Annotated in this window: 54 protein-coding genes and 1 pseudogene (1 of these 55 running past the window's edge); 19 read left to right on the forward strand and 36 right to left on the reverse strand. The window is 44.7% G+C overall.

Annotated features, from left to right (window positions below):
* Window positions 1-13 precede the first annotated feature (13 nt).
* Together G5T77_RS00005 and G5T77_RS00010 are read right to left on the reverse strand one after the other, a co-directional pair.
* Window positions 14-466 (reverse strand): annotated as a pseudogene (locus G5T77_RS00005) (alanine racemase); the annotation flags it as partial.
* Between the two features lie 35 nt (window positions 467-501).
* Window positions 502-1,761, reverse strand: a complete 1,260-nt coding sequence (locus tag G5T77_RS00010) for a D-amino acid dehydrogenase (RefSeq protein WP_166136671.1) — start codon at window positions 1,759-1,761, stop codon at window positions 502-504.
* A 140-nt stretch (window positions 1,762-1,901) separates the two neighbouring features.
* On the opposite strand from G5T77_RS00010, the gene G5T77_RS00015 reads away from it, so the two are divergent.
* Complete coding sequence (locus tag G5T77_RS00015) at window positions 1,902-2,369, forward strand: Lrp/AsnC ligand binding domain-containing protein (RefSeq protein ID WP_004783295.1); 468 nt, start codon at window positions 1,902-1,904, stop codon at window positions 2,367-2,369.
* A gap of 124 nt (window positions 2,370-2,493) precedes the next feature.
* Here the strand turns inward: G5T77_RS00015 and lysM are convergent, their stop codons facing one another.
* The 6 genes from lysM to G5T77_RS00045 all read right to left on the reverse strand — a co-directional run bounded on the left by lysM (window position 2,494) and on the right by G5T77_RS00045 (window position 6,289).
* Entirely contained in the window at window positions 2,494-3,003 is a 510-nt protein-coding gene (lysM, locus tag G5T77_RS00020) for a peptidoglycan-binding protein LysM (protein ID WP_004783297.1), read from the reverse strand.
* A gap of 182 nt (window positions 3,004-3,185) precedes the next feature.
* Window positions 3,186-3,422: an acyl carrier protein gene (gene acpP / locus G5T77_RS00025; protein ID WP_004783299.1), complete on the reverse strand. Its 237-nt coding sequence runs from the start codon at window positions 3,420-3,422 to the stop codon at window positions 3,186-3,188.
* A gap of 86 nt (window positions 3,423-3,508) precedes the next feature.
* Window positions 3,509-4,243, reverse strand: a complete 735-nt coding sequence (gene fabG, locus G5T77_RS00030; RefSeq protein WP_159123542.1) for a 3-oxoacyl-ACP reductase FabG — start codon at window positions 4,241-4,243, stop codon at window positions 3,509-3,511.
* The gene (gene fabD / locus G5T77_RS00035; RefSeq protein ID WP_034701605.1) at window positions 4,240-5,226 is read right to left on the reverse strand and encodes an ACP S-malonyltransferase; all 987 of its coding nucleotides are present in this window, start codon (window positions 5,224-5,226) and stop codon (window positions 4,240-4,242) included. Before fabD ends, fabG begins: the two co-directional genes overlap by 4 nt.
* 245 nt (window positions 5,227-5,471) lie before the next feature.
* Window positions 5,472-5,654: a 50S ribosomal protein L32 gene (gene rpmF / locus G5T77_RS00040; RefSeq protein WP_004783304.1), complete on the reverse strand. Its 183-nt coding sequence runs from the start codon at window positions 5,652-5,654 to the stop codon at window positions 5,472-5,474.
* A gap of 77 nt (window positions 5,655-5,731) precedes the next feature.
* The gene (locus tag G5T77_RS00045) at window positions 5,732-6,289 is read right to left on the reverse strand and encodes a YceD family protein (RefSeq protein ID WP_004783305.1); all 558 of its coding nucleotides are present in this window, start codon (window positions 6,287-6,289) and stop codon (window positions 5,732-5,734) included.
* Window positions 6,290-6,388: 99 nt separating this feature from the next.
* Between G5T77_RS00045 and G5T77_RS00050 the strand changes: the two genes are divergently transcribed.
* From G5T77_RS00050 to G5T77_RS00060, 3 genes are all read left to right on the forward strand, one after another.
* Window positions 6,389-7,051, forward strand: coding sequence for an elongation factor P hydroxylase (locus G5T77_RS00050; protein WP_159123541.1), 663 nt, complete (start codon window positions 6,389-6,391; stop codon window positions 7,049-7,051).
* Window positions 7,052-7,135: 84 nt separating this feature from the next.
* Entirely contained in the window at window positions 7,136-7,753 is a 618-nt protein-coding gene (locus tag G5T77_RS00055) for an L-threonylcarbamoyladenylate synthase (RefSeq protein ID WP_004783309.1), read from the forward strand.
* A 38-nt stretch (window positions 7,754-7,791) separates the two neighbouring features.
* A complete protein-coding gene (locus tag G5T77_RS00060; protein WP_159123540.1) occupies window positions 7,792-8,064 on the forward strand; it encodes a hypothetical protein in 273 nt (90 codons plus the stop codon).
* 26 nt (window positions 8,065-8,090) lie between these two features.
* Here G5T77_RS00060 and G5T77_RS00065 read toward each other — a convergent pair whose 3' ends face one another.
* Window positions 8,091-8,654 (reverse strand): hypothetical protein, encoded by a 564-nt coding sequence (locus G5T77_RS00065; RefSeq protein ID WP_159123539.1) that lies wholly within the window; start codon window positions 8,652-8,654, stop codon window positions 8,091-8,093.
* A gap of 448 nt (window positions 8,655-9,102) precedes the next feature.
* Between G5T77_RS00065 and G5T77_RS00070 the strand changes: the two genes are divergently transcribed.
* The 4 genes from G5T77_RS00070 to G5T77_RS00085 all read left to right on the forward strand — a co-directional run bounded on the left by G5T77_RS00070 (window position 9,103) and on the right by G5T77_RS00085 (window position 12,150).
* The gene (locus G5T77_RS00070; protein WP_200229820.1) at window positions 9,103-9,897 is read left to right on the forward strand and encodes a segregation/condensation protein A; all 795 of its coding nucleotides are present in this window, start codon (window positions 9,103-9,105) and stop codon (window positions 9,895-9,897) included.
* Entirely contained in the window at window positions 9,894-10,484 is a 591-nt protein-coding gene (scpB, locus tag G5T77_RS00075) for an SMC-Scp complex subunit ScpB (protein ID WP_004783317.1), read from the forward strand. Before G5T77_RS00070 ends, scpB begins: the two co-directional genes overlap by 4 nt.
* A gap of 42 nt (window positions 10,485-10,526) precedes the next feature.
* Window positions 10,527-11,570 carry a 23S rRNA pseudouridine(2605) synthase RluB gene (rluB, locus tag G5T77_RS00080; protein WP_004783318.1) on the forward strand — a complete coding sequence of 348 codons (1,044 nt, stop codon included), beginning with the start codon at window positions 10,527-10,529 and terminating at the stop codon, window positions 11,568-11,570.
* 79 nt (window positions 11,571-11,649) lie between these two features.
* Complete coding sequence (locus G5T77_RS00085; RefSeq protein ID WP_166136674.1) at window positions 11,650-12,150, forward strand: hypothetical protein; 501 nt, start codon at window positions 11,650-11,652, stop codon at window positions 12,148-12,150.
* 46 nt (window positions 12,151-12,196) lie between these two features.
* On the opposite strand, the gene G5T77_RS00090 is transcribed toward G5T77_RS00085, so the two are convergent.
* Genes G5T77_RS00090 through G5T77_RS00115 form a run of 6 tightly spaced genes read right to left on the reverse strand, consistent with a single transcriptional unit; the run spans window position 12,197 to window position 21,652 of the window.
* Complete coding sequence (locus G5T77_RS00090) at window positions 12,197-13,924, reverse strand: ABC transporter ATP-binding protein (protein WP_166136677.1); 1,728 nt, start codon at window positions 13,922-13,924, stop codon at window positions 12,197-12,199.
* Between the two features lie 10 nt (window positions 13,925-13,934).
* Window positions 13,935-15,083, reverse strand: coding sequence for an ABC transporter permease (locus G5T77_RS00095; protein ID WP_034170660.1), 1,149 nt, complete (start codon window positions 15,081-15,083; stop codon window positions 13,935-13,937).
* A 7-nt stretch (window positions 15,084-15,090) separates the two neighbouring features.
* Window positions 15,091-16,029 (reverse strand): ABC transporter permease, encoded by a 939-nt coding sequence (locus tag G5T77_RS00100; RefSeq protein WP_166136680.1) that lies wholly within the window; start codon window positions 16,027-16,029, stop codon window positions 15,091-15,093.
* Window positions 16,030-16,046: 17 nt separating this feature from the next.
* Window positions 16,047-18,050 carry a M3 family metallopeptidase gene (locus G5T77_RS00105; RefSeq protein ID WP_166136683.1) on the reverse strand — a complete coding sequence of 668 codons (2,004 nt, stop codon included), beginning with the start codon at window positions 18,048-18,050 and terminating at the stop codon, window positions 16,047-16,049.
* Between the two features lie 19 nt (window positions 18,051-18,069).
* Entirely contained in the window at window positions 18,070-19,872 is a 1,803-nt protein-coding gene (locus G5T77_RS00110; protein WP_166136686.1) for an ABC transporter substrate-binding protein, read from the reverse strand.
* Between the two features lie 22 nt (window positions 19,873-19,894).
* Window positions 19,895-21,652 (reverse strand): ABC transporter substrate-binding protein, encoded by a 1,758-nt coding sequence (locus G5T77_RS00115; protein WP_166136763.1) that lies wholly within the window; start codon window positions 21,650-21,652, stop codon window positions 19,895-19,897.
* Window positions 21,653-22,377: 725 nt separating this feature from the next.
* Here G5T77_RS00115 and G5T77_RS00120 point away from each other — a divergent pair.
* The 5 genes from G5T77_RS00120 (at window position 22,378) to G5T77_RS00140 (ending at window position 27,685) form a co-directional block, all read left to right on the forward strand.
* A complete protein-coding gene (locus tag G5T77_RS00120; protein WP_166136689.1) occupies window positions 22,378-25,035 on the forward strand; it encodes a TonB-dependent receptor in 2,658 nt (885 codons plus the stop codon).
* A 137-nt stretch (window positions 25,036-25,172) separates the two neighbouring features.
* Entirely contained in the window at window positions 25,173-25,880 is a 708-nt protein-coding gene (locus G5T77_RS00125) for an energy transducer TonB (RefSeq protein WP_166136692.1), read from the forward strand.
* Between the two features lie 39 nt (window positions 25,881-25,919).
* The gene (locus tag G5T77_RS00130; RefSeq protein ID WP_166136694.1) at window positions 25,920-26,804 is read left to right on the forward strand and encodes a MotA/TolQ/ExbB proton channel family protein; all 885 of its coding nucleotides are present in this window, start codon (window positions 25,920-25,922) and stop codon (window positions 26,802-26,804) included.
* 15 nt (window positions 26,805-26,819) lie between these two features.
* Entirely contained in the window at window positions 26,820-27,245 is a 426-nt protein-coding gene (locus G5T77_RS00135) for a biopolymer transporter ExbD (RefSeq protein WP_166136697.1), read from the forward strand.
* A 20-nt stretch (window positions 27,246-27,265) separates the two neighbouring features.
* Window positions 27,266-27,685, forward strand: coding sequence for a biopolymer transporter ExbD (locus tag G5T77_RS00140; protein ID WP_166136700.1), 420 nt, complete (start codon window positions 27,266-27,268; stop codon window positions 27,683-27,685).
* Window positions 27,686-27,739: 54 nt separating this feature from the next.
* Here G5T77_RS00140 and bfr read toward each other — a convergent pair whose 3' ends face one another.
* The gene (gene bfr / locus G5T77_RS00145) at window positions 27,740-28,204 is read right to left on the reverse strand and encodes a bacterioferritin (protein WP_004783337.1); all 465 of its coding nucleotides are present in this window, start codon (window positions 28,202-28,204) and stop codon (window positions 27,740-27,742) included.
* Between the two features lie 336 nt (window positions 28,205-28,540).
* Here bfr and G5T77_RS00150 point away from each other — a divergent pair, with 336 nt between their 5' ends.
* Window positions 28,541-29,608 (forward strand): aldehyde reductase, encoded by a 1,068-nt coding sequence (locus tag G5T77_RS00150; protein ID WP_034590045.1) that lies wholly within the window; start codon window positions 28,541-28,543, stop codon window positions 29,606-29,608.
* Between the two features lie 120 nt (window positions 29,609-29,728).
* Here G5T77_RS00150 and rlmF read toward each other — a convergent pair whose 3' ends face one another.
* The 6 genes from rlmF to G5T77_RS00180 all read right to left on the reverse strand — a co-directional run bounded on the left by rlmF (window position 29,729) and on the right by G5T77_RS00180 (window position 39,216).
* Window positions 29,729-30,703 (reverse strand): 23S rRNA (adenine(1618)-N(6))-methyltransferase RlmF, encoded by a 975-nt coding sequence (gene rlmF, locus G5T77_RS00155; RefSeq protein ID WP_159123532.1) that lies wholly within the window; start codon window positions 30,701-30,703, stop codon window positions 29,729-29,731.
* A gap of 222 nt (window positions 30,704-30,925) precedes the next feature.
* Window positions 30,926-32,965, reverse strand: a complete 2,040-nt coding sequence (gene ligA, locus G5T77_RS00160; RefSeq protein ID WP_166136703.1) for an NAD-dependent DNA ligase LigA — start codon at window positions 32,963-32,965, stop codon at window positions 30,926-30,928.
* A 96-nt stretch (window positions 32,966-33,061) separates the two neighbouring features.
* Window positions 33,062-34,057 carry a cell division protein ZipA C-terminal FtsZ-binding domain-containing protein gene (locus tag G5T77_RS00165; protein WP_166136706.1) on the reverse strand — a complete coding sequence of 332 codons (996 nt, stop codon included), beginning with the start codon at window positions 34,055-34,057 and terminating at the stop codon, window positions 33,062-33,064.
* 1 nt (window position 34,058) lies between these two features.
* Window positions 34,059-37,511, reverse strand: a complete 3,453-nt coding sequence (gene smc / locus G5T77_RS00170) for a chromosome segregation protein SMC (RefSeq protein ID WP_166136766.1) — start codon at window positions 37,509-37,511, stop codon at window positions 34,059-34,061.
* 11 nt (window positions 37,512-37,522) lie between these two features.
* Complete coding sequence (locus tag G5T77_RS00175; RefSeq protein WP_034170647.1) at window positions 37,523-38,218, reverse strand: GntR family transcriptional regulator; 696 nt, start codon at window positions 38,216-38,218, stop codon at window positions 37,523-37,525.
* A 194-nt stretch (window positions 38,219-38,412) separates the two neighbouring features.
* On the reverse strand, window positions 38,413-39,216 hold the full coding sequence (locus tag G5T77_RS00180) for a sulfite exporter TauE/SafE family protein (RefSeq protein ID WP_166136709.1): 804 nt from the start codon (window positions 39,214-39,216) through the stop codon (window positions 38,413-38,415).
* 27 nt (window positions 39,217-39,243) lie between these two features.
* Between G5T77_RS00180 and G5T77_RS00185 the strand changes: the two genes are divergently transcribed.
* Both G5T77_RS00185 and G5T77_RS00190 read left to right on the forward strand, forming a co-directional pair.
* Window positions 39,244-39,999: a biotin--[acetyl-CoA-carboxylase] ligase gene (locus G5T77_RS00185; RefSeq protein ID WP_004783349.1), complete on the forward strand. Its 756-nt coding sequence runs from the start codon at window positions 39,244-39,246 to the stop codon at window positions 39,997-39,999.
* 14 nt (window positions 40,000-40,013) lie between these two features.
* Entirely contained in the window at window positions 40,014-40,754 is a 741-nt protein-coding gene (locus G5T77_RS00190; RefSeq protein ID WP_166136712.1) for a type III pantothenate kinase, read from the forward strand.
* On the opposite strand, the gene G5T77_RS00195 is transcribed toward G5T77_RS00190, so the two are convergent.
* From G5T77_RS00195 to ffh, 3 genes are all read right to left on the reverse strand, one after another.
* Window positions 40,708-41,313, reverse strand: coding sequence for an alpha/beta hydrolase (locus tag G5T77_RS00195; RefSeq protein ID WP_166136715.1), 606 nt, complete (start codon window positions 41,311-41,313; stop codon window positions 40,708-40,710). The genes G5T77_RS00190 and G5T77_RS00195 overlap by 47 nt on opposite strands.
* A 133-nt stretch (window positions 41,314-41,446) precedes the next feature.
* Window positions 41,447-42,022: an alpha/beta hydrolase gene (locus G5T77_RS00200; RefSeq protein WP_159123528.1), complete on the reverse strand. Its 576-nt coding sequence runs from the start codon at window positions 42,020-42,022 to the stop codon at window positions 41,447-41,449.
* A gap of 159 nt (window positions 42,023-42,181) precedes the next feature.
* Window positions 42,182-43,588, reverse strand: coding sequence for a signal recognition particle protein (gene ffh / locus G5T77_RS00205; protein ID WP_004783356.1), 1,407 nt, complete (start codon window positions 43,586-43,588; stop codon window positions 42,182-42,184).
* Window positions 43,589-43,726: 138 nt separating this feature from the next.
* Between ffh and ccsA the strand changes: the two genes are divergently transcribed.
* Window positions 43,727-44,536: a cytochrome c biogenesis protein CcsA gene (ccsA, locus tag G5T77_RS00210; RefSeq protein ID WP_004783358.1), complete on the forward strand. Its 810-nt coding sequence runs from the start codon at window positions 43,727-43,729 to the stop codon at window positions 44,534-44,536.
* Window positions 44,537-44,591: 55 nt separating this feature from the next.
* Here the strand turns inward: ccsA and G5T77_RS00215 are convergent, their stop codons facing one another.
* From G5T77_RS00215 to paaA, 11 genes are all read right to left on the reverse strand, one after another.
* On the reverse strand, window positions 44,592-45,371 hold the full coding sequence (locus G5T77_RS00215) for a class I SAM-dependent methyltransferase (RefSeq protein ID WP_166136718.1): 780 nt from the start codon (window positions 45,369-45,371) through the stop codon (window positions 44,592-44,594).
* A 141-nt stretch (window positions 45,372-45,512) separates the two neighbouring features.
* Window positions 45,513-46,112, reverse strand: coding sequence for a gamma carbonic anhydrase family protein (locus G5T77_RS00220; protein WP_166136721.1), 600 nt, complete (start codon window positions 46,110-46,112; stop codon window positions 45,513-45,515).
* Between the two features lie 42 nt (window positions 46,113-46,154).
* The gene (paaX, locus tag G5T77_RS00225; protein ID WP_159123525.1) at window positions 46,155-47,096 is read right to left on the reverse strand and encodes a phenylacetic acid degradation operon negative regulatory protein PaaX; all 942 of its coding nucleotides are present in this window, start codon (window positions 47,094-47,096) and stop codon (window positions 46,155-46,157) included.
* A 60-nt stretch (window positions 47,097-47,156) separates the two neighbouring features.
* A complete protein-coding gene (paaK, locus tag G5T77_RS00230) occupies window positions 47,157-48,449 on the reverse strand; it encodes a phenylacetate--CoA ligase PaaK (RefSeq protein ID WP_166136724.1) in 1,293 nt (430 codons plus the stop codon).
* A gap of 58 nt (window positions 48,450-48,507) precedes the next feature.
* Entirely contained in the window at window positions 48,508-49,719 is a 1,212-nt protein-coding gene (gene pcaF / locus G5T77_RS00235; protein ID WP_166136727.1) for a 3-oxoadipyl-CoA thiolase, read from the reverse strand.
* A 442-nt stretch (window positions 49,720-50,161) separates the two neighbouring features.
* Window positions 50,162-50,953: a 2-(1,2-epoxy-1,2-dihydrophenyl)acetyl-CoA isomerase PaaG gene (gene paaG, locus G5T77_RS00240; RefSeq protein WP_004783368.1), complete on the reverse strand. Its 792-nt coding sequence runs from the start codon at window positions 50,951-50,953 to the stop codon at window positions 50,162-50,164.
* 64 nt (window positions 50,954-51,017) lie between these two features.
* On the reverse strand, window positions 51,018-52,076 hold the full coding sequence (gene paaE / locus G5T77_RS00245; protein ID WP_166136730.1) for a 1,2-phenylacetyl-CoA epoxidase subunit PaaE: 1,059 nt from the start codon (window positions 52,074-52,076) through the stop codon (window positions 51,018-51,020).
* A 65-nt stretch (window positions 52,077-52,141) separates the two neighbouring features.
* A complete protein-coding gene (gene paaD / locus G5T77_RS00250; protein ID WP_166136733.1) occupies window positions 52,142-52,642 on the reverse strand; it encodes a 1,2-phenylacetyl-CoA epoxidase subunit PaaD in 501 nt (166 codons plus the stop codon).
* A gap of 28 nt (window positions 52,643-52,670) precedes the next feature.
* A complete protein-coding gene (gene paaC / locus G5T77_RS00255; protein WP_166136736.1) occupies window positions 52,671-53,426 on the reverse strand; it encodes a 1,2-phenylacetyl-CoA epoxidase subunit PaaC in 756 nt (251 codons plus the stop codon).
* 16 nt (window positions 53,427-53,442) lie between these two features.
* Window positions 53,443-53,730 (reverse strand): 1,2-phenylacetyl-CoA epoxidase subunit PaaB, encoded by a 288-nt coding sequence (gene paaB, locus G5T77_RS00260; protein WP_004783374.1) that lies wholly within the window; start codon window positions 53,728-53,730, stop codon window positions 53,443-53,445.
* A gap of 28 nt (window positions 53,731-53,758) precedes the next feature.
* A complete protein-coding gene (gene paaA, locus G5T77_RS00265; protein WP_166136739.1) occupies window positions 53,759-54,703 on the reverse strand; it encodes a 1,2-phenylacetyl-CoA epoxidase subunit PaaA in 945 nt (314 codons plus the stop codon).
* Window positions 54,704-54,965: 262 nt separating this feature from the next.
* Here paaA and paaZ point away from each other — a divergent pair, with 262 nt between their 5' ends.
* On the forward strand, window positions 54,966-57,077 hold the full coding sequence (gene paaZ / locus G5T77_RS00270; RefSeq protein WP_166136742.1) for a phenylacetic acid degradation bifunctional protein PaaZ: 2,112 nt from the start codon (window positions 54,966-54,968) through the stop codon (window positions 57,075-57,077).
* A 206-nt stretch (window positions 57,078-57,283) separates the two neighbouring features.
* Window positions 57,284-57,671: the start of an MFS transporter gene (locus tag G5T77_RS00275; protein WP_166136745.1), read on the forward strand. The gene runs 1,052 nt beyond the window's last position; only the first 388 of its 1,440 coding nucleotides appear in the window; it begins with the start codon at window positions 57,284-57,286; its stop codon lies off the right edge, out of view.

A 57,671-nucleotide genomic window follows, 5' to 3' on the forward strand; every position in this document is an offset into this window, starting at 1 on the left:
TTTTGCTAGTCTAGAGCCTTTTTAATTCCTGAAAAGCGACAGGATACTGCTCAGGTAAAAAACCCAGTCGGTTCATTCCGCTATTCATTTTTAAAAAGACATCAAACTGTACGTCTGGTTGTAAGTCGACAAAGGTTTTTAACCATTCCAGTTGATGCTGGGCATGAATTGCAAAACTTATCCCGTACTTGGCGCAGTCGAATAAATCTTCAAGGCCAAAAATGCCTTCCAGTAACAATAAGGGTTTGTCACAGCCTAAGGCACGCAAACGCTTTCCTTCAGTAAGATCCAGAAAGGCAAAACCATCGGCACTTTTGAATGCGGGATAGACCCGCTCAATACCGTGCCCATAGGCATCAGCTTTAACCACTGCAAAGACCTGGCTTTGAGGTGCGCAGGAACGTGCAACTTGCAGGTTATGTTGCAATGCCTGTTGATGAATCACCGCGTGTATTGGACGTGGCATAAATTTCTTCCCTGAAACTGATAATCCTTAAAAGCTTAAGCAACCTGCTGATAACGATTCAGCGACAAGCCTTCAGTACTAATCTCAGGTGCTTGACCCAGTACCAGATCACTGATCAGCTTTCCTGAACCACAGGCCATGGTCCAACCTAGGGTACCGTGTCCAGTATTTAGGAACAGGTTATTAAAGCGTGTTGGTCCAATGATTGGCGTACTATCCGGGGTCATTGGACGTAAGCCGGTCCAGAAACTGGCCTGCGCCATATCGCCGCCCGGGAACAGGTCACGAGTGACCATTTCCAAGGTTGCGCGACGATCTTCATTCAGACCCAAATTAAAGCCTGTCAGCTCTGCCATACCACCGACACGGATGCGCTGATCAAAACGAGTCAATGCAATCTTGTAAGTTTCATCCAGCACAGTCGATTGCGGTGCATGAGTCTGATCCACAATTGGAATGGTCAATGAATAACCTTTAACCGGATACACCGGCAGATCCAGGTGTAACGGCTTCAGGAAATCACGGGAATAGCTACCGAAAGCCAGCACATATTTATCTGCGGTCAATACCTGACCGTTGACCAGCACACCTTTAATCTGGTCACCTTCAAACAGCAGTTTTTCAACATGCTGGTTAAACTTGAACTGTACGCCCATGCCTTTGGCATAATTAGCCAGCGCATTGGTGAACAGGTAGCAATCACCAGTTTCATCATTTGGCAGATGCAAACCACCTACCAGTTTATCTTTAGCTTCTGCCAGTGCCGGTTCAACTTTGGCTAGCTGTTCACGATCCAGCAATTCAAAATCCACGCCGGTTTCTTTCAGCACTTCGATATCACGTTGCACTGCATCGAGCTGTGCTTCCTTACGAAAAATCTGCAACGTTCCTTTAGAAAGGCTTTCATAAGAGATGCCGATATCACGACGTAGATTACGTAAACAGTCACGGCTATATTCAGCGACCCGCACCATACGTTCTTTATTCACTGCATAATGCTGGGCATTACAGTTTTTCAGCATCTGGGCCATCCACTGTAACTGCCACAGACTACCATCAACATTAATCGCCAATGGTGCATGATGCTGGAACATCCATTTCACTGCTTTAAATGGAATGCCAGGTGCTGCCCACGGTGTCGAATAACCAGGAGAAATCTGGCCTGCATTACCAAAACTGGTTTCTTCAGCTGGACCTGCCTGACGGTCAAGGACAGTCACTTCTGCTCCCTGCTGCGCAAGATAGTAGGCACTTGTTACACCAATGACACCACCACCTAATACAATTACGCGCATGACATTACCCTCAATGACGTTTATAGTTTATTTCACCAGTATATTTTTGGATCAATAGTGAATTTCACTGTTTTAAACTGATATATTCAGCAAATTCACTAGATTTTTCGCGTCATTTTTAAAAATTAAGGGAATAATAGATGCGTAAATTAGACCGTATTGATCGCATGATTTTAGATATCCTGCAGCGCGATGGACGCATTGCAATCAGTGAACTTGCCTCCCGAGTCAACCTCTCCACCACACCTTGTTCCGAGCGGGTCAAGCGACTGGAACGGGATGGGATCATCATGGGTTACCATGCCCGGCTCAATCCGGAAAAGCTGGAAAAGAACCTGTTAGTGTTTCTGGAAATCAAACTTTCTGCCAAATCCGGTGATGTATTTGAACAGGTCGCGCGTGACTTAAGCGAAATTCCTGAAGTGCTGGAATGTCATCTGATCTCGGGAGATTTTGATTACCTGGTGAAAGCCCGCCTAAAGGAAATGAGTGCTTACCGGCGTCTGCTTGGGGATTTATTAAAAAAGCTCCCATCTTCTGCTTCCTCACATAGTTATGTGGTGATGGAAGAAGTAAAGGAAAGTTCATATCTGGATGTAGGAATCTAATTCTGACCCGAGTTCAAGTGGTAGACACAACAAAACCCCATAAGGGGCTTTGTTGTGAACCGTTTATCTGAATCAGATAAGTTTAAAATAAAATTTTATTATTTATATTGATAATTATCTAAGACTAGGCAGGAATACGTAGTACTTGCCCCGGGAAAATATCATCCGCATTTTTCAATAAAGGGCGATTCGCCTCGAAAATCTTGTTGTACTGGTTGGCATCACCATAAAATTCTTTGGAAATTTTAGATAAGGTATCACCTGATTTAACCGTATAGAACTTGCTTTCAGGTTCCGGATTCGCCACAGTCAGCTGGTCATCCACTTTAGCGACATGATCAACATTTCCTACTGCTAAAATAATCTTTTCACGATCCGCCTGACTTTGTACCTGTCCGCGTACGGTTGCCAGATCTGAGGTTGAGTTATAGCTGATCGACAATCCTGTAATTGGCAGTCCTAGGCTTTTAACATGGCCTAATAATTTGTTCGCTATTTCCTGTGCAGAAGGTTCAGCCGATGCTGCTTTAGGTGCAGCGGCAGGTGCCTGTTGAGTTGCTGCCGGTGTTTGTTGTGGCTCCGCAGCTGCAGTGTTCTTTTTACCAATGCCTTTTACAAAATCAAAAAGACCCATAGTGGACTCCATTCTTGTTATTCATCAGATCATTCTTATTTGTACAAGGAAAGCAGCAGATACAAAGTTAGTCATTGGTAAGCAAAAGGTTATCGATTGTAAAATCACCCTATATCTATTCTACAGGCACAAAAAAACCACCTTGCGGTGGTCTTTAGGTTCAGCAAAGCTGAAAATCAGTATTAACCAAGTTTTTTAGTAACATAGTCAATAGCAGATTGAACAGTTGTGATTTCGTTAGAATCTTCATCAGGAATAGTGATGTCGAAGTCATTTTCGAAAGACATAACAAGTTCAACTAGGTCTAGAGAGTCAGCACCTAAGTCATCCATGAAAGATGCTTCGTTTTTAATCTCTTCGACTTTGATACCAAGTTGTTCTGCAACCGCTTGTTTAACGCGTTGTTCGATATCGCTCACAGGAATTCTCCTCATTGCTTGTGGCGTTTTTAATGCCGTTAGTTTAATTGAATCTATAAAATTTGGAAAGTTAATACATGTGCCGTTTAGCTCATGTATAAACCACCATTAACGTGAATGACTGTACCTGTAATGTAACTGGCTTTGTCCGATGCCAGGAAACTTACGGCATTCGCGATATCTTGTGGATCACCTAAACGGTTTAAAGCCACTTGATCACTCATTTTCTTGCGAATTTCTTCACTTAACTGTTCAGTCATTTCAGTCGCGATAAAGCCTGGTGCAACAGCATTGACAGTAATCTGACGACTACCCATTTCTTTAGCCAGACTGCGACCAAATGCCTCAATACCTGCTTTTGCTGCAGAGTAGTTTGCCTGACCTGGATTAGCAAAATGCGCCACCACAGAACTGATATTAATGATACGGCCGAAACGTGCCTTAGTCATACCTTTCAGCACACGTTTAGATAAACGATAAACGGCTTTCAGATGAATGTTTAAAATATCATCCCAGTCGTCTTCCGACATACGCAATAACAGATTGTCTTTGGTAATACCGGCATTATTCACCAGTACCAGCACAGGACCATAGTTTTGCTCAATATCGCTGACCAGTGCATCAATCGCAGCACCATCACGTACATCTAAAACTTTACCGGCACCATGTTCAGCAAATTGTACGTTAAGTTTCTCTGCACCCGCTTCAGAAGTTGCAGTACCTACGACAAAATAACCGTCTTGAATTAATTGTTGTGCAATTGCAGCACCAATGCCGCGGCTTGCACCTGTCACCAAGGCAACTTTACGTTCCTGTGTCATGCAATTTTCCCTTCTGCCACCAATACGGTGTTAAGCGCATCTTCCAGACGAGATTGAGTATCTAATGGAAGTGCTTTTTCGATATTTGGTAAACGTTTTGCCATATTGGCCAGTACATTACCTGGGCCACATTCTACAATGTACTCAACGCCTTCATCTTGAAGGAATTGTAGTGTTTTAGTCCATTGTACTGACTCATACAGCTGCTCAGTCAAAGCCTGACGAAGCTCACTCACGTCCGCAGCTGCTTTTGCGCCTACATTTTGTAATACAGGTATGCGTGGCATCTCAATGGCAGTTTGTTCCAAAGCTGTTGCGAACTGCTCAGCGGCAGGTTTCATCAGTGAACAATGTGAAGGAACTGAAACTGGCAGTGCAATCGCTTTACCGCCATTTTCTTTCGCCAGTGCCATCACGGCTTCTACACGTTCTTTATTACCGGCAACTACGACTTGACCCTGAGCATTATAGTTGGCTGCTTCAACTGAACCTTCGCCCGCTGCTGTCGCCTGTGCACAAAGCTCAATCACTTTGGCATCATCCAGACCCAGAATCGCTGCCATTGCACCTACGCCTTGAGGTACAGCAGTTTGCATCAACTTACCACGCAGGTTCACCAGCTTGACTGCATCACCCAGACTTAAAGCACCCGCTGCAACTAACGCGCTATATTCACCGAGTGAATGGCCCGCCATATATTTTGGTGCTACCCCACCCAACTCTAACCATACACGCCATAAAGCAATGGATGCTGTTAATAGTACCGGTTGAGTAAATTCGGTTTGATCCAGACCTTCACCCGTCTGTGCAATCTGCCACAGATCAAAACCCACCGCTTCAGATGCTTCAGCAAATGTATCGCGGATACCACTAAACTGTTCTGCAAGTTCAGCGAGCATGCCGACTTTTTGTGAACCCTGACCTGGGAACACAAATGCAGTTTTAGTTGCTTGAGCTGCTTGTTCGAGTTGTTTAGCAGACATAAATAAAATCCTTTCATTCAAGAGGTGCGAATCTTTTCTTAGACCTAAAATTGGCCGATCAGATCACCTTACCCATTGTGGAGCGCAATTTAACACGTAATTTTGGCTTGGGTAATTGCCAAATACAACAAAAACCGCGACTTCACATGATGACCGCAAAACCTGTGCATAAAATCAGGCATAAAAAAAGGGAGCTTAACGCTCCCATTTTTTCTACTAAGCTTTAACGCTTAATACATCATCAATTATTCAGCAGATGCTTTAGCGAATAATTGACGACCACGGTAGATACCATCTTTAGATACGTGGTGACGACGATGAGTTTCACCAGTAGTTTGGTCTACAGTTAATGCATTCTCAGTTAAAGCGTCATGTGAACGGCGCATGTCACGGCGAGAGCGACTTTTACGGTTTTGCTGAACGGCCATGATGGCTCCTTACAAATATCGAAAAAATGGATCAGAACAAATTCGATTGTCTTATACGCATGAGTATAACACAAAAATTAGTTAAGTTTACCCTTCAAAGCTGCCAAAACTTCAAACGGATTATCCCGTTTTTCTTCAACAACTTCTTCTGCGGCAGGTTGATGCTTATGCTCACAAACGTCATGCTTAGGAGACAGCGGCATCAACAATAACAATTCATCTTCTATCAGTGCGAGTAAGTCAGCGGTGGCAGGTGCATCATATGAACCTTTCGTCGTTGCTTCACTTTCACCTAAGACGATGAAATCAGCATCCTCATCCAAGCGCTCTATCAGTGACTCATCATCCACAAGAGCTAGATGAAAATCTGAAACGAGTTCGATTTCAACGGTCTCCAGACAACGCTGGCATTCCATTGGAACTTTCGTTTCAACATGACCATCCAACCATGCAATGCGATGATAGGCATCCATTGATAGCTTACAGTCTATGTTAATCAATTGATCATCAATTGATCCAACAGCTTCACGAGCAATACGAACAAAGCGGGATAAAGGCAGTTGACCTGACCATTTAAAGCCCTGTTCAGCCCATTTAAACGGCTCAATCTGTGCCGGAAAGGTATTTGCTGACATAATTAAGGCGGCAATTCTACAAATTCATCAGAACTCTGTCAAAGATTAAGATACAATTTTGTACTTATTTTTAGACAGACCAATTGGGTAATTTCAGTCATGCATCTGTTGCAGCCGCAAACAGAAGTGAATGTTTCATCACTCGTTAGCACACTTTCAACCTCCGATTCTGACAGCTCACTACAGCAAGTGCAACGCTTACCATGGGCGAATTTATCCTCAGAAGCGGAACAGGTTGATTGGCTCATCTTACACTTTAATCACTGGTTTTCCCACCTAAATGTCACTTTAGTCCGTGGTGAGTTTGAACCAGAGTATTTCCCGGCTACAGATGATGCCCCTGCCCGGATCCAGTTTGCGCATGGCTTCTTTAATAGTGCCCTGCATGAAATCAGTCACTGGACGATTGCCGGTGACAAGCGCCGTCTGCTGCCAGATCTGGGTTATTGGTATGCGCCAGATGGTCGCACCAAGGAACAGCAGGCATTATTTGAGCAGGTCGAAATCAAACCACAAGCGATTGAATGGATGTTTTCCAAAGCATTTGGTCGTAAGTTCCGTGTGTCTCTGGATAATTTAACCGGCGATGGTGGTGATGGCTCCAGCTTTAAAGATAATGTCTATGCCCAGGTGCAACGTTATTTTAGTGGCGAAGCCAAACTGCCGCGTGATGCCAAACGCTTCATTGATTGTATCTGTGTCTGCACCCGTGCGGGCAAAAGTTTACAATCTGATGAATTTCAACGTGAAATGCTTGATTAAATTACACAAATCTACCTGTTTGTCATTGTTACTTTATACAAAGGCATTTCATAATAAGTTTAGGGCAGGTTGGGAGGAATATTTATGCTGCATTTACGTGTACACCCGGATAATCCGCAAGCTCGTCTGATCAGTCAGGCAGTAGAACGTATTCGTGCCGGTGATGTTGTGGTTTATCCGACCGATGCAGCCTATGCGATTGGCTGCCAGATCGGGAATAAACATGCGATGGAGCGAATCGCACAGATTCGTGGTCTAGGACCTAAGCACCAATATGCCATTATCTGCTGTGACTTATCCGATCTTGCGACTTATGCCAAAGTCGACAATGCCGTCTATCGTTTGCTGAAAAATAATACACCTGCTGTGACCACGTTTATTCTTCCGGCAACCAGCGAAGTGCCTAAACGTTTAATGCATCCAAAGAAAAAAACCATTGGTTTGCGTATCCCTACCAATCCTGTGTGTCAGATGCTGCTTCAAGAGCTGGGCGAACCGCTGCTCACTTCAACGCTCATCCTGCCAGACCAGACGGATCCTTTAGATGATCCTTATGACATTGAAATGCAGCTTGGTAAGCGTATTGATGTTTTTATCGACAGTGGACTAGGCACATTAAGTACGACTTCTATTGTGGATTTATCAGGAGATCAGCCTGAAGTGATTCGTCGTGGTGTTGGTGATGTCAGTGCTTTTGAATAAATAAAGCTGCTTCTAATGAAGTCTCAGAAGAAAATAAAATGGATTTGTTTTATATCCTCCTGAACCTGAATGAATTTCCTGCCGATCATCTGATCTATGCTGAATTGCCTTGGACACTGGAATCCAAGGCAATATCTATCGATAAAAATTCCAAGCCAGAATTAAATCTGAATATCAATAATATTGAATACTCATACTTTCTTGAGATCGCGATGGCAAGAAAACTTCTACAAGTTTATTCAACAAGCAATGTTTGTCTGGCAGCTACCTGCCAACGTATCATCGAATATGTATTGCGAGATCAGAATTAAAATAACCTTATCACGCATGCCAGGATTTAATAGCTCGCTGCACGCTCCTGAGTAGATGTACTGACCGCTGGTGCAACCGAAGGAACCTGATTATTCAAACTTGGCATTGGGGGGAACGGATCACCTTCTTTATAATGTTTTAACTGCAAGAAGTTTGGACATTCCGACAGTTTTTGCTGATGAGTTGCAAGTTCAGCACCAAACCTGTTTTTGACTGAAACATGAAAAGTGATTTGATCCTCTTCAAGCACATTCAATAACGCAGTCCGGGCTGTGGATTCCATAGTCCTAAAAGAATCAATAGAATTACAGCTCATGGTTTTGACCATTGCAGTAACACCGTCGGGTAAATCTTTGCCCGTATAAAGCGTATTACGCATATAGAAACGAATATGAGGATACTGGTCCAGTACGCTAAAATCTAGTTTCATGGCCTGCATCACTGGTTTGGCCTGCTCGACAAAGCTTGAAAAGCCGCCAGACTTCAGATTGGTACGCATTTCATTTTCAAGCTGCATGAGCTGATATTGAGGATAGCCCCAGAATACCCCTAAGCCGATGACGCCGATTAACACAAGTATGATTGGCATTTTTATAATTAACCTGATCTATGATTGTTATTTATCAATATTTTTTTGGCTATATTAGTTTATTTTTAGGCGATAGATAACTGTTTTTTCTTATTTTTATCACATATTTCCTGATGAGCTTTAACTCAGTCATTATTTAATAGGTGCTGAGAATCTTGTAAAAATTTTCTATATGAAGTTACAGTTTCTTAAGCCACCCAGACCATATTGTATTTAATTTTAGCTAATATGCTGTTTAATATCAGACTTGTGCGTTTTACCCAATTAAAAAAATAAAATTTCTCCTAAAATAAATATGGTTTTTTTGCATTTGAATGCATATCTATTTTATTTAACGACAATTTTCCAGTACAATGCCAACTACTAAATTATGTGCTTTTTCTCCTGACAACAGCTCGGGGAATAAGCCATTTCATGCCTTTGAAAATTCGCGTGGCTTATAATTGTAATGACTCAAATGCCCCATAACGCTATGGAATCTGCTCCAAACATCCGGGTTCTGGATGAATGGCAAAATACGATTCCAGAGGATCTGTATATTCCTCCAGCAGCGTTTGAAATTCTGTTAGAACATTTTGAAGGCCCCCTCGACTTTTTAATCTACCTGATCCAGAAAAATGGTTTTGACCTGTTACAGGTTGATATCGCGCCCATTGCCTCCCAATATCTGTCCTATATGGATGCGATGAAATCCCTGAATATTGAACTAACCGCGGATTATATGGTGATGGCTGCTTTACTGGCCGATCTCAAATCTCGTTTATTGTTACCTAAACCGAAAAGCGTGGCTGCGGTTGAACAGGATCCAAAACAAGACCTGATTGAGCGCCTGGAAAATTATTTACGGATCAAGCAGGCTGCAGAACGTCTGGGTCAGATGACGATTCTGGAACGTGATACCTTTGAGACCAATGTTCACTTAGGCGAGTTTATCCAACCCAATGAAAGCCATAGTGCTGATCTGCTGCGTGATGCCTTGCTTTGCGTCTTTAACCGTCCTGAACCGGTCATTCATCAGGTGCAACAGGAGCCTGTTTTACTGGAAGAACGGATTGCCTATATTGAAAGCCGTCTGGAATCTGGTGAAGTCTTATCTTTTGATAAATTACTCAAGCCAAGTCAGGGACGCATGGGTGTAGTCGTGACCTTTATGGCCGTGTTGGAACTCACCCGCCAGCAAAAAATTCAAATTATTGCCTCAGGTGTTGAGGCACCGCTCGCAATTCAAGGAGCACACGCATGAACACAGACCATAATATCTCCTTGTCTGCGGAAGATAATCTGCATGAAATTCTGATGCAGCTGGAAGCCATTATTTTTGCCAGTGACTCCCCAGTTTCCTTAGCTCGACTGAAAGAAGCATTTCAGGATCGCTATAGCAAGCAGGAGCTGCGCCAGTATTTACAACAGCTTTCCATGCTGATGCATGGCCGTTCTATTGAACTGGTTGAAACTGTGCAAGGTTACCGTTTTCAAGTGCGTGTTAAATATCGTAATATTATTGCACAGACCTGGCCCGAGCGACCGACACGCCTGTCACCTTCATTACTGGAGATGCTTGCGGTGATTGCTTATCATCAGCCAGTGACCCGAGCTGATATTGAACAAATTCGTGGTGTCACGAATAACAGTCAGATTTTGCGTACGCTGTTTGACTGGAACTGGATTAAAGAATCCGGCTTTCGTGAACTCCCTGGAAGACCTGCGTTGTTAGTGACAACGCCACAATTTTTAAATGCGTTTGGCTTAAATTCTTTAGGCCAATTGCCTCCCCTGCAGGATGCCAAGGAAGCTTTTATGGCGCTCGATGCGAATGCACCGAAGTCATAAATAGGTGAACTGTTGAATAATTATTTCTAAGGTTATGCTGTCATGAGTGAAAAGTTGCAAAAGGTGCTTGCACGTGTTGGTTTGGGTTCTCGCCGTTATATGGAAGAAGTCATTGCCGCAGGTCGTGTGAGTGTGAATGGGCAGATTGCCCAAGTGGGTGAACGAATCGAACCGGGTGATGAGCTTCGCATCGATGGTCGTAAAGTGCAGTTCCAGATCGAAGACGAAATCCGTCGTCGTGTCCTGATTTACTATAAGCCAGAAGGCGAAATCTGTTCACGTAATGATCCTGAACAGCGTCCAACAGTATTTGACAACCTGCCATCAATTCAAGGCGATCGCTGGGTAATGGTCGGCCGTCTGGATATTAACTCGACCGGTCTGTTACTGTTCACAAATGACGGTGAACTGGCGAATCGTTTAATGCACCCATCAAATGAAATCGAACGTGAATATGCGGTTCGTGTCATGGGTGAAGTGACTCCACAACTGAAAAACAACATGCTGAAAGGCGTGGTGCTAGATGATGGTCCTGCGAAGTTTGAATCATTCTCTGAACTGGGTGGTGACGGGATCAACCGTTGGTATCAAGTTGTCGTGAAAGAAGGTCGTAACCGTGAGGTTCGTCGTATCTTTGAATCACAAGGCCTGAAAGTCAGCCGTTTATTACGTACCCGTTACGGTACCGTGATTCTGCCACGTGAACTTCGTACAGGTCGCTGGATTGAACTGGATAAACAGGATATCGATAACCTGACCAAATCAGTTGAGCTGAAACCGCGTCAAGGTACCGGCTTATTCGGCATGGCGAAACGTCGTAATGAGCGTATGCAGGAAAAACCAATGGCAGCGCGCCGTGGTGGTTACCTGCGTCAGCAACGCCGTGATACCGATGAGCAGCAGCCGCAATACAACAACCGTGAACGTCGCGATGATCAAGGCTTTGGTCGTCGTGAAAACCAGAATGGCACCCAGTTTGCACGTCGTGACAACCGTGAAGACAACCAGTTTGGCCGCCGCGAAAACCGTGAAGGTAATGCACCACGCGGTTTATATGGTGCGAATAAAGGCTTTAAAAAGTTCTAGGCTTTGAATAAGATAGAGTCACTTCGGTGGCTCTTTTTTTGCAAGAACAATAATAATGACAAACCAATATTATAAACCTATGTCTACTAAGACTAACCGGCTTTACGGCTTCTATATATTGATGCTGATCCATTTTATGCTGGTTCATTACAACATCTGGCAAAGAGCTGATCCAGAGCGCAGCCCTATCCCTTTTAGTGATTTTCATTTTATTCGTGATTTTAGTACGCATCCTTTGCAAGTGCTGGATCTATGGACCTGTATCCTAATCGGTTCCTCCCTCTTATTGGTTCTTGTCATCCATCTTATAAAAACATACCGGGCACTGGTCATTTCTGAGCATAGTATCTACTGGTTTCTCTTTGAGCATCCTTACCGCAAGGTATGTAAATTGAGTGAAGTTCAGCAGCTTGAATATATTGCAATTCCTCCCAATGACCAGCATCAAATGGTATTGCTCCGCTTACATACAGCGGCACAAAACTATGATCTTAATCTCAGTCAATTTAATATGCTAGACCAAAAATTAATATACGAGCAGTTGGCTCAGCGATTTCCTGAAAGTGAATTCCCGTCATAAAAAATGCCCAGCAATGTGGACATTTTTTATTTCGTACTTTAGCAAGTTACTGCGGAATACCCTGAGGAATCGCACTTAACAGACGCTTGGTATAGTCGTGTTGCGGAGACTGATACAGATCATCTGAGTTGGCAATTTCCACCAGATCACCATGATTTAGCACCATGATCTGATCAGAAATATATTTCACCACTGACAAATCATGCGAAATAAAGATGTAACTCAGACCAAATTCATCCTGTAAATCCTGCAATAAGTTCAGTACCTGCGCCTGTACGGATACATCCAGTGCGGACACTGATTCATCACAGATCAAAATCTCAGGCTTTAAGGTCAGACAGCGTGCAATTGCAATCCGCTGACGCTGGCCACCTGAAAACTCATGTGGATAGCGATAGAAGGCCTGAGCCGGTAAGCTGACCCTTTCTAATAAATCAAGTGCCATCTGTTTACGTTCTGCATCATCCTTGCCAATATGATGAATCTGCATCGGCTCCATCAGGATTTGTCCCACGGTAAAACGCGGATTCAAAGAAGCATAAGGGTTCTGGAAAATGATCTGGATTTTACGCTGATAGGCCGTAAACTCTTTTTCAGTCATCGACAAGATATCTTTACCCTGAAACAACGCCTTGCCGCCTGTGGCCTGCTGTAAACGCATCAATAGCAAACCGATTGTAGTTTTGCCAGAGCCTGATTCACCAACCAGTCCTAAGGTTTTACCTTTAGCCAGCTGAAAAGACACCCCTTTCACGGCCTGAAATTCATCTTTGCCAAATAGGCCTTTACGGCTATAGAAGGATTTTTTCAGATCACGTACATCGAGAATGATCTCTTCATTACCTTTTAAACCACGGGAACGTTCCTGTTGTAGCGGAGCGTTCGCATGCAGGTCATGCGCCAGACTATCCTGTTTCATAAAGTCGCTAATCACCGGCAAACGCAAAGGACGGTGCGACAGCTGTGGACGGCAATGCAACAAGGCTTGGGTATAAATATCCTGAGGATTGTTCAGGACCTCTGTCACCAAACCTTGCTCACGAATCTCGCCATAACGCATTACAATGACCTGATCCGCAATTTCACCAACTACCGCCAGGTCATGACTGATGAATAACATCGACATTTGACGGCGCTGACGCAAGGATTCAAGCAGGTCCAGAATCTGTTTCTGGATAGTCACATCTAATGCCGTCGTTGGTTCATCAGCAATCAAGAGTTTCGGTTCACAGGCAATAGCCATGGCAATCATCACCCGTTGCTGCTGTCCACCAGACAACTGGCTTGGATAAGCATCAATCTTGGTTTCCGGTGAAGGAATACCGACTTCCTGCAAAAGTTCCAGTGTTCTTTGACGGGCCTGCTTTTTATTCATGCCCAAATGCAGGCGTAGAATTTCCGAGATCTGCATGCCTACGGTAAACACCGGATTTAATGAGGACATCGGTTCTTGGAAGATCATGGCAATTTCTTTGCCACAGATCTGACGCATTTCACTCGACTTAAGTTTCAATAAGTCCCGACCTTCAAACAGGATCTGACTGTCTTCAGCGACCTTAGAATTTTCTGGCGCCAAAAGTCCCATCACTGCTAATGAAGTCACAGATTTACCACTTCCGGATTCACCGACTAACGCCACTGTGGTATTGGCCGGAATTTCAAATGAAATTCCTTTGACCGTTTCCACATATTGTTTATTTTCACCTTTAAAACTGACACGTAAGTTATCTACGCGAAGTAACGCGGGTGCTGTGCTTGGATTCATTTCAGACATCGCTGCGCTCCTATTTCAGTTTTGGATCTAATGCATCACGTAATGCATCAGTAAACATTGAGAAAGCTGTCACCAGTACCGCCATCGCCACCGATGCCGCAGTCAACTGCCACCATTTGCCTAAAATCAGCTCGCTTTGCGCTTCATTCAGCATACTACCCCATGACACCACACCAATAGGTACGCCAAAGCCTAAGAAGCTCAGAATCACTTCGGACTTGATAAAGGCCACTGCAAGAATGGACATTTGAACCAAAGCGATATGACTGACATTCGGAAAAATATGCACGAAGATACGGCGCATATTGCTTACCCCAATGGCTTTCGCTGCCAGTACATATTCACGTGCAGTATGCTTCATATATTCCGCACGAACCAGGCGGAATACCCCGGTCCAGCCGGTCAGACCCAAAATCAGGATAATCGATAAGATCCCTTTTTGTTGCAGTACTGCTGCAATCGCTAACACCAGCAACAGATAAGGAATAGAAGTAAAGATATTGTAGAACCAGTTCAGCACATCATCGACCCAACCACCGAAATAGCCAGCAATCGCACCAAGTACTGTACCAATCACCACCGCAACCAGCGCAGCAATCAGGCCAACTAAAATCGAAGTTTCTGCACCTTTAATGGTTTTCAGTAGTACATCCTGACCCCATTTATCTGCGCCAAAGAACAGGCTCTGTTTAAGCTCACTACTCTGATCCAGTAACTGACCCCCTAATTCCTGATCAATGGCTTTCATATCTTCAGCCAGTGGATCGACTACACCATAATAATCAATCACACCTGCGCCCTGTTCAGCAGCAATTTCTGCTTCCAGTTCTGCAATCACATCTTTTAAAGGATCAACTGGATTAACTGGTACTACGGCAGATTCAGTACTTTGATCTTCACCTGCCGCTCCAGGCATAGACGGTGTATAGATAAAGCTTGGGGGTGCATAACTCACCGCTACTTCTTTATTCCAGTCCTTGGCAATCACACCTGTCATGGAAAGCAGCAACATCAGCAGATAAAACAGCACCACAAATAGGGAGAACATCGCAATGCGGTCACGTTTCAGACGACGCAACGCCAGCTGCCATAATCCGGTTGAAGCAGACTCAGGCACTGCTGAAGCATGTTGCTCTTTTTTAAATATCGCACTCAGCATAATTCACCTACTTCAACTGTACACGTGGATCGACCCATTTATAGATCAGATCAGCAATCAGGTTAAATAACATGGTCGCAGCCGCAACATAGACTGTAATCGCTTTAATTACCGGAAAGTCAGAACGCTCAACTGCGATAATCACTTCACGGCCAATGCCTGGAATACCAAAGAAACGTTCAATCAGGAAAGCACCGATCAGTAAAGCCGGAAGTCCCGCCATGACATCGGTAATAATTGGAATCGAAGCATTGCGCAGTACGTGCACGCCCAGAATGCGGCTTTCGCCCAGACCTTTGGCGCGTGCGGTACGGACATAGTCCTGATTGACTTCATCCAGAACAAAACTGCGGTAGAGACGTAAAGTCGGTGCAATACTCACCACCAGCATGATTAATACTGGCAATAGTGCATATTTGAATAAGTTTTCAGTAAAGTTATCGCTCCAGCCCTGTACCGGGAACCAGCTCAGTTCATAAGCCAAGACGTACTGGAATACGATGATATAGACCAGAATACTGATCGACATACCGATGGTACACAGCATCATGATCATGCGGTCAGTCAGTGAACCGCGCACTGAAGCGACCCCAAGTGCCAAAATGATTGAAACAATCGTTTGCAGGATAGTCAGTGGAATCAGAATGGTCAGTGATGGCCCCAAACGCGTGGTAATAATCTGGGATACCGACTCACCGGTACTCCAGCTCACGCCATAATCAAAGGTCAAAATCTGCTGGATAAAAATCCACAGTTGTACGTAATAAGGCTGATTGACCCCGAGCTGCTGGCGGATATTTTCAATCTGCTCAGCATTGGCCATTTTACCGGCCAGGATATAGGCCGGATCTCCCCCGACCCAGTTAAATAACAGGAATATCAGCAGAATCACCCCCAGCATGGTGGGGATCATTTGCCAAATCCTTCGAATAATATATGCCAGCATCGCTTTCCTTCCTTGACTTAATGTCCTGAAATTTCATTAAAGAAAGCTTTGCTGTCCGGATCACGGCCCAGAAAATCCTTAACCATCTGATCGCCCGGCTTTTGTCCGCCTTGTGCTAGTACAGTCTCGCGATAGTGCATGCCGACTTTTGGATCCATCAGATGGTCACCATAAGCAGACAACATATCGAGTGCCAGCACTTCAGACCACATATAGCTGTAATAACCCGCCTGATAGCCACCCATCAAATGTCCGAACTGACCCGGGAATTGCTGACCTGGAACAGAGCCCAACGCAGTTTTACTTTCCATATCCCGCCAGAGTTTTAATGGATCAATACTTTTCGCATCTTTACCGTGCAGGGCCATGTCGTACTGAGCATATAAAGTCTGACGGGCATAATGCAGGCCGCGACCATAATTTTTCACATTCTTTAAGCGCTCGGTCATGGCTTCATCGACACGAGGACAAGCAGGTTCACAGTAATCCGCTACTTTAGATAAAGTCTCGAAACGGCGCGCCCACTCTTCATACATTTGCGAAGGTGCTTCAACAAAGTCACGCTCTACCGATGTACCTGACTGCTCGGTATAACGGGTCTTCGATAATATTCCGTGTAGCGCATGACCCATTTCATGTACAAAAGTCTCCAGCTCATTACTGTTCAGACCTTTACGGTTGAAGTTGGTCACCAAAACAGAGACCGGACGGCGATGATTTAAACGGCTGCCACCATAAACGCCCCAGACTGCAGCATGGCCATATTTGCCTTCACGTGGATATTTATCGACATAAAGTCCGCCCATAAACTCACCAGTGGCTTTGTCATGCACGGCATAGTATTCAACTTCATCATGCCAGGCTTTGACTTTTACCGGCTTGAATTCAATCCCATATAAATCGGAAGATACGGCAAATAACCATTTTTGCGCTGCTTCGGTCGGGAAATAATCACGCAGTTTTTCCTGATCCACTTTGTATTTGGCCTGACGCAATTTTTCACTCCAGTAACCTTGACTCCAGCGCTCAATTTCTGCTTTTTCCAGCGGAATTTTTAAGGTTTCTGCCTTGAACTGACGTAATTCTTCAACATCCTGCTTTTCTAATGGCGCAACTTTGGCATAGACCTCATCCAGAAAACCATTCACTGCTTCTGGGGTTTTGGCCATGCGATCTTTTAAGGCAACATAAGCATAGCTGTCTTTATCGAATAACTGGGCCAGTTCATAACGCAGATCAATGGCCTTTTTCATGTATTCGAGATTTTTCTCGGTACCACGACGGGTATAGGCAGTCTGATAACGTTTACGAGCTTCATCACTCTCTGCCAGCTCCATAAATGGCTGATATTCCGGATAGTCGAAGCCGAGCAGATAATTGCCCTTTTCATTTTTCTTTAAACCGGCGATATAGCTCTCAGGTAAACCTTTCAGCTCTGCAACAGTGAATTCAACTTTTTCAGGGTTATCACGTACATTCTTGGAATAGTCCTGCCCCAGTTTGGTACTTTCTTCAATAATTTCCTTCAGACGCTTCTGTTTCTCTGCGCTGAGTTGTACCCCCGTTTTTTCAAACTGATTCAGAATATCTTTCAGGAATTTTTCATCGACCGGATCTGTGGCTTTCAGTTTCTTGAATTGGGCATACAGTTTTGGACTCTGATACATGGAAGTCAGGTATTTACTGATTTTCAGTTCACAGTCATCTGCCGCCTGACGCAAGGCCGGATCAGGATCAACATTGCTATATAAACCGATAGGTGAAACAAAATCACCAATCGATGCCTGCAATGTATCCCAAGCTGCCAGATAAGGACGGGCTTCAGCCTTATTTTTGATTTTCTGGCTTTCAAATTTCTGGATATCTTTTTGCATTTTATCCAGATTGGCATCGCACAATGCCGGAATTTCTGCAGCCTTGAATAAAGGCAAAAGCTGGGTTTGGGTCTCTGCCATGACGGTTTGAGATCCCCCGATCATCGCCAGACAGAGTGTGGTAAATTTCAAGTGTTTTAATGTCATCTTCATCTCCAGCTTTTTCTTACTTTTTAGTATCAATATCGATATACATCCATTCTGTGGACAGAATCGGATGGGACTTGTGTCCAATAACATGAGGTTGCGCTAGTGCATTACGGTAAGTGCTATACAGCATCATGGTTGGCATATTGACCTCTAGAATACGGGTCATTTTGCGATAAACCAGATCCCGTTCAGGACCCGGTGGCATGCTTTGACTTTGTTCATATAAACGGTCATATTCCGCATGCTTGAAGCAGGCATTATTGGTGACATTGACGTTTTTGCCATAGAACAGCTGCATGAAGTTATCTGCATCAGGATAGTCGGCAATCCATGCAGAGCTTTTAAACATGGTTTTACATTGCTTTTCCAGCTTAATGCCTTCAGCAAATGGCATGGCCTTACTGGCCAGTTTGATATGAATATTATCTAGGGTCTTTTTCCAGAATTCGCCCTGTTGCTGACCACGACTGGTATTGGCCGTAATCAGTTCAATCACCAGAGGTTTGCCTTCAGGAGTTCTCCTCCAGCCATCCGCACCGATCTTATAGTTATAGCGATCCAGCAACATGTTGGCTGCCTTGACCGAATATGGCGTACTGGTTTTATAAGCGGGTGAATAGCCTGCAACTCCTGGCGGAATAGGCATGTGCAGTTTTGCACCATCTCCTTTAAGGAGTACGCTAATCATATTTTCAACAGAAAAAGCCATTGCCATCGCACGACGTAAGGCAATTTTTTCTGGCGTAAAGCCACCTACTACCGGATCTTGCATATTCCAATAATGGTAGTTAATCGATGGCTCCAACATGCGTGACAGCTTGATGCCTTGCTTGACCAGCTCAGGTTTTAACTTGTCACCATCCAATGCCTGCACGACCAGATCGCCGTCGATTTCCACCAGATCCAGTTCATTTTTCTTGAATGACAACATCCGTGATTGGGCTTCTTCAATGACACGCACATCAATGGTGCCGATTTGAGGCATTTTTTTGCCCTGCATCGCACTGACAATCGCCTGGTCTTCTGCACTATTGGCTTTATAATTCCAGACAAAACCACGGTAAGCCGGATTTGGCTTTAAGATAATGCGTGATCCCGGTGTCCAGCGACTAAGTACATAAGGCCCTGTACCGACCGGCTTACTCATTACCCAGCCAGCTTTGTCTTTATACTTTTCAATGACTTCGCGTGCAACTGCGGCAGCTGGACCGTGGGCCAGCAACATCGGAAAGTTCTGATCCGGATTATTCAGCTTGAGTACCAAGGTATAGCGATCTGGAGTCTGAATACCTTCAAATGGATTTTCATAGACTTTGCCATTTTTTTTCGCCATGGCTGTCCATGCTTCCAGCCCTTTGATCCGGCCATCCAGCAACCAGCTATTTGGTGAATTAAGTTTTGGATCTAAGAGACGCTTTAGAGAATAGGCATAGTCGTAGGCGGTTAATTCACGTTTTTTACCGCCAAAGACCGGATCATCCGCAAAGTAAATGCCCTTTTTAACTTTAATGGTATAAGTCAAACCGTCTGCACTGACTTGAGGCATATCTACCGCAGTCAATGGCACCAGTTTCGCTGGGGAGGCCAGATAATCATAGGTATATAAGGTTTCGAAAATCGCCGAGTTAATCTTGGCCGAATAACGGTCATTGATATAACCGGGATCGAAACCGGTTTCAGCCGCGGGAAAGACCGTTTTTAAGACTTTATTCGGATTGGCGGGATTGGCAGCCCATGTGGGTGCAGCACCTGCCATCATTAAACTGGCCACTAAAACCCCACTGGCCAGCTTTTTTAAAGCATTTGTATTCACATTCATACTGGTTCTTAATCTTCTCAAGTTATTTTTTAACAGGTTCAATATCCAGATATTGCCAAACTGCTCTAGCCACCGGATGTGCCTTAAAGCCCTGTACCTGTGGGTGAATCAGCCAGTTGCGTACCCGGATATTGTGCAAAATCCATGGATTATCTGCCTCCATCTGGCGGTTCATCTGCTCATAATATGGAGTACGTTGCTGAGGCGGCAGTTTCATCGCAGTTTGATACAGCGCGTCATAGGCTTTAGAGGTATAGCAGCTCAGGTTACCTTGCTGGGCATTTGGGCCATACAGCAATTGGGCAAAGTTTTCCCCTTCCGGATAATCTGCAATCCAGGCGCCACCCCACATCATATGTTTGCACTGGGTGGCTTCTTTTAAATTGTCGGCAAAGTTACTGACTTTAAATTCAACTTTTACTCCGATTGCATCCAGGTTCTTTTTCCATAGTTCCGCAGAAATAACGGAAGAACTTGAGCTGGTCGAGTTCATTTTCAGAACCAATGGTTTGCCATCAGGCAAGGTACGATAACCATCGGCGCCTTTCTTGTAGCCAAAACGATCGAGCAGTTTATTGGCGAGTAATGGGTTATAGGCAATACTGCTTCTATAATTCGGGTTATATCCGCCCACGCCTTCAGGAAGAATCATTTCAGCTTTAACAGCATGCCCCTTATATAGCTGCTGGATGGCTTCTTTCTGGTTATAGGACAAGGCAATGGCACGGCGTAGTGCAATTTTTTCCAGTGAGTCTCCACCAATCACCGGATCACGCATATTCATGATGGTATAGGTGATTTCCGGTTCTTTATTCGGATAATGCAGGATGCCTTTTTTCTTGTATTCACTTTTTAGCTGCTTATTTTCCAGTGCCTGTTCAGCGCCGCTTGCAGTCAGTTTGTCATAGTCTAATTGTCCAGATTTTAAGGCCAGCCAGCGTGATTGTTCTTCTTCAATGATACTAATCTTGACCTTGCCGATTTGCGGCATCTGCTTGCCTTGCATGGCTTTAACAATCCGTTGATCCCACTCTGAACCATCCCCCTTAAAGTTCCAGACAAAACCGCGATAATTTGGATTAGCGGTTAACTCAATGCGGCTACGCGGCACATATTTGTGTAATTGGTATGCCCCTGTTCCGACTGGGTGCTGACCTACCCGATCGCCATAATGTTCGATGACTTCGCGTGCAGTGCCAGCAAAAGCGACATAGGCCAGAATGTAAGGAAAGTTCAGGTCTGAACGGGTCAGGGTAATTTGTAAGGTATATTTATCTAGGGCTTTTAAACCGGCAATCGGAGCATCATAGTTAAATTTGCCCGTTTTTTTGGCTTGTTGGATAACTTGATCCGCGCCAAAAATTTTGCCTTCGATAAAGGAAAAAGAAGGCGAATGATTTTTCGGATCCATCACCCTTTGCATGGAATAAATATAATCCCGAGCAACCAGTTCACGCTTCTTGCCCTGAAAGGCCGGATCTGGGCTGAAGTAGATTCCCGGCTTGACTTTAAAGGTATAGACTTTCCCATCCTGCTCAACCTTGGGTAAGGATTCGGCGGTATTTGGTACCAGAATTGCCGGCCGCGCCAGATAGTCATAACGTAACAAAGGCTCGAAAATGGCCTCAGCAACGCTACCACTATAAAAATTATAGGTTTTGACCATATCAAAACCATCATCAGGTGCTTCGAAAGCCAGGTTTAAGACTTTATCCGGATGTGCAGATGATTTTGCCCAGGCAGTTTGCCCCGAGCTCATAGCCAAGGCCAAAATCGTCATGCTAAAAAGTGCTGATTTCAAATTTGTACCTATTCTTTATCTTGAAGTTTTATTGCTATAGGAAGTTTTAAATACATCATCCCATATTTGCTTCAATGGATGGGTCAAAGCTGGACAGATGGAATAAACTGAACAAAGCGAATTTCATGCCATCCTTGCAAAAAATAGGGATTTCTTCCTGTTTTTAACTGAAAAAAGTTTATTTTTATTAATTATTTAAAACATTATGAATAACATAATATTTTCCATGAATCATTAATTAAATTTTTATCCTCAAAATTCTTACTGAAGTTCATTTCGCACAAAAATAACTCAACCCTGTTTCATCTTATTGCACTATTGTATACCTTTAGGTAAACAATAAATAAACACAAGTAATTGTATTATAAATAATTTATTTTAAAAAAATATTGTATATTTTATGTAAAAATTATGCACCATGATTAAACTTTATTCAATTTCCCTCTCATTTTTGGACTACTTTCTTATTCATTAAATATTTATTTATTGCTTTGACAGGGGTCTCACTTCCTTCTTTCTTCAGATTCGTTACACAGACTTCTTAATTTTTCTTCAGTATCGCTCGATAAATTTAAACCTCATTCAATTAAATCAATATTTTTCAATAAGTTAAAAATATAAAAATATAAAATTTTATAAGTTGGCATCCGCCTTGCTTAGATCAACCCAGCACTACTTCACATAACAAAAGGGTGAAATTTACGATGAAAAAAAATAAATTGGTCGGATCTATGGGGGCTCCAACCGTCAGCAAAAGACTACTCAAGTTAAGCGCACTCAGCTTAAGTATGATGTGTCTGCCGCTGGCCCATGCCGAAGAAGCTGCATCTGCTGAACAGCCAACTAAAGTTCAGAAAGTGACAGTGACGGGTTCATCAATCAAGGGGGTTGCTGCACAAAGTTCTTCACCAATCACCGTCATTAAAGGTGAAGATCTTGCGAACCAGGGTGTAACTACTGTTGAAGAAGCTTTAGTAAAAGTCAGCGCGAACCAGGCTGGTTTCTCTACTGCTCAAAACGTAGGTGCAAGTAATACTTCAGGTTCTACAGCCAACTTACGTGGTCTAGGCTCAGACAAAACGCTTGTGCTTTTAAATGGCCGCCGTCTTGCCTATAGTGCATTCAGTACAGATAGTACCAACTTAAACATTATCCCTATGGCGATGATTGACCGTATTGAGATTTTACGTGATGGTGCTTCTGCAGTTTATGGTGCAGATGCGATTGCGGGGGTAATCAACTTCATCACCAAATCTGAATACAATGGCTTAGGCGTTACCGGAGCCTTGCATGAAACTGAACATTCAGGTGGTGAGAAACAACAGGCTGCGATCTTCGGGGGTTTTGGTGACCTGGATGAAAATGGCTTTAACGTCATGGGTGTCTTGGACTACCGTAAATCTAACCAGATCCATGCTCAACAGCGTAAAGTCAGCCGCCGTGGTGGTGTAATTCCTGAATTAGGCATTGATGCCGGCTCTGCAAGTGGTTTCCCGGCAAACATCTATGATCCAACAAGTGGTTATTTAGGTAACCCATATCCAGATGACTGTAACAATATTCCTTGGTCTTCTCCAGATGACGGCTTCTGTTATCTGAATACGCAGGCTTTGATTGCCATCAAACCACAGGTTGAAACCCTGTCTGCATTAGGTAAAGGTACATTCAAGCTTAATGATTCATTAAATGCAGTTGGTGAATACGTGTTTACACGTTCTGAAGTATCCACTTCAATTGCACCAGACGTTTATGGCCGTACCGTGACTTTACCTTCAAGCAGCCAATATTATCCAGGTAATGGTATTACTCCGGCTATTACAGATGGTGAGTTAAGCGGTGACCCACTTCAACTTTACCTCCGTTCTCAGGCAGGCAACCGTCAAAGTATGTCAACCAATGACTCACACCGCTTCTTTGCCGGTATTGAAGGTGAGGCATTAGGCTGGGATATCAACGCAGGCGTGTCATACGCGAAAAGCGAAGCAACTGATGAATTTACAGGTGGTTACTTACACCGTAGCAACCTGCAAACTGCATTGAATGAAGGTCGTATCAACCCATTCGGTCCAGCACGTCCAGGCGATACCCCTTGGGAATCATTTGTGATTAATGGCGAAACTAACATCGCCTCTTTAGAGTCTACAACTGCAGACTTTACAATCAGTCGTCCAATTTTTGAATTACCTGCAGGTGATGTTGGCTTTGCCTTCGGTGGCAGCTTCACGACTCAGGACTGGGAAGCGAAAGTAAACTCTGAAATCGTGGCTCAAGTACCAGGTTCTGGTATTGATCCGAGCAAACCAATCAGTAAGGGTGATCGTGACATCACAGCATTCTTCACTGAATTCCAGATTCCAATCTTGCCAAGTTTGGAAGCTCAAATTGCTGCCCGTTATGATGACTACAGCGACTTCGGTGATACCTTCAACCCGAAAGTTGGTCTTCGTTGGGAACCAATGAAGGAAGTCATGTTCCGTGCATCATATAGCACCGGTTTCCGTGCACCAAGCTTGTACGAAATCAACGCGCCAATCAGTGAAACCTGGACAGGTGCAAAATACAATGACCCTGTGTTATGTCCAGGTGGCACGCCAGTCGAACCTAAATACCAGGTTGAATGTAATACCCAGTTCAAGCGTACCCAAGGTGGTTCACCTGACCTGCAACCAGAAGAATCTACATCGTTCACTGCTGGTTTAGTATTTGAACCAATCAAAAATTTGGTTTTCACTGCTGACTACTTCAATATCGAGATCGATGGTCTGGTAGGTACAGTGGGTGAATCATCAATCTTTGGTAATCCAGACCTTTATGCAGACCGTTTCATACGTGATAGCGAAGGCCGTATCCAGCACATCCGTACTACCCTGATGAACTCTGGCGGTTTAAAAACTTCAGGTGTAGACCTGAGCCTGAACTACCTGACACCTAAAACATCTACTGGTCGTTTCGGTTTCGGTATTGATGGTACTTACGTGATCAATCTGGACTACCAAAGTGAACCAGGCGGTGAATGGTCTGGTCTGGTAGGCAAATATGAAGACCCGGCAGTAGTTCGCTGGAAACATGTTGCCAACCTGAACTGGTCTTATGAAGACTGGAAAATGATCTTTGAACAACAGTTCACTCGTGGTTATGAAGACTACTCTGGCGAACGTGATGTGGGTGACTACACACTTTATAACTTCGCAACAACTTATAAAGGCTTCAAAAACCTGGAGTTGACTGGCGGTATCCTCAACATCTTTGATGAAGAGCCTGCTGCATCTGATGTTCTGGATAACTTCCAATACGGTTATGACCCTCGTTACTCAGATCCTACAGGTCGTACTTACTACATCCGTGGTACTTACAAATTCTAAGACAAGCTTTCTGCAAATACAGCGCCATGCTGTATTTGCAGTATTCATATCATTTTAGCCAAACAAAAAATAATGCAGCTAAATCACCTTCGAAATAAACCGTTATTTCTTGTTTGTCTTAAATTCCAGGAGTCATGATGAGCACAACGTTTGAAGACATAGAAAAAAGCTCCGCCAAAAAGTTGACTGGAATTGGTGTCGTGATTTTCTTGCATATCCTGGTGGGCCTGGTGCTAATGGCAGGTATGGCAAAAGACATCATCAAACCGTCAGAAGAACCGGTTGAATTGATGATTATTCAGGATATTAAACCATCAGAACCAGAGCCACCTAAAGAAACCCCACCTGAGCCACCTAAAATTGTAGAAAAAGTGGCACAGGTTCCTGAGGTTAAACCGGTAGAAAAAGTGGTTCCGGTACAGAAAACACAGCCTACACCAACAGTCACTCAACCGGTTGCAGAACCAACGCCTGTAGCTGCAGCAACACCATCCCCAAGTCCGGTGGCTGCACCAGCTCCAGTTGTTGCAGCCGCTCCAGCACCAGCTCCACCTCAGCCTTCTGGCGTCACTCGTGGTGTTTCTCAAGGTGAAGCGGGTTGTAAACGCCCAGACTATCCACGTGATGCACTAATGAATGAAGAACAAGGTGAAGTGCTGATCTCTGTCTTTGTGAATACCGACGGCAAAGTGAAAGAGGCCAAAGTAAAAAAATCCAGTGGCAGCCGTTCACTCGACCGTGCAGCGTCTAAGGCTTTCAGCTTATGTACCTTCAAACCTGCAATGAAAAATGGTGAACCACAAGAATCTTGGTACGACATTCCCTACGAATTTATCTTGGACTGATCCAGAAAACAGATTAAAAACAAAATGAGGAGATTCATTATGAAAAACGCACGACACATTTTAAAAAATATCACTGCTGCAAGTGTCATTGCGGCAAGTACTCTACTACCTTTGCAAACCGTATTTGCTGAAGAATCCCCTACACCTGCAACGACAGTCACTGAAACAGCAACCCCAACTCCTGCGACTGTCGCTGAGCCTACACCGCCAGCACCTGCTGCAGCTGAAAAACCTGCCAGCAACCCTTATGGTCTGGAAGCCATGTGGAAAGAAGGCGACATGGTGTCTAAAGTGACCCTGTTCATTCTGGTGATCATGTCGATCGGTACCTGGTACATCATGATCACCAAGTGCTTGCAACAAGGCAAGATTCGCAAACAAGCCAAAGAAGCAGAGCATCAGTTCTGGGAATCTTCTTCATTGGACAATGCAGCGCAAAATCTGGATGAAGCCAGCGTATATCGTTTTATCGCTGAAAAAGGCATCAAGTCAACCAAAAACCATGGCGGTACTTTACTTGAGCGTATCGACTTTAATACTTGGGTTACGATTTCTATTTCACGCGCAGTCGACAAGATTCAAAGCCATCTGAGTGGCGGTCTGGCCTTCCTTGCTACAGTCGGTTCTACAGCACCTTTCGTAGGTCTGTTTGGTACCGTTTGGGGTATTTACCATGCACTGACTGCAATTGGTATTTCAGGACAGGCATCAATCGATAAAGTTGCTGGTCCGGTCGGTGAAGCACTGATCATGACTGCAATCGGTCTGGCTGTGGCAGTTCCGGCAGTACTTGGTTACAACTGGTTAACTCGCCGTAATAAAGCTGTAATGGAAGAAGTTCGTACCTTCGGTTCTGATCTGCATGCTGTACTACTGAGCGGCGAAATCAGCTCAAACAATCCTGTTCACCGCGACACAAAATAAAAATGGGGGTCAACCATGGGAATGATGGTCAATTCAAACGACAGCGATGATGAGGTCATTGGTACCATTAATACCACGCCTCTGGTTGATGTGATGCTGGTACTGCTGATTATCTTTCTGATTACAGTACCGGTTGCAATTCATACCGTACCGGTCGATCTGCCTGAAGAACGTAATGTCCCGTATGAAACCAAGCCGGAAAATATCCAGCTGGCAGTCAATAAAAATGGCGATATTTTCTGGAATGAATCCTATATTCCGGACAAGGCAATTTTACTGACCCGTTTACAGGCAGAAGCCCAGAAACGTCCTCAGCCTGAGGTGCATATTCGCGGTGATCAAAGAACAGCTTTTGAAGCGATTGATCAGGTCATCAATACTACCCAGCAAGCAGGTATTGGCAAGATTGCATTTGTCACGACCCCGCCCGCTTCACCTTAAGATTGAGGGAGAATCCAGTTATGGGAATGAATGTTGGCTCAAATCAGGATGATGATGTAATGCTGGACGTCAACATGACACCATTGATTGATGTCATGCTGGTCTTGCTGATTATGTTTATTATCACTATTCCATTGCCGAATAATTCGATTAATATCAACCTGCCAAATGGCACACCACCACCAACTGAGGAAAAACCGCCAGAGATTGTGAATTTGCGTCTCGATGCTCAAGGCCAGATCTTCTGGAATGATCAGCCGGTGGCCAATGCTCAAGCGCTGGAAGCCTTATTCAAGACCGTGGCGCAAAAAGCCAATCAGGATCAGATTAAAATCAAGGCTGATCGTGCAACTGAATACAAGCATATCGCGATGGTGATGGCTGCGGCTCAGCGTCTGGAAGTGAAAAAAATCGGAATTGTCAGTAACAACAATTCTTAAGTCTATAGAATCAAAAAACCCAGCATCTGCTGGGTTTTTTTATTATTCAATATCTTACATTTGTGACTGGATATAGTTTTGCAGACCAATCAGCTCGATCAAACGTAACTGTTTTTCTAACCAGTAAGTATGATCTTCTTCCGTATCCGACATTTGCTGGCGCAGCATGTCACGGGTCACATAATCGCCCTTCTCTTCACAAAGTTTGACCCCTTGAGCCAGCTTTTCACGGACATGATACTCAAGCTTCAGGTCAGCTTTCAGGCAGGTCACCACATCTTCACCAACTTCGATGTCATCACGCTGCATATTTGGCGTACCTTCAAGAAAAAGGACACGACGGATCAGGGCATCTGCATGCTGTGCTTCTTCCTGCATTTCATGGTCGATGCGTTCAAAGATTTTAGTCAGACCCCAATCTTCATACATACGAGAGTGAATCAGGTATTGATCACGAGCAGCCAGTTCGCCACCGATCAGCATATTTAAATAATCTACGACTTCTGGATTACCGCGCATTTGAATTACTCCCTGCTTTTATCATCCTATTATGGAGAAAAGATTTTTGATTTGCAAAAGCAAAATTATGGTAAATATCTGATTTTTATATAATTAAAATGAGAAGCACTTGCATTTACGCTCTCTGTTCGGACAAATCCCATTTATAAAACAAGGTGTTGCATTTTTTGTACTCGCTTTATTCAGATGAACAGGCTGGAATATTCAAACGTTTATTTTTGTAAATATTAATAAGCACTTATCTTGTTACTTATTTTTGTCTTGGACTCACTAGTTTGGTCTGGTTCGTGCATAATTGTGACGATGATGCGAAGTTAAAACAACAATGGTTAAAATATGACATTACAACACAGTACAGCACCCGTTCTGGTGACTGGTGCATCTGGCTATATCGCCAGTTGGGTGATCCAGAAACTTTTAAAACAAGGTTATACCGTACATGCCACTGTACGCGATCTGAATAAAACCCAGAGTTATACGCACCTTGAACAAATTGCAAACAGCAGCCCGGGGACCTTAAAGTTGTTTGAAGCTAACCTGCTCAAGCCCGGTTCTTTTGATGCGGCCATGGAAGGGTGTGAAATTGTCTTTCATATGGCCTCGCCTTTTGTGGTCACCAATTATAAAGATGCGCTCAAAGACATTATTGAACCGGCAATTCTGGGTACGCAAAATGTGCTGAATAGCGTCAATAAAACTGAATCTGTCAAACGTGTGATTGTCACCTCAAGTATTGCCTCAACGTATGGCGATGCGATTGATATTTTGCAAACCGAGCATACCAGTTTTGATGAATCTCACTGGAATACCACCAGTTCAGAAACCCATCAGCCTTATCCATATTCCAAAGTCATGGCAGAACGCAAAGCTTGGGAAATGGCGGAAGCACAGGATCGCTGGGACCTGATCTGTATCAATCCGGCACTGGTCTTTGGGGAATCCTTAACGCCTAATACTCAATCAGGCAGTGTGGAAGTTCTGCAACAGTTTGCCAATGGCATGACCTTGCTGGGTGTTCCACCAATGTGGAATGGTGTGGTGGATGTTCAAGATGTTGCGGAAGCCCATATCCGTGCTGCATTTAATCCGGAAGCGCATGGCCGTTATATTATCTGTAGTGAGACTTTGAGCCTGCTAGAAATGGGTAAAATCCTGCGTGAAGCGTTTGGTCCTAAATTCCCGTTTCCACGCAACCAGTTGCCAAAAACGGCTTTCAAGATTTTTGGTCCTCTGGCCGGCTTTAGCCGTAAATTTGTTGAACTCAATATGGGTTATCCAATTTTCTTTAATGCCCAAAAAAGTAAGGATGAACTCGGTCTGGAATATCGTCCAGTAAAAGAAAGCTTGGTCGAACATTTCCAGCAATTGCTGGATGATGGTGTGGTGAAGAAATATATTCCTTAATTGTACGAGCTCAAACCTGATCTGACAGTGACCGATTTTTTATGGTGTCTGTCAGATTAAATTTGAGCTACTACACCGACTTATGCGCCCACAAGCTCACTATTCCTGCCTAAAAACAAGCTAAGCAGAAGTCCAACGCGCATTTTTCCACGCTTGCTGTTGCTTTGTATCTAGAAAAGTCCAAGCCACAAAACGACTCTCTTTTTGCCCCTGCGTCATTTTAATAGTTTTTACATCCACTGCACCGCACTTACGCAAGGTATTTAACAGCATAGGCAATGTGGTTTTCTTAGAAACCAGTGTACTAAACCAAAGACATTGCTCAGCAAACTGTGTGCTCTCTTGTACCATCTGGCAAACAAAGCGTTCTTCTCCACCGTCACACCACAGCTCGTTCTTTTGTCCGCCAAAGTTTAACACCACCTTAGAGCGATCAACCGGTTTGCCAAGTTTGCGTAATTTTTGCGTTGCTGTGGCATTTGCCTCATCTTGCGAAGCATGAAATGGTGGGTTACACAGGGTCAAATCAAAACGATCTGAAGGTTTAATCACACCTTTGAAGATATTGCTCGGTGTCTTCTGCAATCGAATCTGAATCCCCTTCCTGAGATTCGGATTTGCCTCCACGATAAATTGAGCGCTTTTAACCGATGCCGAATGAATGTCTGAGCCGACAAATTTCCAACCATAACTACGATGCCCAATGATCGGATAAATACAGTTCGCCCCTACCCCAATATCTAATACGTGAACGGCGTGTCCTGTTGGAATCTGACCGTTATTATTGAGACTTAACAGGTCAGCCAAATAGTGAATATAGTCGGCTCTACCCGGAATCGGTGGGCAAAGATAATCTTGAGGAATATCCCAATATTGAATGCCGTAAAAATGCTTGAGCAATGCTTTATTGAGCATTTTCACAGCCAGTGGATCAGAAAAGTTGACTGAAAGATCGTTATATTGATTCGGGCTGACAAAAGGCGCAAGTTCCGGACAAGTCTTGATCAGCTGAGGAAAATCATAACGACTGCGATGCAGATTTCGTGCATGTAATTGCGATTTTTGTTGCGGAAAAGATTTCTTTGCTTGCGCCATGTGTATGCCAATCATCAACGGGAGAATAGAATCAATCAGGCAGGATCTATACCTGCAAATGAATCTATTGTACGTGAATTCAACTTACATTACCGAACCCGTCCTTGTATTTGTCTATCCTCCCCTCTCATTCACCTATAGTTTTGAACTAGCAATAAAAAAGACACCTTAAGATTCATCATCCTGGGTGTCTTTTTTATTTGAGTCATTGTTTAGAGCTAATTATTCTTCGATTTGCCCATGCTCCTTCATCAAAGCAATAAATTGCACTTCATTGATCACGGGCACACCGAGTTTTTCTGCTTTATCGAGCTTAGAACCGGCTTTTTCACCCGCCACCACGCATTTGGTCTTGCTAGAGACACTGCCACTGACCCGTGCACCTAAGGCTTGCAGTAATTGCGTCGCTTCATCACGTCCCATAGAGCTTAAAGTTCCAGTCACTACCCAGCTTTCGCCATTCAGTGGTTGGCGCGTTGGTGCAATTGGCGCATCCCAATGAATACCGGCAGCCAACAAGCGATCCAATACTTCCAGATTATGCGGTGCCTGGAAGAAATCAACAATCCACTCTGCTGTAATATCACCAACATCCGGTGTTTTCTTTAAAGCGTCTACATCAGCACTACGCAAAGCGTCGAGAGTCTGGAAAGTATTGGCCAGCATACGTGCTGTCGTTTCACCTACGCCACGAATCCCGAGTGCATAAATAAACGCTGCCAATGTAGTTTTCTTGCTGTTCTCAATCGAATCAATGAGATTCTGAACGGACTTTTCACCCATTTTTTCGATTTGCAGTAATTGCTCACGATGCTCATGCAAGTGATAAATATCCGAGACATCTTTTAAAAGATTGAGATGTAACAGTGACTCTACCCAGCGATCGCCCAGACCTTCGATATCCATGGCCTTACGCGAAACAAAGTGACGAATAGTTTCGATGCGCTGCGCCGCACAATACAGTTCACCTGAACAACGTGCCAGTGCTTCACCTTCCGGCATCACCACGGGTGAATCACACACTGGACAGTTCTCAGGTAAATGCACTTCGACTGCGTCAACAGGACGAAATTCTGGCCAGACTTTTTCAACCTTAGGAATCACGTCACCACTACGATAGACACTGACGGTATCCCCAATTCTTACATCCAGACGGTGAATTTCACCAATATTATGCAGCGTTACATTGGAAACGGTTACACCACCCACTGCAACCGGATTCAACCGTGCTACAGGCGTTAGAGTCCCGGTACGGCCCACTTGCCAGTCAATATTTTCAACAGTGGTCAATGCAGCCACTGCCGGGAATTTATAAGCAGTTGCCCAACGTGGTTCACGGCTCAAGAAACCCAGTTTTTGTTGCTGTTTAAGGTCATTGACCTTAATGACCATACCATCGATTTCGACACTAAGCTTTGAACGTTCTTCAATGATCTGCTCGTAAACTTTTTGCACTTCCTGGATGCTACTGCAGATAAAATGCCGCTCACCCACAGCAAAGCCAAACTGCTGTAGCCATTCCAGACTGGCTGACATCGTGGTTTGACCATGATGCGGTACACACTGGGCAATTCCATAAGCATAGAAAGCCAAAGGTCGAGAAGCTGCAATATTCGGATCAAGCTGGCGTAAACTGCCAGCCGCGGCGTTACGTGGATTGGCAAAGGTTTTTTCACCTTTCGCAGCATTGGCTGCATTCAGGCGTTCAAAGCCAGATTTCGGCATCAGCACTTCGCCTCGCACTTCCAGTAATTCTGGAATCACGCCATTCACTGGAGACAGAAATTTCGGCAGGTTACGGATGGTTTTGACATTCTGGGTAATATCTTCGCCAGTTTCCCCATCACCACGGGTAACACCACGAACCAGTACGCCATGTTCATACCAGAGGGAAATTGCCAGACCGTCAAATTTCAGCTCAACATCGTATTCAATCTTTTGATTGGGTAAACGCTCTTCAATACGGCGTGCGAAAGCAAACAGATCATCCTGATTAAACACGTTGCCTAAAGACAGCATTGGCACCGCATGCGTTACGGTCAGAAATTTGGAAAGTGCCTGACCGCCTACTTTAACTGTCGGTGTGTCTGGCTGTTGTAAATGTGGATATTGTTCTTCTAAAGCTTTGAGCTGATGAAAGAGCTGATCATATTCACTGTCTTCAATCGTAGGTTGATCCATCACATAATAAGCATGATTATGCTTGGCAAGCAGTTGAATCAATTGACGCATTTGCGCAATGACAGTGGCATCTTGGGTCATAATTTCACCATAAAAAAGGGCGGAAAATCCGCCCTATACAATATTCAGCTTTTCGCTATTATAAAAATCGGATTCTGCAGATTCAATATTGGAATATTAAACTTCTGCAGTCTGTCCAGCACGATAATCAATCGCCTGATGACGCCAGAATTCACGTAATTGCGGGGTCATTTCCTGCTGGTTCTGATCATAAACCAGACCATCCACTTCACGCGCAATCAGACGTGAAATGCTGTCCATGGTATCGAAAGCATTCTGTACATCGCTATGCGGTAAAGCCAGGAAGAATGCCAGACCTTTCACTTCTTCAGTCGACAGGGTTTCTAGGTCAAAACCTTCCATACCGGTATCTGCCATACGTAATACCGAAAATAGTAGTTTCGAGCCATCTTCACTATAACGATGGAAACATGCCAACTCACCATAACGCAGGCCATATTTCAGTAAAACTTTTAAGGTTTTTTCACCTGACAGTGCACGGCCTTGGGGATAAACATGCAATGAAATAATCGTTTCAGCATTAGCCAGCGAACATTCTTCATCCACAATTTTTTGCTCATGTAGATGTGCATCCAGAATACTGCTTTCATCATTGAAGTCAGAAATTTCAGCTTTCTCAATATTGCTATTCAGGCTAAATTCGGCGGCTTTAGGCTCTTTTGCTGTTTCTGCTACTTCTACTGTTTCAGGCTTGCTTTCTTGTTCAGCTGACGTAGTGTTTTCTTCTGTTTTGGCTGCTTCCTCTGCAACCACCTGTGTATCGAGCGGACTTGCTGCTTTGGTTTCGGGCTGGACGGTTTCAGTCAAAGTTGGCTCTACTTTGGCTGCTTCTTTTTGTTCTGCCACAGGTGCAATGTTGTCTACTGCTTCTTCATTCAGGCTCGGTTCAACACGTGTAGCTGCCGGACTTTCTGTTTTAGACAGTTGAGATCGTACATGCCTTGGAATAACCGGAGTCTGACTGTCAGGATCAATATGCAGATCCGCATCCAGTGACGGTACAGCCTCCGCAGGTTTTTTCAAGATCAGTCTTATGCCGAATAGCATAATCACAATTGCAATAACAATCCCGATAATTGTGGTGATTTCCATGTTATACCTCCGCAGCTAAGCCGTATTCTTTTGCCTGTTCCAAATTTACTGTCACTAATTTTGAGGTTCCCGGTTCAGGCATGGTTACACCTAAAAGATCAGTCGCCATCATCATTGCAAGTTTGTTATGGGTAATATAAATAAATTGCACTTGTTCAGAAAGCTCTTTGACTAAATTACAAAAACGTCCCACATTGGCATCGTCCAGCGGTGCATCCACTTCGTCCAATACACAGAATGGTGCCGGATTTAGGCGGAAAATTGCAAAGACCAGTGCTAATGCGGTTAAAGCCTTTTCACCACCAGAAAGCAATGCCAGTGAGCTGTTGCGCTTGCCCGGTGGGCGAGCCATCAGTTTTACACCCGATTGCCATCCATCTTCAAGACTTAAACTCGCTTCACCGCCCTCAAATACTTTCGGAAACAGGTTTTGTAGCTCGGCATTGACCTGATCGAAGGTATTCATAAACAGCTTGCGGGTTTCCTGATCAATACTTTTCATTGCTGCCTGCAGCTGTTCAACGGTATTTTCCAGGTCCTGAATCTGATGGTTGAGTTCATCATAGCGTTTCGAAACTTCTTCATACTCTTCAGAAGCTGCCAGATTCACTGCACCCAGTTTATCGAATTGAGCCTGTGCTTTTTCCAGTTTGGCCTGATGTACTTTTACATCAATATTCAGCCCTGAAATTACTTCACTATTCAATTCTTTCAGTTGTTCTGAATAATGCTGTAAATCAGATTTGGCAGCTTGCCAAGCCAGACGTTTGGCTTCGAGTTCAGTACGCAATTGTTCATCTTGCTGCTGGAAAGTGTGGCGCTGCTCAGTCAGGTGCTGCTGCTTGCTTTGGATCTGATTCAACTCGATCTGCCAGTCTGCCCAGGTCTTTTGCAGTTTTTCTGTAATCAGCGCCTGTTCATTAAACTGGCTCTGTAAAGCAGGCAATTCCAGCTGTACCGGATCAACAAACTTTTTAGCCTGTTCTATTTGCGCAATAATCTGCTGATATTGTTCTTTTAAAAACAGCTGGTCTTTTTCTAGCAGTTCAGCCTGCTGCTGGCTTTGTACTGTTTGACGGCGCAGTACTTCTAATTCCTGCTGCGCCTGCTGAGTGACTAGCTGTGAGTCTTCAAGTTGAGCATTGAGTTCTTCCAACTGAAATTGCAAGGTCTTGTAATTGGGCAGTGCCTGTTCCAGTTTCAGATTCAGTGCATGCAGATCAATTTCCAGATCATCTTTCTGCATCGCATCTTCTTCCAGTTGCTCGTCCAGTTGCTGTAACTGGTTCTGCAATTGCTGTTTCTGTACTGCAAAGGCCTGTGTCGCACTCTGGACTTTAGCAATATTCAGATCAAGCTGTTGTAACTGCTTTTGTGCCTGCTTCTGCTGCTCATTGATGCTCTGAATCTGGCTCTGTAAAGCTTTCACTTGAGCATTTAACTCAGGAAGCTGTTGCTCTAGATCTGCGAATTTTGGTTCAAGCTGAATCAGTTGCTGCTCGATTTCATCCAGACGAATACGATGACTCAATGCCCCTTGTCCCGCCTGACTGGCTTCATCATAGTCCAATGCAATCATCCAGTCGGGGCCGACATGATAGCCATCCAGACTTAAGATCGACTGGCCTGTTCTCAGCTGAGTTTGTAAACCAAGTGCCTGTTTAAAGTTCTCAGCTACGGCCACCTGTTGCCAGAGCGAATATTGAGGCGCTTCAATCCAGTCTGCTAAACAAGGGAGCCCATCAAGCTGAATATTATCCTGTGTCGTCTGAGCTTTGAGCTGGCGTGCACTATTTTCCAAAAAATGCTCAGTTTCTTCTAGTACTTGTGCAGAAAGCCATTTCGCCAGGAACTTTTCAATCAGGCTGGCATGAGCTTTGGCCTGTGGATTCAGCTTCAGCACCTGCATTAACTGCACCGCATCCGCTTTGGCGTTTGGATTGGCTTTGGTCAGTAACTGGCTCAGGTTTTTGCGTTCTGATTGCAGCACCTGAATTTCTGATTTCAGCTGCATGAGCAATTGCTGCTGGCTTGCCTGTTCTGCCTGTAGCTGCTCAAGCTCAGTTTTCAGTGTTTTGAGCTGAGTCTCAAAGCCAGTGATTTGCTGTTCAGTTTCAGCTCTATCAGTCTGATACTGTTCCAGCTCATCTTGCTGCGCCTGCTGCTGAATTTGTGCTGCCTGCTGTTGCAAGGTTTCTTTTTGCTGTTCAATCCGGACAATATTTTTAGCCAGCTGTTCACTTTGCGCCAGCATTTGCTGTTTACGTTGTTGCTGTTGCTCAACCTGGGTTTTAATTTGAGCAAACTGGGCAGCAATTGTGCCTTGCTGGGATTTCAGATCAGTCAGACCCTGGTTTTGTTCCTGACTTTGACCTTCCTGCTGCTGCAATTGTGCAGTCTGATCTTCGAGTTGTTGATGCAGGGTGTCCAGTTGCAATTCAATCAGCTGTAAACGTTCTTTGGTTTGTGCTTTTTGTTCTTCCAGCTTCACCAGACTGCTTGAGTTCTGCTGCAATAAGGACTGCTTTTGCTGCAGGGTCATTTCCAGTTCGCTGAGCTTTTTCTCAGCCTGTTGCCATTCAGTTTGTAGCGGTGTGGACTGTTGAATCAAGCGCTGGAACAGTTCACTGGTCGCTCCCAGATCATGCTCAACAGTAGTCAATTCAGAACGTACCAGCTTAAAATTCTCGCCCAGCGTATTCATCTGCACAGTATATTCTTCTTGCAGACGCTGGCTCTGCTCACACTGGAACGACAGGATTTCAATCTTGATGGTACGGATCTGGCCTTCCAGTTCCTTATATTGAATGGCAGTTTCTGACTGGCGTTTCAAGGTTTTAAGCTGAGACTTGAGTTCAGAGGCAATATCTTCCAGACGCGACAGGTTCTGCGTCGTGTGATCCAGATGCAGCATGGTCTCGCGGCGACGTGCCTGATAACGGGAAACCCCGGCAGCTTCTTCAATAAAAACCCGCATTTCTTCCGGCTTGGCATCTACCAGACGGTTAATCATGCCCTGTTCAATAATTGCATAAGAACGCGGCCCCAGACCGGTTCCCAAGAAAATATCGGTAATATCACGACGTCGGCATTTAGTGCCATTCAGGAAATATTCAGACTTGCCATCACGGTTGACCTGACGACGCACTGCCAGCTCATTATAGGCATTATACGCACCGCCCAGCTTGCCATAAGTATTATCAAAACGCAGTTCTACACTGGCGATGCCCACCGGTTTGCGCTTGGCTGTTCCGGTAAAAATCACATCCTGCATGCTGCCACCACGTAGTTGGCGCGCACTGGACTCACCCATCACCCAGCGTATGGCATCAATCACATTTGATTTACCACAACCATTGGGTCCCACCACTGCAGTCCGGTTATCCTTGAAGTGTAAGGTGGTACTGTCAGCAAAAGATTTGAAGCCTGAAAGTTTTAAACTGCTTAAACGCATAGTGTCCTGATTTAACGTCGTGAGCGTCTGGCCCACGCGAGTTCAATTTGTTTCATCCGTGTCAGAGATTCCAACACAAGGTTGCGCAAGTGTCGACAAAAATCTTCCATAAATAACGTCGCCTGATGGGATTTACGAATTAAAATCGCCTCCGTCACCAGTTTAAATAATTCAAAAGATTCCTGTAGCTCACGTCTTGAAATATTCAGGGTCAGAAAATAGCTACGGCGTAAAGATGGCAGCAGTTCCTGATAGTAGCGCATCAGGTAAAGATTACCGACCATCTCCTGTTGCTGGGCCATTCCCTGAAAGATCAAATCATAAAACTTTTCGATATGGCCTTGGCGGGTTTCGGCTTCTAATTGTTCTAATAATAGCTGAATGCGCTCTGCCTCATGACTGCGCCAGGTCTCTGCCATGCGATGTACCATCTGCCCCAGCAATAAAGAGGTCAGGTCAAACAGGGCACGAACCTGCATGGCCGACATTTCCGAAACAATGGCGCCACGACGCGGGAAGATTTCAATCAGCTGGGTACGTTCAAGCAAGAGCAAGGCTTCACGGACTGATCCCCGACTGACGTCAAGTTCCGATGCAATTCTGAGTTCCTGGATGCGTTCGCCTTCAACCAGTTCACCCCGGATAATCTGTTCACTGATATGCTTGGCAATCTGTTCAGACAAACTGTGTGCTTCTTGTTGTTGCATACTGTTCCTGTCTTATTTTTATTGATGCAAATACAGTCATTCTGGATGACTTTTCAGTTATTAAACGGCTTTTTTGCAGAAAATACTTTGACATTGTCAGACAATCTTGTGTCTATACAGCCAACCCAGTCAAAGAAAAAGGAGAATAGTGACCTATTCTCCTCAAAAAATTTAGCTGATAAAAAATGAGTAGTTCAGGCAGTAAAGCCTTGATAGATAAAATACAGACCAACTGTAGTCAATAAGGCCGCAAAACATTTTTTTAATAGAACTGGTGATAATAAATGCGCCACTTTTGCACCAAATTTTGCAGTGATAACACTCATCACACTAATACCAATAAACGCATAAATATGAATATAACCAATCGTATTTGGTACTTCGACTTCAGCTTTCTGACCAAACCAGATGAAACCTAAGGCACCAGCCACTGCGATCGGCAAACCGCAGGCAGCAGAAGTGGCTACTGCTTTCTGGATGACGACACCACAACGATTCAGGAAAGGCACAGTCAAACTGCCGCCACCAATCCCGAATATGGCCGATGCCACGCCAATGCCGCCACCCGCTGCCAGCTGTAATGCGGCTGAAGGCAATTTCTGGTTCGGATCAACCTGATAATGCGCACCTCTAAACATTCTGAAGGCAATCCAGACTGCAAAGAAGCCAATCAGCAATTGCAGACCCTGACCCGATAAATAATCTGCAATTCCAGCTCCTAAGAATGAGCCAATGACCAGGCCGGGTGCCAGATTACGTACCACATCCCATAACACTGCCCCTCTCTGATGATGTGCCATCACCGAACTGATTGAGGTCACAATAATTGTGGCCAGAGAAGTTCCGACTGCCATATGCATAATCACGCTTGGATCGTACTGGAGCTGGGTAAAAACAATGTACAGAATTGGCACGATAATCAGACCACCACCCACGCCAAACAGGCCTGCGGCAAATCCTGCAATTGCACCAATCAATAAATATATGATTAACTCCATAACGACATTTACCACGTTTAGATTCAAATGGATGTAGAAACTCGCGAACTGCAGCAACGTTTAAGTCAAGCAGGCCAACTCCCTGAAGTGTTGCTGATCAAGCCGATCACCACATCGACCAATGACGATGTCCGGGAACTGGCAACCAAAGGGGTACAACAGGTACTAGTGTGTAGCCGCGTGCAAACCCAGGGACGTGGACAGCGTCAACGTCAGTGGATTTCTCCTGAGGGGAACATCTATTTAAGCACATTGCTGCATACACAAAAAGTAATCGATGGTCGCCTGGCACTGGAAATTGCATTAAATATCCTGCAAATGCCAAGCCTAAAAGGACTGGACTTGCAGGTGAAATGGCCCAATGACCTGTACAGCCTGCAGGGGAAATGGGGTGGCATTCTGATTGAACCGATTTCGACTCAACAGGTGGTGGTTGGTGTCGGGATCAATATCAGCCCACTCATGGAAAGCATTCCAGACCAGCAGGTCACCTCTCTGACTGAATTGGGACTACCACATACTTCACGTGTAGATCTGATTGCCGAGTTGTATCTGGCTATTCAGCAAGCGGGGGAATGGTTTAATTATGGCAGTCAGAATCTGCCGGCACGGTTTAACCAATATGCTGCATTTTTCCAGCAAACAGTTGAATTTACCGATATTCAAGGCCAATATTCCGGAACTTTCCTCGGCATTCAAGACGATGGTGCGGTCATTATCGAAACGAATGCAGGTACGCAGACATTTTATCAGGGGCAACTCCGTCTTAAAAACGGTGGCTGAACAGGCATCATTCAATGAAAAAACTATGGTTGGATATCGGCAATACACGGCTCAAGTACTGGATTACGGAGCAGAACCAGATCATTGAACATGCCGCGGAAATGCATTTGCAATCCCCTGCCGACTTACTTCTTGGCTTGATTCAGCACTTTAAGAGTTTAGGCTTGCATCAGGTCGGGATTTCTTCCGTGCTGGACAAAGCAAATAATACCCGAATTCAATCGATTCTGACCTGCCTGAACATTCCTGTAGTTTTTGCCAAGGTACAGGCACGCTATGCCGGTTTGATCTGTGGCTATGATGATCCTTCCCAGCTTGGGATTGACCGCTGGTTGCAGGTGCTGGCCGTTGCCAAGTCGACCGAGCAAAATTACTGTGTCATCAGCTGCGGGACTGCCCTGACCATTGATCTAGCCCAAGGTCAGAAACATCTCGGCGGTTATATCCTGCCGAATCTGTATTTACAACGCGATTCCCTGATCCAGAATACCAAAGGCATTAAAATCCCGGATGCAGCTTTCGAGGAACTCAGTCCTGGGCGCAATACCATTGATGCCGTACATCATGGCATTTTATTCGGTCTGCTCAGTACCATTGAAAAAGTACTGCAAGATTTTCCGGCACAGCTGATCCTGACCGGTGGAGATGCTGCACTCTTTGCCCAGCATCTCGAACGGTTTCAGCCTATTATTGAACCCGATTTATTGCTTAAAGGCCTGCAGCATTTTGCAGATCATTTGCCAGACACAGTTTAAGCAGCTCGAGCAACTTTGAAAAATCTGCATAGCCATCCAGCTTGTTAAAATGCCCTGCATTTTTGATTTCAAAAATCTGTGCATTCAGGCTATGGCCCAAACGCAACGAAATCGGTGCAGGCACATAAGGATTATTGCTGGAAAGCAGCATTACAAAACGTTTGGCGCCATGTGATAAATTGTTCAGATCTAACTTTACTGCCTGCACCATTTTGTTTAGTTCCGACCAGGCCACCAGTGGTGTATCAAAAGCTGCGACTAACATGAGCCCGCCAATTTTCAATTGTGTACGGTTATAGTGTTCTTCGAGAAACTTTAGAGCACTTAAGCCACCCAAGCCATGCGCAACAATGAAACTATGCTCATCCAGGTACGGAATCTGTAGTTTCAGGTTGTGCTGCCATTCTTCCAGATCGGGTTGAAAAGGATTGGCCAGCATGATCCGTTTGGCCTCGAACCCCGCGTCTTTGATCTGCCGGCTTAACCATGGATACCAATGGTCATTTGAGGTTGCCTGATAGTCAGGCACGATATAGACTTTCTTCGTTATATTTTTCATAGCATTGTACTTATTATATTGAGAGCAAAATGCTCCGACAAAAGTTAAGTTTTTAATTATTAGCGGATGAAATTCAATATTCCTTATTTAATTTCATCCTGTCATCATTGAACCGATCTGTTCATCATCCTCCCTATTCAGTGGAAGATTGAATCAGATAAGGCTGAATCACTCGCCAGACTTCCGGCAGTTCAGTACAGCCTTGCGAATTAATAAAATGTCCTTGATGCTCGGCACAGACTACAATTGCATCCAGACTTTCCGCTTGCTCCAGACTAAAGTCAGGCTGAACCCGATCATCACCTTCCGAATAAATCACTACACGTTCATCAATCTGACGTTTCAGTAAATCAAAATCTACTTCAGCAGCGTCAATGAACGGATTAACTTCTTCCAGACGTCCCAGTCGGCCATTGAAACCGGCCACTAATACCAGTTGTTTGATTCTCTGATTTTTTAATTCGCGACTTAAATAATGTAATGCAGCCAGACATCCCAGACTATGCGCAATAAAAATACTGTTTTCGTCAATCCCGTCAATCTGTTCACGCATTTGCTGTTCCCAGACCTCCAGTTTTGGCGTAGTTGACGGGTCAAGTCTGAGTACTTTCAAGCTGACATGTTCCTGCTGGGCTTTTTCCTGAATCCATGGAAACCAGTTTTCTTCAGGACTTGCGGTATAGCCATGCACCACAATCACTTGAGTCATTAGATACATCCTTCTATATTATTTTATTTCGAATGTTTTCGAGTCTGCCTGATTTTTCTGGAAATTTGGGTAAGCAAATGTTGTTTTGTTTAAACTGGATATAAAAGAAAATACAGACAATAAAAAAGGCGCTATATGCGCCTTTTTTATTTAAAACAGTTATTTTTTGTCGTTCCCGCCGAACAGTGGACCCATGCCACCGCCGCCACCAAACTGTTTTTGCAGACCGCTCAGTGATTTCATCATTTTTGCCATACCCGACGGATTGGCAAATTTCTTCATCATCTTCGCCATTTGCGCATGCTGTTTGATCAGCTTGTTGACTTCTGAGACTTCCATACCACAACCTGCTGCAATACGCTTTTTACGGCTTGGATTCATCAGGTCAGGGTTACGACGTTCCTTGATGGTCATCGACTGGATAATCGCTTCCATTTTCTTCACTTGCTTTTCAGGATTCGCCTGCGCAATCGCATCTTGAATACCAGAATTGCTCATGCCTGGAAGTTTGTCCAGGAAGCCCATCATGCCGCCCATCTTGTTCATCTGCTCGAATTGCATCAGCATATCTTCAAAGTTGAAGCTACCGCCTTTCTGCAATTTCTTCGCCATTTTTTCGGCTTTTTCTTTGTCGATTTTGCGTTCAACTTCTTCGACTAAAGAAAGTACGTCACCCATGCCCAGAATACGCTGTGCCACACGTTCCGGATGGAATGGCTCAAGGGCATCCAGTTTTTCGCCCATACCGAGGAACTTGATTGGCTTGCCAGTAATCGCACGAACAGACAGTGCTGCACCACCACGCGCATCACCATCAGTTTTAGTCAGGATCACACCCGTCAAAGGAAGTGCATCGTTAAATGCTTTGGCTGTATTTGCCGCATCCTGACCGGTCATGGCATCGACCACGAACAGGGTTTCAGTCGGATTAATCGCTGCATGCAGCTCTTTAATCTCTTCCATCATGTCGTCATCGATATGCAGACGACCTGCTGTATCGACAATCAGTACATCGGCAAACTGGATTTTTGCCTGTTCAATTGCACGATTAACGATGCTGATCGGCTTTTCAGTAGCACTTGATTCAAGGAAAATCGCGCCAACTTCGCCAGCCACTGTCTGTAACTGCTTGATCGCAGCCGGACGATAAACGTCGGCAGACACCATAGCTACTTTTTTCTTTTGACGCTCTTGCAGGAAGCGCGCAAGTTTGGCTGCAGTCGTGGTTTTACCCGCACCCTGCAAACCGGCAAGCAGTACCACCACCGGTGGTTTTGCTGCAAGGTCAAGGCTTTCATTAGCCTCGCCCATCATTTTGGTCAATTCGTCATAGACGATTTTGACGAAGGCTTGCCCTGGTGATAACTGAGTCATCACTTCCTGGCCTAATGCTTCTTCCTTAACTTTCGCGATAAATTCACGAGTTACAGGTAACGCAACGTCGGCTTCAAGAAGTGCCATACGTACTTCACGTAACGTATCTTTAATATTGTCTTCGGTTAGCTGCCCTGAGCCAGTAACATTTCTTAAACTCTGCGTGAGTCGTTCTGTTAAGGTATCAAACATTGCAAAATCCGCTTAAAATAGCCAGTAGCAAAAAATTGTTTCTTAAAATAGAAAATTTATGCATAGAATGCTATAGGATACTGTAGTTCGCACTGAATTTATATAAATGAATATTCATCACCCTTAAAAAGGTTTGACATGCTTAGCCTACCCTTGGTTTACACGATCTTAGCATTAATCGCTTATACCTCCTCTTTTTGGTATCTGTTCATTCATTTAATGACTAAACGTACTCCAAATCAATGGTTTGTCGGCTTAACAGCTTTAGTTGGACTGGTACTGCATGCTTTGGTTTTATCAGGTGACATGTATACCCCGATGGGGATGAATTATGATGTATTTGCCTTACTTTCCTTTACGTCAGGGCTAATGCTGCTGCTAAGTATCATTTACAGTACCTATCGGCCGATTATTGCGCTAAACCTGATTGGTATCCCCGTCGCTGCAACCGGCCTAATTCTCGGTTTCAGTTTCACCCAGCCAGCGAAAGTCATTGCACAGAATTCTCTAGGCCTGGATATTCATATTATCTTGTCCCTATCCGCTTATGCTGTGTTATTGATGGCGACGATTCAGGCCGTCATTTTGCGGTTTCAGGATCGTGAACTGAAGAAAAAACAGAAACGTCGGGTTTGGGTGAATCTGTTGCCCTCCTATCAGGATATGGAATCTTTGTTGTTCGATATGCTGATGACCGGTTTCATTTTACTGACACTGGCATTGGGTTTTGGCTTCTTTACCATTGATAATTTCTTCGCCCAGCATCTGGCCCATAAGACTGCCTTTAGTATTGTGTCCTGGCTGGTTTATGGCGCATTATTGATTGGACACTGGAAATTTGGCTGGCGTGGTCAGAAAGCAGTTCGTTTTACCCTGCTTGGGTTTGGCCTGCTGGCGCTCGGTTTTATCGGTTCCAAATTTGTGCTGGAAATGCTGTTAAACAAATAAATTGATTTACCTCTACTTTATATTTTTAAAGCCCAGTTAAGACTGGGCTTTTTATTTAATTATCCATTCCTTTATCTGGATTTATCCTTCCCACTCGTAGCGATAGCGGCCAACTCACCACCCGGGGCAATTCTGGATCTTCCCATTCTGGCAATAAGGCATCTGCCAGTACATTCAGCGGATTATGTCCGAGTGCCTGGGTGGCTGCTTTTACGGCTGACCAGGTACTCATATAGCCTATCAGTTGGTAAAAGTTCCACTCGACTTGTAATACCGGCGGTTGTACAGCAATTTCATGAAATGGGAATGGCAGATTTTTGTATCCTTCATCAACATGGCGACGTTCAGGTGCCCAATAGGGCGCAATGGTCACTTCATAAAAATGTCTGAAATAATGATTCAGATGTTCTTCATCAATGCTGAATACTCCATAACTAATAAGAGCCAGAATGGCATTGGGTTTTGCAATACGGCGAACTTCCGCATAGAACTTGTCCAGATCCAGCCAATGGGCAGCTTGTGCGACTGAAATCAGATCTACACTCTGGTCAACACATGGGATTTCTTCGGCTAAGGCCTGATGATATTGAATTTTCGGATGAGATTTGGCTTGGGCAAGCTGTTCACTACTGGCATCAATGGCAGTGACCTGATCAAAATAATGCGCCAAAACTTCTGAAAACTGTTCTGAGCCACAGCCAACATCTAAAGCCAATTGGGTACTCGGTGCTAGCTCTGCCAGTATCTTCCCCAAAGTGTCCGGATAATGCGGGCGAAACAAGGCATAATCTTGGGACTGCTGGGAGAAATGGTCTTTAAATTCCCGCCTTTCCATCTGCACTTTCCTGACCTGTTTTCTAACAGCTTAACTCGATCCGGAAAGGCGACAATAGGAATTTGGTTTCATTTCCAATAATTTTTAAAACTAAAAAATTAGCGTATTTTAATTATCTAAATTTTTTAAACATCAGCTAGTTTAACTATTTTGCTTGATTTGATAATCCGCTTTAAAGTTCTGATAATCACGTCGCTCTGCGGAATCTTCAGTTAAAGCTTCTACTTCCTGCAAGGTATTCAAACAACGTGCAGTGAGCTGGATATATTGCTCGGTGCCATGGCTTTTCCAGACAATTTCTTTTTCTTCTAAAGGACGGATGACTTTTGCCGGACTGCCAAGTACCAAATTATTCGCTGGCACTTTGAATTTGGCCTTAACTGTACTGTTGGCCCCAACAATGACATTCTCCCCGATCTCGGCCTCATCCAGAATTACGCTGTTCATACCGATCAAGGCATTTTTTCGTACCACGCAGCCATGCAGAATGGCACCATGACCAACATGACCATATTCTTCAACCAAGGTCACACTGTCCGGAAATCCATGAATGGTACAGGAATCTTGGATATTGGCATTTTTCTGGATATGAATCCGGCCAAAATCGGCCCGCAGCGAAGCGAACGGACCAATATAAACTCCGGCTTCAATGATCACATCACCGATCAGCACAGCCGTAGGATGGACATAAGCTTCAGGGCTGACGACAGGAATCACCCCATCAATCGCATAACATGGCATAGACTCCTCCTTGAGCTATTACATTCATGATTTTTTTAAATATTAAAAGGTCAATTCCGGCTGCTTTAAACCACCAAAACGTTTATAAAATTGTGGATGTGCAGGTGGCATAAGGCCTTCCGCTGTCCGGGCAGTCTCCAGGAAAAACTCATCTCCTGCTGCAAATACTGCCTGATATAGATTGGTACTTAAGTTACGTGCAATCAGTGACAACCAGTCTGTTGGTAACAGTTCAAATGGCAGATTCGGGTCTTTCAGTAAAATACGGCGATATTGATGGATCAGCAGAATACGAATCTGAAAGGCTTGTACTGGATCCAGTTCCTCTTCATTTTCCACCAGATAGAAAAACTCGCGGAAATCGCTAATAAATTTTTCATAACGCTGATGCAGTTCCGGGATTGGCCAATTGGTTTCGACCATGCGTTTAATGGTTGGATAAGATTCCTGCCAAAGCTGTAAAGTTTCAGCACGAAACACTACGACCTGATCGGTCATCTTGTTATTCAGTAACAGGTTTTGCAGTTTCTGCTGATCACACCCCGGATAGGCCATGACATTGGTCGCGATATTGGCAAAGCCTAACCATTCCAGTTCTTTTTTCAGTGTCTGTTTATTTTCCAGTTCAACTGAACTGAGTAGAACCAGATCCCATTTCTGGTCCCATTCATTATGCTGGAAGCTGTAAATCTTTTGGTCTGCGGTAATAAAACGCTGACGGCTGCTTTCGGTAATACGGTAATAACTGGTGCGGCCAATTTTTTCAGAACTCAGCCAGCCATTTTGTACCAGACGGAATACGGCGGTACGCACAGAACGCTCATTGAAGCCGAATACATCCATCAGTTGAATCAGGCTGGCAAGACTAATGACTCCCCCGCGGTGATAAATACTGTCACCAAAAATCGTCATTACCAATGAGGTTCCACTAAGGGTCTCATTCTGAATGAAATCATCAATTACTTGTTTTAATTTCGGATTCATTATGTTCAATTTACCTTGTTAAAGCCGGATGACAGACCTGAGCCTGTCATCCAGACGTATTTAAGCGGACTTTCGGATATCAAACACCCGCTGAGCCTTACCTTCAGAGCGTGGCAAGCTACCTTCCGGTAAAACTTCCACACTGACACTAATCCCGACCATGGTCTTGATTTGTACTTTCAGCTGATTTGCCAATTGGTGTGTCATATTTATAGCATTATCTTTACGCATTTCGGTACGAATATGCAATGTATCCAGATGGCCCTGTTTACAAATCTGAATCTGATAATTCGGAATAAGCTGCGGAATATGCAGGATTTGCTCTTCAATTTGTGATGGGAACACATTCACACCACGAATAATCATCATGTCATCACTGCGACCGACAATCTTATCCATACGACGCATAGTACGTGCTGTACCTGGCAATAAGCGTGTCAGATCACGGGTACGGTAACGAATCACCGGCATACCTTCTTTGGTAATGGTGGTAAATACCAGCTCACCCAGTTCACCATCAGGTAATACTTCACCGGTTTCCGGATGGATAATTTCAGGATAGAAGTGATCTTCCCAGATGGTAGGTCCATCTTTGGATTCCAGACATTCCATCGCCACACCCGGTCCCATGACTTCGGACAGGCCGTAAATATCCAGTGCATCAATACCCAGACGTTCTTCGATTTCACGGCGCATTTCATTGGTCCATGGCTCTGCACCAAAGATACCTGTCTTGATTGAACAGTCCTTGGCAGTTCCGAATTTTTTCTCCAGACATTCAATAATGTTCAGACAGTATGATGGAGTGACCATTAAAGCTGTTGGCTTGAAATCATGAATCAGCTGGGCCTGCTTGTCGGTCTGGCCACCTGACATTGGAATTACGGTAGCGCCCAGACGTTCTACACCATAATGTGCACCTAGACCACCAGTAAACAGGCCGTAACCATAAGATACCTGAATCGTATCTTTACTGCTGAGTCCTGCTGCACGTAACGAGCGTGCCACCACATCTGACCAGGTATTAATGTCATTCTGGGTATAACCGACTACAGTCGGCTGACCTGTAGTACCTGAAGAAGCATGTACACGGACAATCTGCTCCTGAGGCACAGCAAACATGCCAAATGGATAGTTTTCGCGAAGATCCTGCTTGGTGGTGAACGGGAATTTTGCCAGGTCTTCCAGTGATTTTAAGTCATCCGGATGGACACCGGCTTCATCAAACTTTTTCTTGTAAACCGTACTGTTCTGATAAGCATGCTGCAGTGTTTTTTTCATACGTTCCAATTGCAGGCTACGTAATTCATCTACTGAAGCGGTTTCAATCTGTTCCATTGCATTGTTATTCATATTCTTGCTCCTGCTGCAGTCATCCTGACTGCTGATGATTTCTCTTTTGATTCAGTCCTTAAGCCACATTTTCCAGAATCAGTGCGACACCCTGTCCAACACCGACACACATGGTACAAAGGGCATATTTTCCTTGCTTGCGCTGTAATTCTTTCATGGCAGTAATCACCAGTCGTGTACCGCTCATTCCGAGTGGATGTCCAAGGGCAATAGCACCCCCGTTTGGATTGACTCGTGGATCATCATCCTGAAGGCCTAGCTCACGTAGCACTGCAAGTGCCTGTGCGGCAAAGGCTTCATTCAGTTCGATCACATCCATCTGTTCCAGACTTAAGTTTGTCTGTTTTAATACTTTCTGTATCGCTGGTACTGGTCCAATCCCCATATAGCGTGGCTCTACACCTGCACTGGCAATTCCTACTACCCGTACCAATGGTTTCAGTCCATATTGTTCTGCGAAATATCTATTACCCAGTAGCACACAGGCTGCACCGTCATTGACACCAGACGCATTACCCGCAGTTACCGAACCACCTTCCTTTCGAAATGGTGCTTTTAAAGAAAATAACTTTTCTAAAGTAGTATCGGCACGTGGATGCTCATCTTCAGTAATCACCTGAGTAGAACCTTTAGCACCTTTGATTTCTACTGGCAGGATTTCTGCCTGAAAAATGCCATTCTGCTGTGCCTGTGCAGTTTTTTGCTGACTGTGATAAGCAAACAGATCCTGATCTTCACGATTAATCTGATATTTTTCAGCTACGTTTTCTGCCGTTTCCGGCATGCTATCTACGCCGAAACCTGCCTTGAATTTTGGATTGATAAAACGCCAGCCAATGGTGGTGTCATAAATTTCCGGAGTACGGCTAAATGCTGTGATGGGCTTGGATTGTACAAATGGCGCACGGCTCATGGATTCTACCCCACCGGCGACTACAAATTGCGCTTCACCCGATTTAATTGCACGTGCTGCCAGACCGACAGCATCCAGACCGGAAGCACAGAGACGATTTACAGTAATCGCGGGTACACTTTCCGGCAGGCCCGCTAAAAGTGCTGCCATACGCGCGACATTACGATTATCTTCACCGGCCTGATTGGCATAGCCTAAAATCACTTCATCAACTTCTGCCCATGGCAGGTTGGGATGCTGCTGTTTTAAATACTGGATCGGCAAAGCAGCAAGGTCATCAGTACGAATACTGCTCAAACCACCTGCGTAACGACCAATTGGGGTACGAATACCGTCAAAAATATAAACATGTTCCATCGTTCTTGTTCCTTAGCTCGCCATACCTCAGTCTGTTGGCGATACTTGTTGCGCCTGTCCTAGCGCTGTCTGCTTAGTTCAATATATACCAGGTTGTATCACTCTTCACCAAAAATACGATACATATTTTTTAAGATTTGTAAATTTGTGTCATATTAAATTCTATTTACTCACCCGAATCATTTATCTGAATAAATAAAATAAAAAACAAATTACATATCAATAGCTTGATTAGAAAAATATTACGTAAACCCATGTTTTCAGATTTCATTTACTATCAGAGTAATACAACATATAACATAGGACCTAGCTAACCATCAGATCAAATAGGTATCATATTCATACCTGTCAGGAATAATTCAACTCGACCAAGTTGCTAAGCGATAACTGAAAGGAAAAAATCGCACAACTTTGAGCCGAGTCAAATCCATCTCCGGCAGATTTAGCAGCCCTTATATTGTGGTGTTCGTTTTTGCATAAAGGCCTGAACGCCCTCACGATAATCGCTAGAACGACCCGCCAGACGTTGCAGATCGCGCTCCAGAATCAGTTGCTCATCCAGATTATTGTCTGCGGCGGCATGAATCGCTTTCTTGATCAGGGATAGACCATAAGTCGGCTGAGTCGCCAGATGTTCAGCCATTTTTTCAGCTTCTGCTTTTAACTGATCATCTTCAACTACCTGCCAGATCATGCCGAGTTGCAACGCACGTTCAGCCGAGATTTTGTCACCCAGCATCGCCAGACCCATCGCTTGGGCACGGCCCACCAGACGTGGCAGGAACCAAGTACCACCTGAATCTGGCACCAGACCGAGACGGCAGAAGGCCTGAATAAATGAAGCAGATTTGGCAGCTACCACGATGTCACACGCTAATGCGATATTTGCACCTGCACCTGCTGCCACACCATTTACGGCACAGATCACCGGTTTTGGCATTTCAGTAATCAGTTTAATCAGCGGGTTGTAGTATTTTTCAATGGATAAACCTAAATCTGGAGCATCAGCATTTGGATCTACTACACGGTCGTTCAGGTCCTGACCAGCGCAGAAACCACGACCTTCTGCAGAAATCACCACTGCGCGAATTGCTGAATCTTGCGCCCAGCGTTTTACGACAGAAGATACTTCCTGATGCATGGTTTCATTAAAACTGTTGAGCTGTTTAGGACGATTAAAAGTCAGGTAGCCCACTGCATTTTTTTCTTCAACAATAATTGTTTGGTAATCCATTACACACCTTTTAAGTTTCTATTTCGTTCATGCATTTATCTGCATGGTGCTTAATTTAAAATCTTTACTCGTCGAAACTGAGACGAACATTTCGAGTGGTTGGACGCGCCTGACAGCTCAGCACATAACCTTTCTGGATTTCTTCTTCTTCCAGGCTATAGTTGATTGCCATTTCCACTTCACCCTGCAGCACCTTACATTTACAGGTTGCACATACCCCGCCCTTGCAGGCATAAGGCAGATCCGCACCTGCACGTAAAGCGGCATCCAGAATGCTGTCATCCTGTTTGGATACTTCAATGATCAGCTCACGACCATCCAGAATGATGTTGACCTTTTCCTCGGTACGGCTTTCGATCTGCTGTGCAGATGCTTTTGGTGCAGCCCCGGTATTGAAGCGTTCGGTGTGAATTTTGCTGCGTTCGATCCCAAGGGTTGGCAAAACGGTTTCTACTGCATTCATCATTTCTTCAGGGCCACAGGCAAAGCAGTGATCGGTTTCTGCTGGAATCAGGCCTGCCTGGAACAGCTGCTGCAGTTTTTCTGCATCAATACGACCATTGAAAATCTCGCTGTCATTCAGTTCACGCGAGAAAATATTGATCAGTTGCAAACGCTCTTTAAAACGGTCTTTCAGATCCATAATCTGTTCAGAGAACATAGTCTGTTTCCAGGAACGGTTACCATAAACCAAAGTAAAAATGGCATCTTGTTGACGGTTCAACACTGCTTTGACAATAGACAAAATTGGTGTAATGCCACTACCTGCAGCAAAACCCAGATAATGTTTACCACCAGTCTTGGCCGCTTTCTGGAAAAACACACCTTGTGGTGGCATCACTTCCAGTACATCGCCCACTTTCAGGTTTTCATTGGCCCAGGTTGAGAACTGGCCTTGATCAATTTTCTTGATCGCAATACTCATGTCTTCATCACTATCGCTACAGATCGAATAGCAACGGCGCAATTCTTCCTGTTCTGTAAGATGACGGATGGTCAGGTGTTGGCCCGGCTGATACTGAAAATTTTCGGCATGTTCCGGACTCAGTTCAAAAGCAATGCAAATTGCCTGTTCAGTCTGAGGCTGAATCGATTTAATGGTTAACGGAATAAATTGGCTCATTTCAAAATCCTTCTTAAGCTGTGGCAATCTCACGCTTTATTGTTATGGCTTGTGCGCTTAAGCCCTTAAATACATTTAAAATAGTCAAACGGCTCCAGGCATTCCTGACATTTGTACAGCGCCTTGCAAGCGGTTGAACTGAATTCACTGAGTAATCGGGTGTGATGGCTCTGACAATGTGGACACTGGATACCATCACTAAGTGCGACATGGGTACCGCAGCTGTTTGAACCACCTTTGGGTGGGGCAATACCATATTGCTGCAGTTTCTGTTTGCCTTCTTCACTCATCCAGTCAGTGGTCCATGCTTCTGACAGATCGACCACGACTTTGACCGGCGTCAGCTCATGTGCTGCAAATGCCTGGATGATTTCCGCCTTGAGCAGATCGGTTGCCGGACAGCCACTATAAGTGGGGGTCAATCGAACCACGATTTCATCCTGTGGGTTGATCTCCACTCCACGAATCATGCCCAGGTCAAGGACTGACAGGACTGGAATTTCCGGATCGGAAACCTGTGCCAAGACCTCCCAGCATTGATCTTCTACATGTCTAATCAAGTTCATGCCACTCACTCCCTGTGATGTGCTGGATTTACCAGTTCATGCCTGGATAGCTGCGCTGCATATATTGCAGTTCCGCCAGTACATAACCCAGATGTTCGGTATGTAGTCCCTGCTTGGCGCCACTACGGTAAGCACCACTTTCTGGCAAGCTCAGTTCAAAACGTTGCAACTCAGCAGATATAGTTTCCAACCATTTCGGTTTCAGCAGTTCCAGATCCGGAATCAGGTGAGCATCAACCAGCTGACGTTCATCTGCAGTCAGGCTGAACAACTCTTCGGTAAAACGCCATAGCTGATTCAGACCATTCTGGATTTTTTCATGAGCTTCTGCTGTACCTAAGCTCAGGCGTTCCATCCATGAGGTTGAAAAACGCAAATGGTATTTCACTTCTTTCAGCGACTTGATGGCGAATGAGGAAATCTCTTCATTCCTGCTATTGCTCAGGGCTGCAAACAGCAAAGCATGGTAATGATCCATCAACCACTGACGTACGATAGTTTGACCGAAGTCATTATTTGGCTGTTCGCATAGCAGTAAGTTACGGTATTCACGCTCGGTACGGAAATAGGCCAGTTTATCTTCATCACGACCTTGCCCTTCAATTTCACCGGCTAGACTCAACGCGGTACGTGCCTGACCCAGCAGGTCCAAACCGATATTTGCCAATGCAATATCTAGCTCCAGCTCAGGTGCGTGACCGCACCACTCTGCCAGACGGTGTGAAAGGATGAGCTGGCTGTCGCCAACATGCAGTAAAAATTGTGCCAATACCTGATTCGTCATTGCTCTTTCCTCCACCTTACATGTGTTCGATGCCATCTGGAATGTGATAGAAGGTCGGATGACGGTAGACCTTGTTCAATGAAGGATCAAAAAACTCCGATTTTTCATCTGGTTGAGATGAGGTAATTAGTTCAGATTTCACGACCCAGATACTTACACCTTCATTGCGACGGGTATAGACGTCACGGGCATTTTGCAGGGCAATTTCATCATCAGGGGCGCGCAGGCTGCCGACATGACGGTGGCTCAGACCCTGTTTGCTGCGAATAAATACTTCGTATAAAGACCAGTTATTCTTGTTCATTTGCATATCCTTGTGCTATTCCGTTGCCTTAGGCGATTTTTCGTTGATCTGACTGCTGCTGTTGCTTGCTGGCATAAACTGCTGCTGATTCACGTACCCATTTGCCCTCTTCCCAAGCCTTGCGGCGTGCTTCGATACGTTCGTGGTTGCATGGACCTTTGCCTGCCAGCACATCGAAGAACTCATCCCAGTTCACCTGACCAAATTCATAGTGGCCAGTTTCTTCATTGAATTTCAGGTCTGGGTCCGGCACAGTCAGGCCAAGCTGCAATACTTGCGGCACAGTGTTGTCGACAAATTTCTGACGCAATGCATCATTACTGAATAATTTGATTTTCCACTGCATGCTTTGCGCACTGTTTGGAGAATTGTCATCACTTGGACCAAACATCATTAATGCCGGCCACCAGAAACGATTCACTGCATCCTGTGCCATTTGTTTCTGTTCTGGCGTGCCTTGTGCCAGTTGCATCATGGCCTCAAAGCCCTGACGCTGGTGGAAACTTTCTTCTTTACAGATACGCACCATGGCACGTGCATAAGGACCATAAGAGGTACGGCATAACGCCACCTGATTGACGATTGCAGCACCATCTACCAGCCAGCCAATCGCCGCTACATCTGCCCAGGTCAGAGTTGGATAGTTAAAAATGGATGAGTATTTCATGCGGCCAGCAATCAGCTTTTCCATCATGTCATCACGGTCTGCACCAAGCGTTTCTGCTGCACTGTACAGGTACAGGCCATGTCCTGCTTCATCTTGTACTTTAGCCAGCAATACCGCTTTGCGTTTCAAAGTCGGTGCACGGGTAATCCAGTTGCCTTCTGGCAGCATGCCAATTACTTCTGAATGTCCATGCTGGCCAATCTGGCGGATCAGGGTCTTTCTATAGGCATCCGGCATCCAGTCCTTCGCTTCAATAGAAATGTCCTGCTCTATCTTCTGATCGAATGTTTGTTGTTGCTTATTCATGTTTGTCTCACTTATCCCAAGTGCTGATACAATCAAATTAAAACGATACAAATATAAAATCAATGCTATTTTTTAAGTATCATATATTTTTAAAAGCATTTTTTATTAAGTCATTGTTTTTATTATTTTTAAATTTTTAATTACATGAAAGTTACTTTTTTTGTTTGCGGATTATGATTGACATTTAAGTTTTTTGATTGCAATTTATGAAACATCAAAAGCAAAAATAAACTCAACAACGTATCATAAATGGAGTTATACAATGTTGGAACTGGACAGCACGACCCAGAGCACGGATCTTCAGGACGACACACAGGCGCATTACGCAGCTAAAGTTAAAGTATTGAGTTCACTGGTTTTAGGTGGTGAACATAGCGCACAAAATGACTTGCGTACGGTCTATCACGCCATTAGCGGTGAAGCGATTTACCAAGTCAGTAGCCACGGCATCGACATGCATAACGTAGTGCAATATGCCAAACAGAAAGGTGCAGCCATTGCCCACTGGACTTTCCACCAGCGTGCTAATGCTCTGAAACAGGTGGCACAATATTTACTGGAACGTAAGGAAGATTATTACCGCCTGGCAGCCGCAACCGGCTGTACCCGCAAAGATGCCTGGATTGATATTGAAGGTGGGATTGGCACCCTGTTTGCCTATTCAAGTCTGGTTCGCCGTGAACTCAGCGATGAAACGGCACTGGTTGAAGATGCCTGGATTCCATTGTCCAAACAGGGCAGCTTTGGTGCCAAACATATTCTGAGCCCGAAAGCCGGTGTAGCAGTGCATATCAATGCATTTAACTTCCCGATCTGGGGTATGCTGGAAAAAATTGCACCTACTCTACTAGCCGGCGTACCTTGTATTGTCAAGCCAGCAACAGAAGGTGCAGAACTGACACATACAGTCGTTAAAGACATTTTAGCCAGCAATTTACTACCAGAAGGTGCTCTGCAGCTGATCTGCGGACAGACTTATGACCTGTTTGATCACCTGAATGCACAGGATACCGTTACTTTCACAGGTTCGGCTGCTACCGGCCAGAAACTGCGTGCGCATCCACACCTGAATGCCCACTCCATTCCATTCAGCATGGAAGCCGATTCGGTGAACAGCGCCATTCTGACCCAGCAAGCCAACGATGAAACCATTGACCTGTTTGTGCGTGAAGTCTTCCGTGAAATGACGACCAAAGCCGGACAAAAATGTACTGCAATACGCCGTGCCTTTGTGCCAGCAGCATTGCTCGATACCGTACAGCAACGCCTGACTGAAAAACTACAGAAAGTAGTCATCGGTGATCCTGCACAGGACGGCGTAACCATGGGAGCTCTGGCGAGCGTTAAACAGAAGCATGATGTTGCTGCCAAGGTAGAACAGCTGGCACAGGAAGCTGAAATCATCATAGGTAGCCACCTGCGCCAGGACTTTGCCATCCAGGTCGCACATCCGGAAAAATCTGCTTTCTATCCACCAACAGTATTGTTATGTAAAGATCCGGTACAGGCTCAGCAAATTCATAATATCGAAGCCTTTGGCCCAGTGGTTACATTGATGCCCTATAGTGACCTACCACAACTGGCAACATTAGTAGCTCGTGGTGAAGGCAGTCTGGTCGCTTCAATCATGCGTAACCATGATGAAAATATTGAACAGCTACTCAGCAAGATCGCGCCTTGGCATGGTCGTGTGCATATTCTGGATCGTGAAAGCGCTAAGGAAAGTACCGGTCATGGTTCACCACTGCCATTGTTAGTGCATGGTGGTCCGGGGCGTGCTGGCGGTGGTGAGGAACTCGGTGGTCTGCGTGCAGTGAAACACTATATGCAGCGTACTGCTATTCAAGGCTCACCAAATGTGCTGACTCAGGTCGGTCATAGCTGGACCGCGGGTGCGGAGGTATTTGAAGACCGCGTGCATCCATTCAAGAAATCCTTTGATGAACTGCGGATCGGTGAACGCCTGCTGACTGCACGCCGTACCATCACTGAAGCTGATATTGTCAACTTTGGTGGTTTAAGTGGAGATTACTTCTATGCACATATGGATAAGATTGCGGCTGCGGAATCCTTGTTCGGTGAACGCGTCGCACATGGTTACTTCATTGTCTCTGCTGCTGCCGGCTTGTTTGTTGATGCTGCTCCAGGTCCAGTTATTGCCAACTATGGCATGGACAACCTGCGCTTCGTAGAACCGGTGAAAATTGGTGATACCATTCAGGTAGAACTGATCTGCAAGCAGAAAACCCCAAAACCGCTGCGTGATGAGCAGAGACCGCATGGTGTCGTGGTCTGGGACATCAAGGTGAAAAACCAGCGCAATGAACTGGTCGCGACCTATGACATCCTAACTCTCGTAGAAAAAGCTGCTTAACAAATATTTTCAGACACTTAAAGTAAGAAGGGAATCTATTTGATTCCCTTTTTTATTGATTTAAAAATAATTGTATCTTTTTAATCCAGACATATTGACGGCTGTGCAAATTACTCCTAGATTAGATTAATTGATACACATTAAAAATAAAAATAATTAAATCTGTATCAAATAAACCAATCACTATAACTTGCACAGGATGTTGCATGATGAATGAAAAAACATTGGTCATAGACAAGGTTGACAATGACGTCCAACCACTCGATTCTCATCTAAAAATTACTACGCCTATCCCTGAACAGGTGGCTACAGAAATTCCACCAGCAACTCCGGAACGTAGCAGCTATCAATGGTATGTGGTAATCATCTGTATGGTGGCCTACATTCTGTCTTTCGTAGACCGTCAGATTTTATCCCTGATGATTGAGCCGATTAAGGCCGACTTGATGCTCAGTGATACCCAGTTCAGCCTATTGCAGGGGCTGGCCTTTTCGCTGTTTTATGCCTTTATGGGCGTACCGATCGCCGCACTGGCCGACAAGAAATCACGTGTGAAAATTATTTCGGTTGGGATCGCTTTCTGGAGTCTGGCCA

The sequence above is a fragment of the Acinetobacter sp. GFQ9D191M genome, from assembly GCF_011174875.1.
In the GTDB taxonomy this organism is placed as follows: Bacteria; Pseudomonadota; Gammaproteobacteria; order Pseudomonadales; family Moraxellaceae; genus Acinetobacter.

Bases quoted from the DNA above. Each gene is read 5' to 3' on its own strand.
- G5T77_RS00010 (WP_166136671.1), bottom strand. From the start codon at position 1,761: ATGCGCGTAATTGTATTAGGTGGTGGTGTCATTGGTGTAACAAGTGCC.
- G5T77_RS00015 (WP_004783295.1), top strand. From the start codon at position 1,902: ATGCGTAAATTAGACCGTATTGATCGCATGATTTTAGATATCCTGCAG.
- lysM (WP_004783297.1), bottom strand. From the start codon at position 3,003: ATGGGTCTTTTTGATTTTGTAAAAGGCATTGGTAAAAAGAACACTGCA.
- fabG (WP_159123542.1), bottom strand. From the start codon at position 4,243: ATGACACAGGAACGTAAAGTTGCCTTGGTGACAGGTGCAAGCCGCGGC.
- fabD (WP_034701605.1), bottom strand. From the start codon at position 5,226: ATGTCTGCTAAACAACTCGAACAAGCAGCTCAAGCAACTAAAACTGCA.
- rpmF (WP_004783304.1), bottom strand. From the start codon at position 5,654: ATGGCCGTTCAGCAAAACCGTAAAAGTCGCTCTCGCCGTGACATGCGC.
- G5T77_RS00045 (WP_004783305.1), bottom strand. From the start codon at position 6,289: ATGTCAGCAAATACCTTTCCGGCACAGATTGAGCCGTTTAAATGGGCT.
- G5T77_RS00050 (WP_159123541.1), top strand. From the start codon at position 6,389: ATGCATCTGTTGCAGCCGCAAACAGAAGTGAATGTTTCATCACTCGTT.
- G5T77_RS00055 (WP_004783309.1), top strand. From the start codon at position 7,136: ATGCTGCATTTACGTGTACACCCGGATAATCCGCAAGCTCGTCTGATC.
- G5T77_RS00060 (WP_159123540.1), top strand. From the start codon at position 7,792: ATGGATTTGTTTTATATCCTCCTGAACCTGAATGAATTTCCTGCCGAT.
- G5T77_RS00065 (WP_159123539.1), bottom strand. From the start codon at position 8,654: ATGCCAATCATACTTGTGTTAATCGGCGTCATCGGCTTAGGGGTATTC.
- G5T77_RS00070 (WP_200229820.1), top strand. From the start codon at position 9,103: ATGACTCAAATGCCCCATAACGCTATGGAATCTGCTCCAAACATCCGG.
- scpB (WP_004783317.1), top strand. From the start codon at position 9,894: ATGAACACAGACCATAATATCTCCTTGTCTGCGGAAGATAATCTGCAT.
- rluB (WP_004783318.1), top strand. From the start codon at position 10,527: ATGAGTGAAAAGTTGCAAAAGGTGCTTGCACGTGTTGGTTTGGGTTCT.
- G5T77_RS00085 (WP_166136674.1), top strand. From the start codon at position 11,650: ATGTCTACTAAGACTAACCGGCTTTACGGCTTCTATATATTGATGCTG.
- G5T77_RS00090 (WP_166136677.1), bottom strand. From the start codon at position 13,924: ATGTCTGAAATGAATCCAAGCACAGCACCCGCGTTACTTCGCGTAGAT.
- G5T77_RS00095 (WP_034170660.1), bottom strand. From the start codon at position 15,083: ATGCTGAGTGCGATATTTAAAAAAGAGCAACATGCTTCAGCAGTGCCT.
- G5T77_RS00100 (WP_166136680.1), bottom strand. From the start codon at position 16,029: ATGCTGGCATATATTATTCGAAGGATTTGGCAAATGATCCCCACCATG.
- G5T77_RS00105 (WP_166136683.1), bottom strand. From the start codon at position 18,050: ATGACATTAAAACACTTGAAATTTACCACACTCTGTCTGGCGATGATC.
- G5T77_RS00110 (WP_166136686.1), bottom strand. From the start codon at position 19,872: ATGAATGTGAATACAAATGCTTTAAAAAAGCTGGCCAGTGGGGTTTTA.
- G5T77_RS00115 (WP_166136763.1), bottom strand. From the start codon at position 21,652: ATGACGATTTTGGCCTTGGCTATGAGCTCGGGGCAAACTGCCTGGGCA.
- G5T77_RS00120 (WP_166136689.1), top strand. From the start codon at position 22,378: ATGAAAAAAAATAAATTGGTCGGATCTATGGGGGCTCCAACCGTCAGC.
- G5T77_RS00125 (WP_166136692.1), top strand. From the start codon at position 25,173: ATGAGCACAACGTTTGAAGACATAGAAAAAAGCTCCGCCAAAAAGTTG.
- G5T77_RS00130 (WP_166136694.1), top strand. From the start codon at position 25,920: ATGAAAAACGCACGACACATTTTAAAAAATATCACTGCTGCAAGTGTC.
- G5T77_RS00135 (WP_166136697.1), top strand. From the start codon at position 26,820: ATGGGAATGATGGTCAATTCAAACGACAGCGATGATGAGGTCATTGGT.
- G5T77_RS00140 (WP_166136700.1), top strand. From the start codon at position 27,266: ATGGGAATGAATGTTGGCTCAAATCAGGATGATGATGTAATGCTGGAC.
- bfr (WP_004783337.1), bottom strand. From the start codon at position 28,204: ATGCGCGGTAATCCAGAAGTCGTAGATTATTTAAATATGCTGATCGGT.
- G5T77_RS00150 (WP_034590045.1), top strand. From the start codon at position 28,541: ATGACATTACAACACAGTACAGCACCCGTTCTGGTGACTGGTGCATCT.
- rlmF (WP_159123532.1), bottom strand. From the start codon at position 30,703: ATGGCGCAAGCAAAGAAATCTTTTCCGCAACAAAAATCGCAATTACAT.
- ligA (WP_166136703.1), bottom strand. From the start codon at position 32,965: ATGACCCAAGATGCCACTGTCATTGCGCAAATGCGTCAATTGATTCAA.
- G5T77_RS00165 (WP_166136706.1), bottom strand. From the start codon at position 34,057: ATGGAAATCACCACAATTATCGGGATTGTTATTGCAATTGTGATTATG.
- smc (WP_166136766.1), bottom strand. From the start codon at position 37,511: ATGCGTTTAAGCAGTTTAAAACTTTCAGGCTTCAAATCTTTTGCTGAC.
- G5T77_RS00175 (WP_034170647.1), bottom strand. From the start codon at position 38,218: ATGCAACAACAAGAAGCACACAGTTTGTCTGAACAGATTGCCAAGCAT.
- G5T77_RS00180 (WP_166136709.1), bottom strand. From the start codon at position 39,216: ATGGAGTTAATCATATATTTATTGATTGGTGCAATTGCAGGATTTGCC.
- G5T77_RS00185 (WP_004783349.1), top strand. From the start codon at position 39,244: ATGGATGTAGAAACTCGCGAACTGCAGCAACGTTTAAGTCAAGCAGGC.
- G5T77_RS00190 (WP_166136712.1), top strand. From the start codon at position 40,014: ATGAAAAAACTATGGTTGGATATCGGCAATACACGGCTCAAGTACTGG.
- G5T77_RS00195 (WP_166136715.1), bottom strand. From the start codon at position 41,313: ATGAAAAATATAACGAAGAAAGTCTATATCGTGCCTGACTATCAGGCA.
- G5T77_RS00200 (WP_159123528.1), bottom strand. From the start codon at position 42,022: ATGACTCAAGTGATTGTGGTGCATGGCTATACCGCAAGTCCTGAAGAA.
- ffh (WP_004783356.1), bottom strand. From the start codon at position 43,588: ATGTTTGATACCTTAACAGAACGACTCACGCAGAGTTTAAGAAATGTT.
- ccsA (WP_004783358.1), top strand. From the start codon at position 43,727: ATGCTTAGCCTACCCTTGGTTTACACGATCTTAGCATTAATCGCTTAT.
- G5T77_RS00215 (WP_166136718.1), bottom strand. From the start codon at position 45,371: ATGGAAAGGCGGGAATTTAAAGACCATTTCTCCCAGCAGTCCCAAGAT.
- G5T77_RS00220 (WP_166136721.1), bottom strand. From the start codon at position 46,112: ATGCCATGTTATGCGATTGATGGGGTGATTCCTGTCGTCAGCCCTGAA.
- paaX (WP_159123525.1), bottom strand. From the start codon at position 47,096: ATGAATCCGAAATTAAAACAAGTAATTGATGATTTCATTCAGAATGAG.
- paaK (WP_166136724.1), bottom strand. From the start codon at position 48,449: ATGAATAACAATGCAATGGAACAGATTGAAACCGCTTCAGTAGATGAA.
- pcaF (WP_166136727.1), bottom strand. From the start codon at position 49,719: ATGGAACATGTTTATATTTTTGACGGTATTCGTACCCCAATTGGTCGT.
- paaG (WP_004783368.1), bottom strand. From the start codon at position 50,953: ATGGATTACCAAACAATTATTGTTGAAGAAAAAAATGCAGTGGGCTAC.
- paaE (WP_166136730.1), bottom strand. From the start codon at position 52,076: ATGAGCCAATTTATTCCGTTAACCATTAAATCGATTCAGCCTCAGACT.
- paaD (WP_166136733.1), bottom strand. From the start codon at position 52,642: ATGAACTTGATTAGACATGTAGAAGATCAATGCTGGGAGGTCTTGGCA.
- paaC (WP_166136736.1), bottom strand. From the start codon at position 53,426: ATGACGAATCAGGTATTGGCACAATTTTTACTGCATGTTGGCGACAGC.
- paaB (WP_004783374.1), bottom strand. From the start codon at position 53,730: ATGAACAAGAATAACTGGTCTTTATACGAAGTATTTATTCGCAGCAAA.
- paaA (WP_166136739.1), bottom strand. From the start codon at position 54,703: ATGAATAAGCAACAACAAACATTCGATCAGAAGATAGAGCAGGACATT.
- paaZ (WP_166136742.1), top strand. From the start codon at position 54,966: ATGTTGGAACTGGACAGCACGACCCAGAGCACGGATCTTCAGGACGAC.